The organism is Streptomyces sp. NPDC046805 (assembly GCF_040645355.1).
Lineage (GTDB): Bacteria > Actinomycetota > Actinomycetes > Streptomycetales > Streptomycetaceae > Streptomyces.
In genome coordinates this window covers 1-57,449 of record NZ_JBEYYC010000035.1, presented here as the reverse complement: position 1 = coordinate 57,449, position 57,449 = coordinate 1, and the positions used below count along the sequence as shown (strand labels likewise).

General features: G+C 71.2%; 48 protein-coding genes, 1 tRNA gene and 1 pseudogene (1 of these 50 running past the window's edge). 32 read left to right on the top strand and 18 right to left on the bottom strand.

Annotated elements, in window-relative coordinates; all coding sequences use genetic code 11:
• Together ABZ910_RS30470 and ABZ910_RS30465 are read left to right on the top strand one after the other, a co-directional pair.
• Positions 1-3,209, top strand: partial view of an ABC transporter ATP-binding protein gene (locus tag ABZ910_RS30470; RefSeq protein WP_361371220.1) — the 3' portion only. Its footprint begins 532 nt before the window's first position; 3,209 of the gene's 3,741 nt are visible here — the last part of the coding sequence; its start codon lies off the left edge, out of view; it ends in the stop codon at positions 3,207-3,209.
• A 112-nt stretch (positions 3,210-3,321) separates the two neighbouring features.
• Positions 3,322-3,708 (top strand): hypothetical protein, encoded by a 387-nt coding sequence (locus ABZ910_RS30465; RefSeq protein ID WP_361371217.1) that lies wholly within the window; start codon positions 3,322-3,324, stop codon positions 3,706-3,708.
• Between the two features lie 22 nt (positions 3,709-3,730).
• Here the strand turns inward: ABZ910_RS30465 and ABZ910_RS30460 are convergent, their stop codons facing one another.
• The 3 genes from ABZ910_RS30460 to ABZ910_RS30450 form a co-directional block, all read right to left on the bottom strand.
• On the bottom strand, positions 3,731-4,417 hold the full coding sequence (locus tag ABZ910_RS30460) for a hypothetical protein (protein ID WP_361371214.1): 687 nt from the start codon (positions 4,415-4,417) through the stop codon (positions 3,731-3,733).
• 63 nt (positions 4,418-4,480) lie between these two features.
• Positions 4,481-6,322 carry a glycoside hydrolase family 3 protein gene (locus ABZ910_RS30455; protein WP_361371212.1) on the bottom strand — a complete coding sequence of 614 codons (1,842 nt, stop codon included), beginning with the start codon at positions 6,320-6,322 and terminating at the stop codon, positions 4,481-4,483.
• Positions 6,323-6,554: 232 nt separating this feature from the next.
• Positions 6,555-7,466 (bottom strand): LysR family transcriptional regulator, encoded by a 912-nt coding sequence (locus ABZ910_RS30450; protein WP_361371209.1) that lies wholly within the window; start codon positions 7,464-7,466, stop codon positions 6,555-6,557.
• Between the two features lie 93 nt (positions 7,467-7,559).
• On the opposite strand from ABZ910_RS30450, the gene ABZ910_RS30445 reads away from it, so the two are divergent.
• Positions 7,560-8,483 (top strand): EamA family transporter, encoded by a 924-nt coding sequence (locus tag ABZ910_RS30445; protein WP_361371206.1) that lies wholly within the window; start codon positions 7,560-7,562, stop codon positions 8,481-8,483.
• 7 nt (positions 8,484-8,490) lie between these two features.
• Here ABZ910_RS30445 and ABZ910_RS30440 read toward each other — a convergent pair whose 3' ends face one another.
• Positions 8,491-9,291, bottom strand: a complete 801-nt coding sequence (locus tag ABZ910_RS30440; RefSeq protein ID WP_361371203.1) for a sugar phosphate isomerase/epimerase family protein — start codon at positions 9,289-9,291, stop codon at positions 8,491-8,493.
• Positions 9,292-9,302: 11 nt separating this feature from the next.
• A complete protein-coding gene (locus ABZ910_RS30435; RefSeq protein ID WP_361371200.1) occupies positions 9,303-10,232 on the bottom strand; it encodes a bifunctional helix-turn-helix transcriptional regulator/GNAT family N-acetyltransferase in 930 nt (309 codons plus the stop codon).
• Positions 10,233-10,521: 289 nt separating this feature from the next.
• Here ABZ910_RS30435 and ABZ910_RS30430 point away from each other — a divergent pair, with 289 nt between their 5' ends.
• Entirely contained in the window at positions 10,522-12,810 is a 2,289-nt protein-coding gene (locus tag ABZ910_RS30430; protein ID WP_361371197.1) for an ATP-dependent RecD-like DNA helicase, read from the top strand.
• Between the two features lie 199 nt (positions 12,811-13,009).
• The gene (locus ABZ910_RS30425) at positions 13,010-14,299 is read left to right on the top strand and encodes a citrate synthase (RefSeq protein ID WP_361371194.1); all 1,290 of its coding nucleotides are present in this window, start codon (positions 13,010-13,012) and stop codon (positions 14,297-14,299) included.
• A gap of 545 nt (positions 14,300-14,844) precedes the next feature.
• Here ABZ910_RS30425 and ABZ910_RS30420 read toward each other — a convergent pair.
• The 4 genes from ABZ910_RS30420 to ABZ910_RS30405 all read right to left on the bottom strand — a co-directional run bounded on the left by ABZ910_RS30420 (position 14,845) and on the right by ABZ910_RS30405 (position 19,105).
• The gene (locus tag ABZ910_RS30420; RefSeq protein WP_361371191.1) at positions 14,845-17,124 is read right to left on the bottom strand and encodes a heavy metal translocating P-type ATPase; all 2,280 of its coding nucleotides are present in this window, start codon (positions 17,122-17,124) and stop codon (positions 14,845-14,847) included.
• Positions 17,125-17,259: 135 nt separating this feature from the next.
• Positions 17,260-17,499, bottom strand: coding sequence for a heavy-metal-associated domain-containing protein (locus tag ABZ910_RS30415; protein ID WP_361371188.1), 240 nt, complete (start codon positions 17,497-17,499; stop codon positions 17,260-17,262).
• 175 nt (positions 17,500-17,674) lie between these two features.
• Positions 17,675-17,875: a MerR family transcriptional regulator gene (locus tag ABZ910_RS30410; protein ID WP_361371185.1), complete on the bottom strand. Its 201-nt coding sequence runs from the start codon at positions 17,873-17,875 to the stop codon at positions 17,675-17,677.
• A gap of 303 nt (positions 17,876-18,178) precedes the next feature.
• The gene (locus tag ABZ910_RS30405) at positions 18,179-19,105 is read right to left on the bottom strand and encodes a sugar phosphate isomerase/epimerase (RefSeq protein WP_361371182.1); all 927 of its coding nucleotides are present in this window, start codon (positions 19,103-19,105) and stop codon (positions 18,179-18,181) included.
• Between the two features lie 154 nt (positions 19,106-19,259).
• Here ABZ910_RS30405 and iolC point away from each other — a divergent pair, with 154 nt between their 5' ends.
• The 5 genes from iolC to mmsA are packed head-to-tail and all read left to right on the top strand — an operon-like array spanning position 19,260 to position 25,413.
• Positions 19,260-20,228, top strand: a complete 969-nt coding sequence (gene iolC / locus ABZ910_RS30400) for a 5-dehydro-2-deoxygluconokinase (RefSeq protein ID WP_361371179.1) — start codon at positions 19,260-19,262, stop codon at positions 20,226-20,228.
• On the top strand, positions 20,225-21,178 hold the full coding sequence (locus ABZ910_RS30395) for a deoxyribose-phosphate aldolase (protein WP_361371177.1): 954 nt from the start codon (positions 20,225-20,227) through the stop codon (positions 21,176-21,178). The genes iolC and ABZ910_RS30395 overlap by 4 nt, the downstream gene beginning before the upstream one ends.
• Before the next feature lie 7 nt (positions 21,179-21,185).
• Positions 21,186-22,010, top strand: coding sequence for a 5-deoxy-glucuronate isomerase (gene iolB, locus ABZ910_RS30390; RefSeq protein ID WP_361371174.1), 825 nt, complete (start codon positions 21,186-21,188; stop codon positions 22,008-22,010).
• Positions 22,007-23,896 carry a 3D-(3,5/4)-trihydroxycyclohexane-1,2-dione acylhydrolase (decyclizing) gene (gene iolD / locus ABZ910_RS30385; protein WP_361371171.1) on the top strand — a complete coding sequence of 630 codons (1,890 nt, stop codon included), beginning with the start codon at positions 22,007-22,009 and terminating at the stop codon, positions 23,894-23,896. Before iolB ends, iolD begins: the two co-directional genes overlap by 4 nt.
• Positions 23,897-23,910: 14 nt before the next feature.
• A complete protein-coding gene (mmsA, locus tag ABZ910_RS30380) occupies positions 23,911-25,413 on the top strand; it encodes a CoA-acylating methylmalonate-semialdehyde dehydrogenase (RefSeq protein ID WP_361371168.1) in 1,503 nt (500 codons plus the stop codon).
• A gap of 30 nt (positions 25,414-25,443) precedes the next feature.
• Here mmsA and ABZ910_RS30375 read toward each other — a convergent pair whose 3' ends face one another.
• Positions 25,444-26,286, bottom strand: coding sequence for a hypothetical protein (locus ABZ910_RS30375; protein WP_361371165.1), 843 nt, complete (start codon positions 26,284-26,286; stop codon positions 25,444-25,446).
• A gap of 373 nt (positions 26,287-26,659) precedes the next feature.
• Here ABZ910_RS30375 and ABZ910_RS30370 point away from each other — a divergent pair, with 373 nt between their 5' ends.
• The gene (locus ABZ910_RS30370) at positions 26,660-28,060 is read left to right on the top strand and encodes an APC family permease (RefSeq protein WP_361371162.1); all 1,401 of its coding nucleotides are present in this window, start codon (positions 26,660-26,662) and stop codon (positions 28,058-28,060) included.
• Positions 28,061-28,168: 108 nt separating this feature from the next.
• Positions 28,169-30,088, top strand: a complete 1,920-nt coding sequence (locus ABZ910_RS30365) for an AMP-dependent synthetase/ligase (protein WP_361371159.1) — start codon at positions 28,169-28,171, stop codon at positions 30,086-30,088.
• Between the two features lie 88 nt (positions 30,089-30,176).
• On the opposite strand, the gene ABZ910_RS30360 is transcribed toward ABZ910_RS30365, so the two are convergent.
• Positions 30,177-30,584, bottom strand: a complete 408-nt coding sequence (locus ABZ910_RS30360; protein WP_361371156.1) for a rodlin — start codon at positions 30,582-30,584, stop codon at positions 30,177-30,179.
• A 271-nt stretch (positions 30,585-30,855) separates the two neighbouring features.
• On the bottom strand, positions 30,856-31,266 hold the full coding sequence (locus tag ABZ910_RS30355) for a rodlin (protein WP_361371153.1): 411 nt from the start codon (positions 31,264-31,266) through the stop codon (positions 30,856-30,858).
• Between the two features lie 270 nt (positions 31,267-31,536).
• Here ABZ910_RS30355 and ABZ910_RS30350 point away from each other — a divergent pair, with 270 nt between their 5' ends.
• The 3 genes and pseudogenes from ABZ910_RS30350 to ABZ910_RS30340 all read left to right on the top strand — a co-directional run.
• Positions 31,537-31,950, top strand: a complete 414-nt coding sequence (locus ABZ910_RS30350) for a rodlin (RefSeq protein ID WP_361371150.1) — start codon at positions 31,537-31,539, stop codon at positions 31,948-31,950.
• 308 nt (positions 31,951-32,258) lie between these two features.
• Positions 32,259-32,486, top strand: coding sequence for a chaplin (locus ABZ910_RS30345; protein WP_361371147.1), 228 nt, complete (start codon positions 32,259-32,261; stop codon positions 32,484-32,486).
• 143 nt (positions 32,487-32,629) lie between these two features.
• Positions 32,630-33,364: pseudogene (locus ABZ910_RS30340) on the top strand (chaplin); the annotation flags it as partial.
• A 41-nt stretch (positions 33,365-33,405) separates the two neighbouring features.
• Here ABZ910_RS30340 and ABZ910_RS30335 read toward each other — a convergent pair.
• Positions 33,406-33,678 carry a hypothetical protein gene (locus ABZ910_RS30335; RefSeq protein ID WP_361371321.1) on the bottom strand — a complete coding sequence of 91 codons (273 nt, stop codon included), beginning with the start codon at positions 33,676-33,678 and terminating at the stop codon, positions 33,406-33,408.
• Between the two features lie 16 nt (positions 33,679-33,694).
• Between ABZ910_RS30335 and ABZ910_RS30330 the strand changes: the two genes are divergently transcribed.
• The 8 genes from ABZ910_RS30330 to ABZ910_RS30295 all read left to right on the top strand — a co-directional run bounded on the left by ABZ910_RS30330 (position 33,695) and on the right by ABZ910_RS30295 (position 38,423).
• On the top strand, positions 33,695-33,835 hold the full coding sequence (locus tag ABZ910_RS30330) for an LPXTG cell wall anchor domain-containing protein (RefSeq protein ID WP_361371318.1): 141 nt from the start codon (positions 33,695-33,697) through the stop codon (positions 33,833-33,835).
• 331 nt (positions 33,836-34,166) lie between these two features.
• Positions 34,167-34,406, top strand: coding sequence for a chaplin (locus tag ABZ910_RS30325; RefSeq protein ID WP_361371144.1), 240 nt, complete (start codon positions 34,167-34,169; stop codon positions 34,404-34,406).
• Between the two features lie 225 nt (positions 34,407-34,631).
• Positions 34,632-34,922, top strand: a complete 291-nt coding sequence (locus ABZ910_RS30320; RefSeq protein ID WP_361371141.1) for a hypothetical protein — start codon at positions 34,632-34,634, stop codon at positions 34,920-34,922.
• A 181-nt stretch (positions 34,923-35,103) separates the two neighbouring features.
• Entirely contained in the window at positions 35,104-35,604 is a 501-nt protein-coding gene (locus ABZ910_RS30315) for a DUF5949 family protein (RefSeq protein WP_361371138.1), read from the top strand.
• Positions 35,604-36,188, top strand: a complete 585-nt coding sequence (locus ABZ910_RS30310) for a vitamin K epoxide reductase family protein (RefSeq protein WP_361371135.1) — start codon at positions 35,604-35,606, stop codon at positions 36,186-36,188. Before ABZ910_RS30315 ends, ABZ910_RS30310 begins: the two co-directional genes overlap by 1 nt.
• A gap of 102 nt (positions 36,189-36,290) precedes the next feature.
• Positions 36,291-36,806, top strand: coding sequence for a hypothetical protein (locus ABZ910_RS30305; protein WP_361371132.1), 516 nt, complete (start codon positions 36,291-36,293; stop codon positions 36,804-36,806).
• Between the two features lie 290 nt (positions 36,807-37,096).
• Positions 37,097-37,573: a tyrosinase family oxidase copper chaperone gene (locus tag ABZ910_RS30300; RefSeq protein ID WP_361371129.1), complete on the top strand. Its 477-nt coding sequence runs from the start codon at positions 37,097-37,099 to the stop codon at positions 37,571-37,573.
• Entirely contained in the window at positions 37,557-38,423 is an 867-nt protein-coding gene (locus ABZ910_RS30295; protein ID WP_361371126.1) for a tyrosinase family protein, read from the top strand. Before ABZ910_RS30300 ends, ABZ910_RS30295 begins: the two co-directional genes overlap by 17 nt.
• 91 nt (positions 38,424-38,514) lie before the next feature.
• Here the strand turns inward: ABZ910_RS30295 and ABZ910_RS30290 are convergent, their stop codons facing one another.
• From ABZ910_RS30290 to ABZ910_RS30275, 4 genes are all read right to left on the bottom strand, one after another.
• A complete protein-coding gene (locus ABZ910_RS30290; RefSeq protein ID WP_361371123.1) occupies positions 38,515-38,829 on the bottom strand; it encodes a chaplin in 315 nt (104 codons plus the stop codon).
• A gap of 251 nt (positions 38,830-39,080) precedes the next feature.
• Complete coding sequence (locus ABZ910_RS30285; protein WP_361371120.1) at positions 39,081-40,040, bottom strand: D-2-hydroxyacid dehydrogenase family protein; 960 nt, start codon at positions 40,038-40,040, stop codon at positions 39,081-39,083.
• 1,246 nt (positions 40,041-41,286) lie between these two features.
• Positions 41,287-41,985: a DUF6082 family protein gene (locus ABZ910_RS30280; RefSeq protein WP_361371117.1), complete on the bottom strand. Its 699-nt coding sequence runs from the start codon at positions 41,983-41,985 to the stop codon at positions 41,287-41,289.
• 596 nt (positions 41,986-42,581) lie between these two features.
• Positions 42,582-42,654: transfer RNA gene (locus ABZ910_RS30275), tRNA-Arg, on the bottom strand.
• 321 nt (positions 42,655-42,975) lie between these two features.
• On the opposite strand from ABZ910_RS30275, the gene ABZ910_RS30270 reads away from it, so the two are divergent.
• From ABZ910_RS30270 to ABZ910_RS30230, 9 genes are all read left to right on the top strand, one after another.
• Complete coding sequence (locus ABZ910_RS30270) at positions 42,976-44,583, top strand: dynamin family protein (protein ID WP_361371114.1); 1,608 nt, start codon at positions 42,976-42,978, stop codon at positions 44,581-44,583.
• Positions 44,584-44,586: 3 nt separating this feature from the next.
• Positions 44,587-46,644: a YfjP family GTPase gene (locus ABZ910_RS30265; protein WP_361371111.1), complete on the top strand. Its 2,058-nt coding sequence runs from the start codon at positions 44,587-44,589 to the stop codon at positions 46,642-46,644.
• A 173-nt stretch (positions 46,645-46,817) separates the two neighbouring features.
• Complete coding sequence (locus ABZ910_RS30260) at positions 46,818-47,288, top strand: single-stranded DNA-binding protein (protein ID WP_361371108.1); 471 nt, start codon at positions 46,818-46,820, stop codon at positions 47,286-47,288.
• Positions 47,289-47,625: 337 nt separating this feature from the next.
• Positions 47,626-49,035, top strand: a complete 1,410-nt coding sequence (locus ABZ910_RS30255; protein WP_361371106.1) for a Cys-Gln thioester bond-forming surface protein — start codon at positions 47,626-47,628, stop codon at positions 49,033-49,035.
• A gap of 243 nt (positions 49,036-49,278) precedes the next feature.
• Positions 49,279-49,596, top strand: coding sequence for a hypothetical protein (locus ABZ910_RS30250; protein ID WP_361371103.1), 318 nt, complete (start codon positions 49,279-49,281; stop codon positions 49,594-49,596).
• A 593-nt stretch (positions 49,597-50,189) separates the two neighbouring features.
• The gene (locus ABZ910_RS30245) at positions 50,190-50,489 is read left to right on the top strand and encodes a WXG100 family type VII secretion target (protein ID WP_361371100.1); all 300 of its coding nucleotides are present in this window, start codon (positions 50,190-50,192) and stop codon (positions 50,487-50,489) included.
• A gap of 69 nt (positions 50,490-50,558) precedes the next feature.
• The gene (locus ABZ910_RS30240; protein WP_361371097.1) at positions 50,559-50,855 is read left to right on the top strand and encodes a hypothetical protein; all 297 of its coding nucleotides are present in this window, start codon (positions 50,559-50,561) and stop codon (positions 50,853-50,855) included.
• 31 nt (positions 50,856-50,886) lie between these two features.
• Positions 50,887-51,588 (top strand): hypothetical protein, encoded by a 702-nt coding sequence (locus ABZ910_RS30235; RefSeq protein WP_361371095.1) that lies wholly within the window; start codon positions 50,887-50,889, stop codon positions 51,586-51,588.
• 10 nt (positions 51,589-51,598) lie between these two features.
• Positions 51,599-52,849 carry a hypothetical protein gene (locus ABZ910_RS30230; protein WP_361371093.1) on the top strand — a complete coding sequence of 417 codons (1,251 nt, stop codon included), beginning with the start codon at positions 51,599-51,601 and terminating at the stop codon, positions 52,847-52,849.
• Positions 52,850-52,924: 75 nt separating this feature from the next.
• On the opposite strand, the gene ABZ910_RS30225 is transcribed toward ABZ910_RS30230, so the two are convergent.
• Positions 52,925-57,307, bottom strand: coding sequence for an FtsK/SpoIIIE domain-containing protein (locus ABZ910_RS30225; RefSeq protein WP_361371315.1), 4,383 nt, complete (start codon positions 57,305-57,307; stop codon positions 52,925-52,927).
• Positions 57,308-57,449: the final 142 nt, after the last annotated feature.

Below are 57,449 nucleotides of genomic sequence, written 5' to 3'. Positions count from 1 at the left end.
TCGCCCGCCGCAGCCGCACCCGCCTGCACCCCGCAACGTGGTACGCCCAGGCCCAGGCCGCCGCCGTCGCGGGCGTGGTCGACGGCGCCGTCAGCGGCGTACGCGTGGTGAAGGGCTTCGGGCAGGAGGAGCAGGAGACCGGGAAGCTGCGCGAGGTCGGCCGCCGTCTCTTCGCCGGACGTCTGCGCACGATCCGCATGAACGCCCTCTACACCCCGGCCCTCCAGGCGGTCCCCGCCCTCGGCCAGGTCGCCATGCTGGCGCTGGGCGGTTGGCTCGCCGTCCAGGGCCACATCACCCTCGGCACCTTCGTCGCCTTCTCCACCTATCTCGCCCAGCTCGTCGGCCCGGTGCGGATGCTCGCCATGGTGCTCACCGTCGGCCAGCAGGCCCGCGCGGGCACCGAGCGCGTCCTGGAGCTGATCGACACCGAGCCGACCCTCCGCGAGGGCACCAAGACCCTGCCCGCCGACGCGCCCGCGACCGTCGAGTTCGACGACGTGTCCTTCGGCTACGCGGACGAGCGCCCGGTCCTGGAGGGGCTCAGCTTCGAGATCCGCGCCGGGGAGACCCTCGCGGTCGTCGGCGCCTCCGGCTCCGGCAAGTCCACGGTCTCCCTGCTCCTGCCGCGCTTCTACGACGTCACCCACGGTGCCGTCCTGGTCGGCGGGCACGATGTGCGCGAGCTGACCCTGGACTCCCTCAGGGCCGCGATCGGCCTGGTCCCCGAGGACTCCTTCCTCTTCTCCGACAGCGTCCGCGCCAACATCGCGTACGGCCGCCCCGACGCGACCGACGAGGAGATCGAGCGGGCTGCCCGCGCCGCCCAGGCGGACCGCTTCATCGCCGAGCTGCCCGACGGCTACGACACCACGGTCGGCGAGCACGGCCTCACCCTCTCCGGCGGCCAGCGCCAGCGCGTCGCGCTCGCCCGCGCTCTGCTCACCGACCCGCGCCTGCTCGTCCTCGACGACGCCACCTCCGCCGTGGACGCACGCGTGGAGCACGAGATCCACGAGGCGCTGCAGCAGGTCATGGAGGGTCGTACGACCCTGCTCATCGCCCACCGCCGCTCCACCCTGAACCTCGCCGACCGCATCGCCGTCCTCGACGGCGGCCGGCTCGCCGACCTCGGCACCCACGAGGAGCTCCAGGAACGCTCCGCCCTCTACCGCCGCCTCCTCACCGACCCCGACGAACTGGGCGGCGTCTCCCCGGGCCACGCCCTGCCCGCGGCCTTCGAGGAGGACACCACCGTCCGCGACGAGCTGGACGCCGAGTTCGACGCCGAGCGCGGCGTCACCCCCCACCTGTGGACCGGCGACCGCGAGGCGAAGAACCCCGAGCACGCCGCCCTCGCCGGCACCCCGGCCACGCCCGAGCTCCTCGCCCGCGTCGAGGCGCTGCCCCCGGCGACCGACACCCCCGGCGTCGACGAGGCGCGCGCGGTGCGGCCGGAGGAGTCGTACGGCCTGCGCCGCCTGCTCCACGGCTTCGGCCTGCCCCTCCTCGCCAGCCTGCTGCTCGTCGCCGTGGACGCGGGCATGGGGCTGCTGCTGCCGGTCCTGATCCGGCACGGTATCGACCAGGGCGTCACCAGGCTGGCCCTCGGCGCCGTCTGGGCCGCGTCCCTGCTCGGCCTGTTCGCCGTCCTCGCCCAGTGGGCGGCGCAGATCGGCGAGACCCGGATGACCGGCCGCACCGGCGAACGGGTCCTGTACTCCCTCCGCCTCAAGATCTTCGCCCAGCTCCAGCGCCTCGGCCTCGACTACTACGAGCGGGAGCTGACCGGCCGGATCATGACGCGGATGACGACGGACGTCGACGCCCTGTCGACCTTCCTGCAGACCGGTCTGGTCACGGCGTTCGTCTCGGTCGTCACCTTCTTCGGCATCATGGTCGTGCTGCTGGTGATCGACGTGCAGCTGGCGCTCGTCGTCTTCGCGACCCTGCCCCCGCTGATCGTCGCCACCTTCTTCTTCCGCCGGGCGAGCGTGAAGGCGTACGAACTCGCCCGCGAGCGCGTGTCGGTGGTCAACGCCGACCTCCAGGAGTCGATGGCCGGGCTGCGGATCGTGCAGGCCTTCCGGCGCGAGCGGGACAGCGGGCGGCGGTTCGCCGAGCGCAGCGACGCCTACCGCAGCGCCCGCATCCGCGGCCAGTGGCTGATCTCCGTCTACTTCCCCTTCGTCCAGCTGCTGTCGTCGGTCGCCGCGGCCGCCGTGCTGATCGCGGGCGCGGGCCGGGTGGAGGCGGCCACGCTGACCACCGGTGCGCTGGTCGCCTACCTCCTCTACATCGACCTGTTCTTCGCCCCCGTCCAGCAGCTCTCCCAGGTCTTCGACGGCTACCAGCAGGCCACCGTCTCCCTGGGCCGCATCCAGGAGCTGCTGCGGGAGCCGACGTCCACGCGGTCCGCCGACGAGCCGCTCGACGTCCTCTCCCTCAAGGGCGAGATAGCCTTCGAGAACGTGCACTTCGCCTACGGCGACGACGAGCCGGCCCTGGTCGGCATCGACCTGCGGATACCCGCCGGACAGACCGTCGCCTTCGTCGGCGAGACCGGCGCCGGCAAGTCGACGCTGGTCAAGCTGGTGGCCCGGTTCTACGACCCGACGGGCGGCCGGGTGACCGCCGACGGCACGGATCTGCGGGCGCTCGACCTCACCTCGTACCGCCACCGCCTCGGCGTCGTGCCGCAGGAGGCGTACCTCTTCCCGGGCACGGTCCGCGACGCCATCGCCTACGGCCGCCCCGACGCCACCGACGCCGAGGTGGAGGCGGCGGCCCGCGCGGTCGGCGCGCACGACATGATCGCCACGCTCGACGGCGGCTACCTCCACGAGGTCGCCGAGCGCGGCCGCAACCTCTCCGCGGGCCAGCGTCAGCTCATCGCCCTCGCCCGCGCCGAGCTCGTCGACCCCGACGTCCTGCTCCTCGACGAGGCCACGGCCGCCCTGGACCTGGCCACGGAGGCCCAGGTCAACCAGGCCACGGACCGGCTGACCGGCCGCCGTACGACGCTCGTCGTCGCCCACCGGCTGACCACCGCCGCCCGGGCCGACCGGGTCGTGGTGATGGATCACGGGCGGGTCGCGGAGGACGGCACGCACGAGGAACTGCTGGCCCGGGACGGGCAGTACGCCGAGCTGTGGCGGACCTTCGTCGGTCAGGCCGAGCCGGAGGAGCCGCTGGGCGCCGCCCGCTGACGGCCGGTCACCTCGTTTGGTTGACGGTCGTGCAACCATCCGACATATGTCGCGCGTCCGTACAGCAGTACGGTCATCGCCGGTGCGTGGCCGCGGTACGGGAGGGGCGACAGTGGACAGTGGTGCGATACGCCGACGGTGCGCGGCCGGCGCGGTGGTGCTGGCGGCCTCCTGGCTGCTCGCGCTCGGGGCGCCGGGCAGCGCGCAGGCGGCGGGCGCGACCTGTGCCGGACACGAGGTGCGGACGCTGCCCTTCGCCACCGGCACCGTGCACATCCACAAACGCGACGGCTACGTCTGCGCCGTCACCCTCCCCAAGAAGCCCGGCACGCGCACGATGTCGGTCAGTGTGCAGGCCCGCGGCAACCTGCCCGTCGTGGACAAAGGGCGGTACACCTACCGGGCGGGCCCGGTGACGGTGCACGCCGGGCATCGGTGTGTGTGGGTGAAGGGCTCGGTGGGCCGGGGCTCGGTGAGTTCCGGCTGGATCCTCTGCTGAGGGCCGGCACCCCGCGCGCCGCTCACACACGCCGGGCGCAGCCCACCGGCTCGCTGCCGCCGAGCTGCACGTAAAGGGCGGTCGAGGACGGGCACTTGGACCGGACTCTGACCGCTTCGACGACCTTGTACTGCGGTCTCCGGCTCCCCGAGCCGTCGCAGGCCGTCTCGCGCACCCTGCCCTTCCCCGTGCTGTAGACGCAGTCGCCGGCGATCGTGCGCGGGCCGCCTCCGCCGCCGGGATCGCCCTGATGCGGCGGCTCCAGGGTGCGCATGCAGGCGTAGCCCTGGGGGATCGCGGTGCCGCCCTGACCGGGCGGCGGCCGCTGCGCGCCGATGTGCAGCACGAAGTCGGTGGTCGCCGGGCACGGCGGGCCGTCCCCGACCTTGCCGTCGTAACGGGCGACGACGCGGGCGGCGGCCCGTTCGCCGGTGCACGGCACCTCGGTGAAGCTGGTCGTCCCGAACGAACTGCACTCGTCCACGGCGAGGAACCGCGCGCCGTATCCGGAGCCCAGGGGCGCCGCCCCAGGACTGCTGCCGGGGCCGCCCCCGCTGCCGCCCGACGGCCGCTGACAGCCGGCCGTCGTCCCGACGGCCAGCGCCAGCAGCACGCCCGCCACCCGCACGCAGCATCTCCCGCCCGTCATCGCCATCCCCTCGGACGCCCTCGCCCAGCGTGGCCTGCGGCGGCGGGCCACGCCAGACATGCGGGAGGTTTTCCGCCCGTTGGGGGTATTACGCCCGATGCGGAGCGCGTGTCCTTCGTACGTCTAGTACGACAGCCCGTGCCCGATGGGATACAGCACCTTGCTCGGATCGTCCGCCCGCTGCACCGCAACCGGCAGCCTGCCCTGCGGGTTCACCTGGCCGCCGATCACCCGTGCGGCAGCGCGCAGTTCGACGTCGGTCCAGGAGTAGGACGCCAAGTAGCCGGGCACCTCCCGTAGTTGGGCGACGTCGTACGGATTCCTGATGGCGACCGCCACCACCGGCTTCCCGGTCTGGACGAGCCGCCGCACGAGCGTCTGCTGACTGCTGCCGGCCGTCACGTTGTACGTCCCCGCGATCACCGCGTCCGCGTCCTGCGCCGCGGCGACCGCCTTGGCGATGGTGGCGGAGGAGGGGGCCGTGCCCGTCGGCAGGACGGTGGTCGCGAAGCCCTGCTCGGCGAGCGCGGCGGCCAGGACGCTCGTGGGCGGACCCGTCGTCCCGGACGGGGAGGCCGGGTCGGGGCCCACGATCAGCAGCTTGGGCTGCGTGCGCCGGGACAGCGGCAGGATGCCGCCCTGGTTGACCAGCAGGGTCGTCGTCCGCTCGGCGATCCGGTCGGCCGCCGCGAGGTGCGCGTCCGTGCCCACCGTGCGGTCGATGCAGGACGTGCGGGCGTACGGGTCGTCGAGCAGCCCGAGCTTGTCCTTGAGGCGGAGGATGCGCAGGATCGACGTGTCGAGCCGCGCCTCGGTGAGCTCGCCCGACCGTACGGCCTTCAGCACCGCGTTCCACGCCACGTCCAGGTTGGGCGGGTTGAGGAGCTGGTCGACGCCCGCCTTCAGGGCGAGCACCGGCACCCGGTCGTCGCCGTACTTGGTGCGCACGCCCTCCATGCCGAGGGAGTCGGTCACCACGACCCCGTCGTAGCCCAGCTCCTGGCGCAGGATGCCGGTGAGGATCGGGTGGGAGAGGGTGGCCGGGTCGCCGGAGTCGTCGAGGGCCGGGAACTGGATGTGGGCGGTCATGATCGAGTCGATGCCGGCCCTGATCGCGGCGCGGAAGGGGACGGCGTCCAGCCGCTCCCACAGCGCCCGGCTGTGCGTGATGACCGGGAAGCCGAAGTGGCTGTCGACGGCGGTGTCGCCGTGTCCCGGGAAGTGCTTGGCGGTGGCCGCGACCCGGGCGGCCCGGTACCCCTTCACCTCGGCCGCCACCATCCCGGCGACCGCGTCCGGATCGGCGCCGAAGGACCGTACGCCGATGACCGGGTTGGCCGGGTTGACGTTCACGTCGGCGTCGGGGGAGTAGTCCTGGTTGATGCCGATCGCGCGCAGTTCGGTGCCGGAGATACGGCCGAGGGTGCGGGCGTCGGAAGGGGAGCCGCCCGCGCCCATGGCCATCGCGCCCGGGAACAGGGTGGCGGGCTTGCCGACGCGGCAGACGATCCCGTGCTCCTGGTCGGTGGTGACGAGGAGGGGCAGCCCGCGGGGCTGGTCCAGGGAGGCCTTCTGGATGCCGTTCGACAGGTCGGCGATCTGGTGGGGATCGCGGGTGTTGTGGGCCCAGGAGAAGTAGATGATGCCGCCGACGCGGTACTTGGCGATCAGCTCGGCCGCGGTCCGTACGCCGATCTCGTTCAGGTTGGCGTCGATGTCGGCCTGGTCCGGGGCGGTCGCCGAGTGGCCGTAGACCCGCATCACGAAGAGCTGGCCGACCTTCTCCTCGAGCGTCATGCGGGAGATGAGGGCGCGGAGCCTGGTGTCGGTGTCGGTGTCCGCGTGGGCCGTGCCGCTGATCGCCAGTGCCGCGGTGATGCCGGCGGTGGCGGCGAGGACGGTCCGTCTGGATGGCCGTGCGGTGCTTCCTGCGCCGTGTCTGCTTCCCGTGCTGCTGTCCTGCACGTGCGCTCCTTCCGGAGGAGAACCGCTGAAGGAAACTTCCGAGGAGTCACCAATATCCGGGAAGTTTCTTTCCGTCAAGGGATCGCACAGTAGCCAACGAGGGGCCGCCACCGGCGCTGTTGGAGGGAGGCGCGCCGATGACGGCGTGCTGCCGGCCGCGGCAGGGCGGAGAGGGTGGTGGGCTGTCGCAGCCGAAAGACGGGAAGGCGGGGCGGGAGTGCGGCCGGCGTCCTCAGGCGTGGACCGAGACCCGGGTCCAGTGGTGCTGCAGCGTGCGTACCGTCTCCGCGATGGCCGGGCGCCGGGCCGCTCCCGTGCGCCACAGTGCGTACAGCCGCCGTGCCGGGAGGGGATCGAGCGGCACCTCCACCACGCCGTCGGGCAGGGGGCCCCGGCCGAGCCGGGGGATGAGGGCGACGCCGAGCCCGGCCGCGACGAGGGCGATGAGCGTCGGGTTCTCCTCGGCCTGGTGGACGATGTCCGGCTCGCAGCCCGCCGTGCGCAGCGTCCGTACGAGCCAGTCGTGGCACACCCGTCCGGGCGGCTGGCAGATCCACCGCTCACCCCCCAGTTCCGCACGCCGTACGGACTTCCGCCCGGCGAGGTGATGCCCCACCGGCACCAGCAGATCGCACAGGTCCTCCCCGATCACCGCCTGCTCCAGCCCGGGCGGCGCGGGCAGCGGGGCGATGTCCCAGTCGTGCGCGACGGCCAGGTCCACCGCGCCCTTGGCGACCAGGTCCACGGACAGATGGGGGTCGACCTCGGTCAGGCGGGCGTCGAGTGCCGGATGCCGGCGGGCGAGGTCGGCGAGGACGGCGGGCAGCAGCCCCCGGGCCGCCGAGGGGAACGCCGCCACGGTCAGCCGCCCGGAGGGCAGGCCGCGCTGCTCCTCCAGATCGGTCTCGGCGCGCTCCACGATGGTCAGCAACTCATGGGCGGTGGCGGCGAGTTGCTCGGCCTGTTCGGTGAGCCGCACGCCGCGCCCGTGGCGTTCGAGGAGGATGGTCTTCGTCTCCCGCTCCAGCTTCGCGATCTGCTGGGAGACGGCCGAGGGCGTGTATCCGAGCGCGGCCGCGGCAGCGCCGACCGTGCCGTGCACGGAGACGGCGTGCAGGGCGCGCAGGCGTTGCAGGTCGAGCATGACCCACCCCGTTCATTTCATTAGAGACGCTTTATCCCATCATGCAGCAGGTTTTGCTGGTGCTTAACAGTCGGGCCGGGCGATCCTCGGTCCATGCGACCAACTCACATCTTTCTGGCCGTCCTTGTCGCGGCCGTCTGGGGCGTGAACTTCACGGTCATCGAGGTCGGCCTCGGCCACTTCCCGCCCCTTCTCTTCTCGGCGCTCCGCTTCCTGGCGGCGGCCCTGCCCGCGGTGTTCCTCGTCGGCCGCCCCAAGGTCGCGTGGAAGTGGGTCGTGGCGGTGGGCCTGGTCCTGGGCGTCGCCAAGTTCGGCCTGCTCTTCATCGGCATGGACGCGGGGATGCCGGCGGGCCTGTCCTCCCTCGTCCTCCAGATCCAGGCGGTCTTCACGGCCCTGATCGCCTTCGCGGTCCTCGGCGAACGCCCCACCTGGCTGCGGCTGTCGGGCATGGCGGTGGCGCTGTCCGGGGTGGGCCTGGCCGCCGTGGACGAGGGCGCCACGGGCCCCATCGGTGCCTTCGCCCTGGTCATCGGGGCCGCGGCCTGCTGGGGAGTGTCCAACGTCATCACCCGCAAGGCGTCCCCGCCCGACGCGCTGAACTTCATGGTGTGGGTCAGCACCGTCCCCGTCCTGCCGCTGCTCGCCCTCTCCCTCCTGACGGAGGGCCCCTCCCGGGACCTGTCCGCCCTGCGCGCCCTGGACTGGCAGGGCGCGGGCGCCCTCGTCTACGTCGCCTGGGTCTCGACGGTCTTCGGCTTCGGCGCCTGGGGCTGGCTGCTCCACCGCCACCCCGCGTCGACGGTGGCCCCCTTCTCGCTCCTCGTCCCCGTCTTCGGCATGTCCTCGGCGGCCCTCTTCCTGAACGAGCCGGTCAGCGGCATGCGTTGGGGAGCGGCGGCCCTGCTGGTGGGCGGCGTGGCGCTGACGTCCCTGGCGCCGTCGAGGTCCTCCGCCGCGCGGCAGGAGACCGGCGCCGCGCCCTGCGTCCCGGCCGTGGAGGAGCCGGTGGGCTGAGGCGGTCTCAGCGGGCCGCGTCCAGCAGCCGTACGAGGTGGTCGCGGCCCGCGGTCAGCAGGTCCGGAAGCGGCGTGGCCGTCTCGTGCCACCGCTTCTCGTACTCCCAGCAGAGCCAGCCGTTCCAGCCCTGGCCGGCGAGGACCTCCAGGCACGCGGTGAGCGGCAGGACGCCGGCGCCGAGGGGCAGCGGGGCGGTGTCGTCGGCCGCCGCGATGTCCTTGACCTGCACGTAGCCGAGATACGGGGACAGCGCCGCGTATGTCTCCCGCGGCTCCTCGCCGCCCAGCCAGGTGTGCATCACGTCCCACAGGGCGCCCACGTGGCGGTGGCCGACCGGACCGAGGACGCGGATCGCGTCGGCGCCGGTGCGGTGCGAGTCATGGGTTTCGAGGAGGATGCGGACCCCGAGATCGGCGGCGTGCTCGGCGGCGGTGCCGAGCCGGCGGGCGGCGACGGCGTCCGCCTCCGGCCCTGGCTGATCAGTGGCGGCACCCGGGAAGACGCGGACGAAGGGGGCGTGCAAGTCCCGTGCCAGGGTGAGGAGTCGGCGGATCTCGTCGAGCACGGGTTCGTCGTCGCCGGGTGCGGCGACCCGGGCGTACCCGGCCAGCCCCAGCACCTCGACCCCGGCCGCCTCGAACGCGGCGGCCACGTCCGCCCGTTCGGCGGGGCCGAGGTCCGGATGCACCGGCTCCTCCGGGTGGGCGCGCAGCTCGACGCCGTCGTAGCCGTGCGCGGTCGCCAGGGCCAGTACCTCGGGTACGGGCAGGCCGGGGACGCCGAGGGTGGAGAAGGCGAGCTTCATGCGTACGGACCCTACTCGCGCAGGGCCAGACGCCAGTCCTGTCCGACCAGATCCTTGCCGAAGGAGTGGTGCGGCTTCTCGGCCACGAGGGCGAAGCCGTGGCGCCGGTAGATGCGACGGGCGGCGCCGAGCACGTCGTTGGTCCACAGGACCAGCTCGCGGTGACCGGCCGCGCGCGCGAAGTCGACCACGGCTCCGACCAGTTGGTCCCCGATGCGCAGCCCGCGCGCGTCGGGCTCGACGAGGAGGAGCCGGAGCCGGGCGGTGGCGGGGGCGTCGTCCCGTACGCACATCACGCAGCCGACGGGGCGACCGGCATGCTCCGCGATCCACACCCGCTCCAGGCGCGGGTCGTGGTCCTGCGCGAAGTCGGCGACGATGCGCGCCACCAGCGCCTCGTAGTCCGCGTCCCACCCGTACTCGGCGGCGTACAGCGCGGCGTTGCGCTGCACGATCCAGCCGAGGTCACCGGGGCCGGGCTCGCGCAGCGCGACGTCCTCGGGGTCCGGCTGCGGGGAGTGCGTGTCCCCCAGAACGCTCCGGATCGTCCGCATCGCCTCCGCGAGGCGCGGTCGCTCGCCCACGTCGACGGTGTCGAGCAGCGAGCCGACGCTCTCCCGCGCCCGCTCGTCGAGCAGGCCGGCGGCCTCGCGGCCCCGTGGGGTGAGGCTGATGCGGCGTCGGCGCGGGTCCTTGTCGGAGGGCGCGCGCTCGATCAGGCCGTCCTGCTCGAACTTGTTGAGGATCCGGCTCAGGTATCCGGCATCGAGCGAGAGTTCGGAGCGGAGGTCGGCCGCGTCCGTGCGCGGGGAGTGGGCCAGCTCGTACAGGACGCGGGACTCGGTGAGGGTGTACGGCGCGTAGAGGTGGCGGCCGTAGTCGAGGGCGCCGATGAGGTTCGTGTAGAAGCGGTTGAAGGCGCGGATGTCGTGGACGGTCATGGTGGGCCCCGGTGATGCGATGACGATGGCCGGCCCGGACACTCGGGCCTCGGATGGTTGACTCAGTCAGAGATAATCTGATTCTAGAAAATTCCCGGACCGCTGTACAACCCTTCGCCCACCTCGCCTGTCGTATCTGGCGTCGGAACATCCGGAGGGGGATCCGGGGGGATCGCGGAGTTCCGGCGGAGGGGAAAGCCGAGGGGGCCCGGTCCGTCGACCGGGCCCCCTCGAACGCTCCCCGGTCGCTCGTGTCCGCGATGTCGGACCCGGCCTGTAGCGTCGGATCATGTCCAACCTGGCGGTACTCGAAGGCGTTCTGGAGCGGATCACGTACGCCAACGAGGAGAACGGCTACACGGTCGCCCGCGTCGACACCGGACGGGGCGGCGGCGACCTGCTCACGGTCGTGGGCGCGCTGCTCGGCGCCCAGGTCGGCGAGTCGCTGCGCATGGAGGGCCGCTGGGGCTCGCATCCGCAGTACGGCAAGCAGTTCACCGTCGAGAACTACACGACCGTCCTGCCGGCCACCGTCCAGGGCATCCGGCGCTACCTCGGATCGGGCCTGGTCAAGGGCATCGGACCGGTCTTCGCCGACCGCATCACGCAGCACTTCGGGCTGGACACCCTGCGGATCATCGAGGAGGAGCCGAAGCGGCTGATCGAGGTCCCCGGGCTCGGCCCCAAGCGCACCAGGCGGATCGCCGACGCCTGGGAGGAGCAGAAGGCGATCAAGGAGGTCATGCTCTTCCTCCAGACCGTCGAGGTGTCCACGTCCATCGCCGTGCGCATCTACAAGAAGTACGGCGACGCGTCGATCTCCGTCGTGAAGAACCAGCCCTACCGGCTGGCCGCCGACGTGTGGGGCATCGGCTTCCTCACCGCCGACAAGATCGCCCAGTCCGTCGGCATACCGCACGACAGCCCGGAGCGCGTCAAGGCGGGCCTGCAGTACGCCCTGTCGCAGTCCGCCGACCAGGGCCACTGCTTCCTGCCCGAGGAGCGGCTCATCGCCGACGCGGTGAAGCTGCTCCAGGTCGACACCGGGCTGGTGATCGAGTGCCTCGCCGCGCTGGCCGAGCCAGACGAGGAGGGGGCCGAGCCCGGTGTCGTGCGGGAGCAGGTGCCCGGACCGGACGGCGGCGAGTTCGTCACCGGCGTCTACCTCGTCCCCTTCCACCGCGCCGAACTCTCCCTCTCCGCCCAACTGTTGCGCCTGCTGCGCACCGGCGAGGACCGGATGCCGTCCTTCCGGACCGTCGACTGGGGCAAGGCCCTCGGCTGGCTCAAGGGGCGTACGGGGACCGATCTCGCGCCCGAGCAGGAGGCCGCCGTCAGACTGGCGCTGTCCGAGAAGGTGGCCGTCCTCACCGGCGGCCCCGGCTGCGGCAAGTCCTTCACGGTCCGCTCGATCGTGGAGCTGGCCCGCGCGAAGAAGGCGAAGGTCGTGCTGGCCGCCCCCACCGGACGCGCCGCCAAGCGGCTGGCCGAGCTCACCGGAGCGGAGGCCTCCACCGTCCACCGGCTGCTCGAACTCAAGCCGGGCGGCGACGCCGCGTACGACCGGGACCGCCCGCTGGACGCCGACCTCGTGGTCGTGGACGAGGCCTCCATGCTGGACCTGCTGCTCGCCAACAAGCTGGTCAAGGCGGTGCCTCCGGGGGCGCACCTGCTCTTCGTCGGGGACGTGGACCAGCTGCCCAGCGTCGGCGCGGGCGAGGTCCTGCGGGACCTGCTGGCGGACGGCAGTCCGATCCCGGCCGTGCGCCTGACCCGGGTCTTCCGGCAGGCCCAGCAGTCGGGGGTGGTGACGAACGCGCACCGGATCAACTCCGGGCAGCATCCGGTCACCGACGGCATGAAGGACTTCTTCCTCTTCGTCGAGGACGAGACGGAGGAGGCGGGGCGGCTGACCGTGGACGTCGCGGCCCGCCGCGTGCCGGCCCGGTTCGGGCTCGACCCGCGCCGGGACGTACAGGTGCTCGCGCCGATGCACCGCGGCCCGGCCGGAGCCGGAACCCTCAACGGGCTGCTCCAGCAGGCCATCACGCCGGGGCGGCCCGACCTGCCCGAGAAGCGGTTCGGTGGCCGGGTCTTCCGAGTCGGCGACAAGGTCACCCAGATCCGCAACAATTACGAGAAGGGCAAGAACGGTGTCTTCAACGGCACCGTGGGCGTCGTCACCTCGCTCGACCCGGTCGACCAGCGGCTCACGGTGCTGACGGACGAGGACGAGGAGGTTTCGTACGAGTTCGACGAACTGGACGAGCTGGCCCACGCGTACGCGGTGACCATCCACCGCTCGCAGGGCAGTGAGTATCCGGCGGTGGTCATCCCGGTGACCACCGGGGCCTGGATGATGCTCCAGCGCAACCTGCTCTACACGGCAGTCACCCGCGCGAAGAAGCTCGTCGTGCTCGTCGGTTCACGCAAGGCGATCGGTCAGGCGGTGCGCACGGTGTCGGCCGGACGGCGCTGCACAGCACTGGACTTCAGGCTGCGCGGCCCCGATTCGGGGCGCCGCGTCACCGCTCAGGACCGCCATCACGACCCTGCGGACCGGCGTCACGAAAAATGATCGATCAAATGAGTCGTATGGGTCACAGAGCACTTCCGGATACCCGTATTGAGGGGGCAGGATGTGCAGGCTGACGGCACTGAGTGCCGCCAGTAGGCCCAATGGTCGACCCCGAGTGCACTCTCCTGAGCCAAATGGGGGATGGTAGAGACAGTCAGGGCACCTCGAAGATGAGGCACTACGTCCGGTGAGGGAAGACGTGAGCGACAACTCTGTAGTACTGCGGTACGGCGGCGGCGAGTACACCTACCCGGTGGTCGACAGCACCGTCGGCGACAAGGGCTTCGACATCGGCAAGCTCCGCGCCCATACCGGTCTGGTGACGCTGGACAGCGGCTACGGCAATACGGCCGCGTACAAATCCGCCATCACCTACCTCGACGGTGAGTCGGGCATCCTCCGCTACCGCGGCTATCCGATCGAGCAGCTGGCCGAGCGCTCCACCTTCCTCGAGGTGGCCTACCTGCTGATCAACGGCGAGCTGCCCACCGTCGACGAGCTCACGACGTTCAAGAACGACATCACGCGGCACACGATGCTGCACGAGGACGTCAAGAACTTCTACAAGGGCTTCCCGCGCGACGCCCACCCGATGGCCATGCTGTCGTCGGTGGTCTCCGCGCTGTCCACCTTCTACCAGGACAGCCACAACCCCTTCGACGAGCAGCAGCGCAACCTCTCCACGATCCGCCTGCTCGCCAAGCTCCCGACGATCGCGGCGTACGCGTACAAGAAGTCGATCGGCCACCCGTTCGTCTACCCGCGCAACGACCTCGGTTACGTCGAGAACTTCCTCCGCATGACCTTCTCGGTCCCGGCGGACGAGTTCGAGCTGGACCCGGTCGTGGTCTCCGCCCTCGACAAGCTGCTGATCCTGCACGCCGACCACGAGCAGAACTGCTCCACGTCGACGGTCCGCCTGGTGGGTTCGTCCCAGGCCAACATGTTCGCGTCGATCTCGGCCGGCATCAGCGCCCTGTGGGGCCCGCTGCACGGCGGCGCCAACCAGTCCGTGCTGGAGATGCTCGAGGGCATCCGCGACGCGGGCGGCGACGTCGACACCTTCATCCGCAAGGTGAAGAACAAGGAGGACGGCGTCCGCCTGATGGGCTTCGGCCACCGGGTCTACAAGAACTTCGACCCGCGCGCCCGCATCATCAAGGCCGCCGCGCACGACGTGCTCTCCGCGCTGGGCAAGGAGGACGAGCTCCTCGACATCGCCCTCAAGCTGGAGGAGCACGCGCTCTCCGACGACTACTTCGTCGAGCGCAAGCTCTACCCGAACGTGGACTTCTACACGGGTCTGATCTACCGCGCCATGGGCTTCCCGACCGAGATGTTCACGGTCCTGTTCGCCCTCGGCCGTCTGCCGGGCTGGATCGCCCAGTGGCACGAGATGATCAAGGAGCCGGGCTCCCGCATCGGCCGCCCGCGCCAGATCTACACGGGCGTGGTCGAGCGCGATTTCGTCCCGGTCGAGGAGCGCTGAACCTCCGCAGCCGCTTAGAGGCGACGACATACAGAAGGCGCCCTGGCGCGTCGGTCCCCCCACGGGCCGACGACCAGGGCGCCTTCCCGTGTCCCGGTGCGGATTCCCCCCACGGGATCCGGCCGGGCGCTCGGTGCGGACAGCGCCTGAATCGCTGCAGCAGTGATGCATGCGGTCTGCCGGGACCCGTACGGATCGGGAGGGCCGCTCAAAGCTTCCCGAAGTACGCGCCCCGGCAACGCTCCCCCAAGCTCTCACCTACGTTCGAGCAGGGAGGTGCCCCCATCTGAGGAGGTCCCCCAAAGACGTCCCCAGGTGTCGTCCGACGCCCCCCAAGACGCCGTCTGACACCGTCAACTTAGACCGTCGAACCCCTTCGATGGTTACCTTCACATCACTGTGATCTGCGTCTCTTGCGTATGTCCGTTAAATGCGCAAGAGCTCCGATATCTCGATCAGAGCCCAAGCGTAAGGATAATGCGCGAGCGTTGTGAAGAGCTTATGTGAGACGGCCGTTGGACTCCAAGAGGGCCTCCGCGGCTCCCTCAGCGGAACCTGCGCAGCCGCAGGCTGTTCGTCACCACGAACACCGACGAGAACGCCATCGCCGCACCCGCGATCATCGGGTTCAGCAGCCCGGCGGCCGCCAGCGGCAGCGCGGCCACGTTGTAGCCGAAGGCCCACAGCAGGTTGCCCTTGATCGTGGTCAGCGTCCTGCGGGACAGCCGGATGGCGTCCGCGGCCACCCTCAGGTCCCCGCGCACCAGCGTCAGATCGCCCGCCTCGATCGCGGCGTCCGTGCCCGTGCCCATCGCCAGCCCCAGGTCGGCGGTGGCGAGCGCGGCCGCGTCGTTGACCCCGTCGCCCACCATGGCGACGGTCCGGCCCTCGCCCTGCAACCGCCGTACGACGTCGACCTTGTCCTCGGGCAGCACCTCGGCGATCACATCGTCGGAGTCGATCCCGACAGCGCGCGCCACCGCCTCGGCCACGGTGCGGTTGTCCCCGGTCAGCAGGACCGGCGTGAGCCCCAGTGCGCGCAGTTCCCGTATCGCCTCGGCGCTGGTCTCCTTGACCGCGTCGGCGACGGCGAGGACACCGCGCGCGGCTCCGTCCCACCCGGCCACGACGGCCGTACGACCGCCGTTCTCGATCTTCTCCTTGGCGCGGGCCAACTCCGCCGGGAGCCCTGTGCCGTTCTCGGCGAGGCGCCCCACGACCACCTCGTGGCCGTCCACGCGCCCGCGCACGCCCCGCCCGGGGACGTTCTCGAAGTGCTCGACCTCCGGCAGCGTGCCGACCCGCTCCTCGGCGCCGGCCGCGATCGCGCGGGCGACGGGGTGCTCGGAGGCGTGCTCCAGGGCGCCCGCGAGCCGCAGCAGCTCCTTCTCGTCGGTGCCGTCGGCGGCGTACGCCTCCTGGAGGGTCATGCGGCCAGTGGTGATCGTGCCGGTCTTGTCCAGGACGACCGTGTCGACGCGGCGCGTGGACTCCAGGACCTCGGGGCCCTTGATGAGGATGCCGAGTTGGGCGCCCCGGCCGGTGCCGACCATCAGCGCGGTCGGCGTGGCCAGGCCCAGGGCGCAGGGGCAGGCGATGATCAGCACGGCGACGGCGGCCGTGAAGGCGGCGGCCGCGTCGCCCGTGACGCCGAGCCAGACCCCGAACGTGCCGAGCGCGATGAGGATGACGACCGGGACGAACACCGCGGAGATCCGGTCGGCCAGCCGCTGCACCTCGGCCTTGCCGTTCTGCGCGTCCTCGACCAGCCTCGCCATCCGGGCGAGTTGGGTGTCCGCGCCGACCCGGGTCGCCTCGACGACGAGCCGGCCGCCCGCGTTGACCGTGGCCCCGGTGACCGCGTCCCCGACGGTCACGTCCACCGGTACCGACTCGCCGGTCAGCATGGACGCGTCGACGGCGGACGCGCCCTCGACCACCGTGCCGTCGGTGGCGATCTTCTCGCCGGGCCGTACGACGAACCGGTCGCCGACGGCCAGCCGAGCCACGGGGACGCGCACTTCGCGGCCCCCGCGCAGCACGGCGACGTCCTTGGCGCCCAGCTCCATCAGCGCCCGCAGCGCCGCCCCCGCGCGCCGCTTGGAGCGGGCCTCCAGATAGCGGCCGAGCAGGATCAGGGCGACGACTCCGGCGGCCACCTCGAGGTAGATGGTGGACGCGCCGTCCATGCGGGAGACGGTGGACCGGAACGTGTCGTGCAGGCCCGGTCTGCCCGCGTCGCCGAAGAACAGCGCCCACAGCGACCAGCCGAACGCGGCCAGCGTGCCGACCGAGACGAGCGTGTCCATGGTGGCGGCGCCGTGGCGGAGGTTCGTCCAGGCGGCCCGGTGGAACGGCCATCCGCCCCAGACGACGACCGGGGCGGCGAGGGTGAGCGAGAGCCACTGCCAGTTGTCGAACTGAAGGGCCGGGACCATGGCGAGCAGGACGACCGGGACGGCCAGCAGCACGGAGATCAGCAGACGGTGACGGAGGGCCGCGAGCTCGGGGTCCGGGGCTTGCTCCGTGGTCTGCGCCGCCTCCGGTTCGGGCTGCGGGGGCGCGGGCTCCTCTGCGGTGTAGCCCGTCTTCACCACGGTGGCGATCAGATCGGCGACCCCTACCCCCGGGGGGTAGGCGACCTTCGCCTTCTCCGTCGCGAAGTTCACCGTGGCGCTGACGCCGTCCATGCGGTTGAGCTTCTTCTCGACGCGGGCGGCGCAGGACGCGCAGGTCATCCCGCCGATGAGCAGCTCGACCTCGGAGGTCTCCGCTGCTGTCGGCGCCTGTGCGGGGGCCGGTGTTCCTGCGGTGGTGCTGGTCATGTCCGGGCTCCAGACGACGGACCGGACCGCAGGGTTCCAGTATCTGCTGGCCGGCCGATACTGGAACCCTACGGCCCGGGTCGGGAGATGTGGTGCGGGCGGGTGTACGCGCTCGGATTCAGGGGGCGTACGCGATCAGGCCTTGCCGACGAGCTCGAAGCCGGCCTCGTCCACGGCGGAGCGGACGGCCTCCTCGTCGAGCGGGGCGGCGGAGACGACGGTGACCTCGCCGGTCGAGGCGACGGCCTTCACCGAGCTGACGCCGGGAATCTCGGAGATCTCGCCGGCGATGGAGCCCTCGCAATGGCCGCAGCTCATCCCGCTCACCTTGTAGACGGTGGTGACGGTGTCCGGGGTGTCGGTCTGGGCGGTCATGTCATTACTCCTCGACGGGGCGTATGGGACCAGAGGGACCCTCAGGGGGGCCTGCGCTCTTCACACTATACCCCTAGGGGGTATTTCTCAACGAACGACGTGGCCGGGGCGCCCCTGCCCCGCCCGGAGACGGGGCGCGGGTGCGGCGTGTGCCCGGCCCGTCTCGCCGGGGCCGTCAGGTCTCTCCTCTGCCCCGGTTGCCGGGCCGGGAGGCGACCCATGCGCGGACGGTGTCCGCGTACCAGTAGGGTCGGCCTCCCTCCACATGGTCGGGCGGAGGCAGTAGTCCGTGCTTGCGATAGGACCGTACGGTGTCCGGCTGCACCTTGATATGTGCCGCGATCTCCTTGTAGGACCAGAGCCTTCGGTCGGTCATGAGTCGCACCTCCCTGCGCGCGCCGCGTCGGCGGCCGGGGACGGCCGTCGGGGGAGCCGGGCGCGGCGCTGGCGATCACCAAGCCTGTGTCTGGTGAACGACGCGGGGTCGGCACGCGCAAGCGGCTGTCGACCGGGTGTGACCCAGGACCCGCGTACACGGGACATGTGTGACACGAAGGGGGCGTTTGTGACAGACCTGCGGCAAAGGCGTGCGCCGGTACAAGGGCGGGGCGCGTTGACTTGCCGGCGTTCGGGGGCTAACGAAGCCGGGAGGGGACGGGAGTTACCGGGCGTGCAGGCGTCACGCCCCGCACGACCTCAGGAACGCGCGCGTCCGCCGGGCGATCGGCAGGGGCCGGTCCGGCGCGCACGGGTACATGTCCTGCTCGACGATCGCGAACAGGTCGGCGTCCAGTTCTCGTGCCGCCTCCAGGACCGGGCCGAGCGCGGGCACCCCGGCCGGCGGTTCGCACATCACGCCCCGCGCGACCGCGGGCCCGAACGGCGTGCCGTCCGCCCGTACTTCGGCCAGGATCTCCGGGTCCACCTGCTTAAGGTGCAGATAGCCGATGCGCTCGCCGTAGGTCCGGATCAGCTTGACGCTGTCCCCGCCGCAGTACGCGTAGTGTCCGGTGTCCAGGCACAGCGACACGAGCGAGGGATCCGTGCCGTCCAGGAAGCGGGCGACGTTCTCCTCGCTGTCGATGTGGGTGTCGGCGTGCGGGTGCACGACGATCCGCAGGCCGTAGCGCTCGCGCACCTCCCGGCCGAGCCGCTCGGTCAGCGAGGTCAGGTTCCGCCACTGCCCGGGCGTCAGGGTGTCCGGCTCCAGCACCTCGCCGGTCTTGTCGTCCCTCCAGAAGGACGGGATGACGACCAGGTGCCCGGCGCCCGTCGATTGCGCCAGGGCGGCGATGTCCGAGACGTGCGCCCAGGTCCTGTCCCAGACGGCCGTGCCGTGGTGCAGGCCCGTGAACACCGTGCCGGCCGACACCTTCAGCCCCCGTCGCGCCGTCTCCTCGGCGAGGACGGCCGGGTCGGTCGGCAGATACCCGTAGGGGCCCAGCTCGATCCACTCGTAGCCGGCCTCCGCGACCTCGTCGAGGAAGCGCCGCCAGGGCACTTGTACGGGATCGTCCGGGAACCAGACGCCCCAGGAGTCGGGCGCCGAGCCGACCCGGATGCGGGAGACACCGGAAACGGGAGACTGGGGTGACAGCGACGTCATGGCCGCCAGCGTGCGGGCCCCGGGAGGGAGTGTCAAGGACTGGTCCGAATGTCCGGACAAATCATTGACAGGGTTCCGGGTACGGGGCTAGAAACCGGGGGAGAGCTGCGGATGAGTGACCGATGCGGTACGACGTGACGCAGAAGGGAAGCCGATGGCGTACGACCTGATCACCATGGGGCGGATCGGAGTGGATCTCTACCCCCTGCAGACGGGTGTCCCGCTCGCCCGGGTGTCGTCCTTCGGCAAGTTCCTCGGTGGCTCGGCGACGAACGTCGCGGTCGCCGCGGCCCGCCTCGGCCGCCGCACCGCCGTGATCACCCGCACCGGCGACGATCCCTTCGGCACCTATCTGCACGAGGCCCTGCGCGGCTTCGGCGTCGACGACCGCTGGGTCACCCCGGTGCCCGGACTGCCCACCCCGGTCACCTTCTGCGAGATCTTCCCGCCGGACGACTTCCCGCTGTACTTCTACCGACAGCCCAAGGCGCCCGACCTGGAGATCGAGGCCGGTGACCTGGACTTCGACGCCATCCGCGAGGCGGGCGTCTTCTGGGTCACCGGCACCGGCCTGAGCGAGGAGCCCAGCCGTACGGCGACCCTCGCGGCGCTCGCCGATCGCGCACGGTCCGCTGCGACCGTCTTCGACCTCGACTGGCGCCCCATGTTGTGGAAGAACACGTCCTGGAGCCGCACCCCGGCGGCCGTCCGTGTCTTCTACGCCGAGGCCCTGCGCCACGCCACCGTCGCCGTCGGCAACCTCGACGAGGTGGAGATCGCCACCGGGCTGCGCGAACCGCACGCCGCCGCCCGCGCGCTGCTCGACGCCGGTGTCGAACTCGCCGTCGTCAAGCAGGGACCCAAGGGAGTCCTCGCCGTCAGCCGGGACGGCGACTCGGCCGAGGTCCCGCCGCTCCCGGTCACCGTCCTCAACGGCCTCGGTGCCGGTGACGCCTTCGGCGGCGCCCTCTGCCACGGACTGCTCGCGGGCTGGGGCGTGGAGAAGATCATGCGGTACGCCAACGCGGCAGGTGCGATCGTCGCCTCCCGCCTGGAGTGCTCCTCGGCCATGCCCACCGCCGACGAGGTGGCCGCCGCCCTGGAGACGGGAGCGGTGCGATGACGGCCGGACAGGGCGACGGCGTGGGCGGGGACGGACACGTGCGCGTCGACGTGCCCGCACTGGTCCACACCCGCACCCATCACCCCGAGGCGATCGCCGAGGCCGCCGCCTGCCGGGTCCGAAGACCGCGGCTGAGCGCGAGCGGCCAGCTGATGATCGTCGCCGCCGACCACCCGGCCCGCGGCGCGCTCGGCGTCGGCGACCGGGGGCTCGCCATGGCGAGCCGCGCCGACCTGCTGGAGCGGCTGTGCCTGGCGCTGTCCCGCCCGGGCGTCGACGGCGTCCTCGCCACCGCCGACATCCTCGACGACCTGCTGCTGCTCGGCGCGTTGGACCACAAGGTCGTCATGGGCTCGATGAACCGCGGCGGCCTCCAGGGCGCCTCCTTCGAACTCGACGACCGCTTCACCGGCCATCGCCCGGAGGACATCCAGCACCGCCGCTTCGACGCGGGCAAGCTGCTGCTGCGCATCGACTACGACGACCCGGGCTCGCTCGCCACCCTGGAGTCGGCCGCGCGGGCCATCGACGACATGGCCGCGCGTCGACTCCCTGTCTTCGTCGAGCCGTTCATCTGCGAGCGCACTCCCGAGGGGCGTCTGCGCAGCGACCTGAGCGCCGCGGCGGTCACCCGGTCCCTCGCCATCGCCTCCGGTCTGGGCGGCAGTTCGGCCTACACCTGGCTGAAGGTCCCGGTCACCGAGAACCCCGACGACATGGCCCGGGTGATGGAGGCCTCCACTCTTCCCGCCGTGCTCCTGGGCGGCGACATCGGCGACGATCCCGAGGGCCAGGCCATGGCGTTCGAGAAGTGGCGCGACGCCCTCCGACTCCCCACCGTGCGCGGCCTGGTGGTCGGCCGCTCGTTGCTGTATCCGGCGGACGGCGACGTGACCGCCGCCGTGGACTTTGCCGTCGAACTCGTGGACACCGCCGTGGAAGTGCTGTGAGGGGCGCATGACCAGAGACCTGCACCTGCCGGCCGGCTCGACCGCCGGTGCCCCGTACGCCGTCGACATCGACCCCGAGCGGGCCGGATGGGCGCACAGCAGCCTGCGGATCGTCGAGTTGGAGCCGGGCGGTACGCACGAGTTCACCACCGGCGACAGTGAGTGGGTCGTGCTTCCGCTCGGCGGCGGTTGTACGGTGCGTACAGAGGACGGCGCGACGGACGAGGAGTTCCAAGTCCTGGGCCGGGAAAGCGTGTTCGCGGGCGTCTCCGACTTCGTGTACGTGCCCCGGGACGCCCGGGTCCAGATCGCCTCCGGCGCGGGAGGCCGCTTCGCCCTGGCAGGAGCGAAGTGCGAGCGACGACTCCCCGCCCGCTACGGCCCCGCGCCGGAGGTTCCCGTCGAACAGCGCGGCAACGGTGTCTGCGCCCGCCAGGTGCGCAACTTCGCCTCCGCCGACGCCTTCGACTGCGACCGGCTCATCGCCGTCGAGGTCGTCACGCCGGGCGGCAACTGGTCCTCGTATCCGCCGCACAAGCACGACGAGCACCGGCCGGGCGAGGAGGCCGAGTTGGAGGAGATCTACTACTTCGAGATCGACGGGCCGAACGGGTTCGGATACCAGCGCGTGTTCCCCTCACGGGAGGGCGGAGCCGACGTCCTCGCCGAGGTCCGCACCGGCGACGCCGTCCTCGTCCCCGACGGCTGGCACGGGCCGTCCATCGCCCAGCCCGGCCACGCCATGTACTACCTGAACGTCATGGCCGGCCCCGGCGCGACGCGGGAATGGCGGATCCGCTTCCACCCCGAGCACACGGAGGGTTACCGATGACCTCGCCGGCTTCGCAGCGGCTCACGGTCGCACAGGCACTCGTTCGCTTCCTGTCCGCCCAGTACACCGAGCGGGACGGTGTACGGCAGCGGCTCATCGGCGCGACCTGGGGCATCTTCGGCCACGGCAACGTCGCGGGGATCGGCCAGGCGCTCGTCGAGTACGCGGGCGACATGCCGTACCACCAGGGCCGCAACGAACAGGCCATGGTGCACGCGGCAGTCGGCTACGCGCGGCAGTCCAACCGCCTGTCCACGCACGCGGTGACGACCTCCATCGGCCCCGGCGCCACCAACCTCGTCACCGGAGCCGCCCTCGCCACCGTCAACCACCTGCCGGTGCTGCTCCTGCCCGGTGACGTCTTCGCGGCGCGCCCCGCCGACCCGGTCCTCCAGCAGCTCGAAGTCCCCTACGCGGGCGATGTGTCGGTGAACGACTGCCTGCGCCCGGTGTCGAAGTACTTCGACCGCATCACCCGGCCGGAGGCCCTGATCCCGGCCGCGCTCCAGGCGATGCGCGTGCTCACCGACCCCGTGGACACCGGCGCCGTGACGCTCGCCCTGCCCCAGGACGTCCAGGCCGAGGCCTGCGACTGGCCCGAGGAGTTCTTCGCCGAGCGGGTGTGGACCGTGCGCCGCCCGGGCGCCGACCCGGCCGAACTCGCCGAGGCCGTCACGGCGATCCGCGCCGCCCGCCGGCCGCTGCTCGTCGCGGGCGGCGGCGTCCACCACAGCCGAGCCGAGGCCGCCCTCGCCGAGTTCGCCGAGGCGACCGGCATCCCGGTCGCCGCCACCCAGTCCGGCAAGGGCTCCCTGCGCTGGGACCACCCGCAGGACGTCGGCGGCATCGGCCACACCGGCACCGCCACCGCGGACGAACTGGCCCGCACCGCAGACCTGGTGATCGGCGTCGGCACCCGCTACACCGACTTCACCACCGCCTCCGGCACCCTCTTCGAGAACCCGGACGTCCGCTTCCTCAACCTCACCATCGCCCCCTTCGACGGCCACAAACTCGCCGGCCTGCCGCTGATCGCGGACGCCCGCAGCGGCCTGGAGGAGCTGACCGAGGGGCTCCAGATGCACAGGCACCGGGTCGCCGAGGCGTACGTCGCCGAGTACACCGAGGGCAAGGCGCACTGGGAGCGGCGCGTCGACGCCTCCTACGCCGCCGACGATCCCGGCGTACGGCCGACGCAGCCGCAGGTGCTGGGGGCGCTGGACGGCGTCGTCGACGAGACGGACGTGATCGTGAACGCGGCCGGGTCCCTCCCGGGCGACCTGCACAAGCTGTGGCGCGCGCGGTCGCGGGACCAGTACCACCTGGAGTACGGCTACTCGTGCATGGGCTACGAGATCCCGGCCGCGATCGGGGTGAAGCTGGCCGCTCCCGACCGGCCCGTGTGGGCCCTGGTCGGCGACGGGACGTATCTGATGATGCCGACCGAGATCGTGACCGCCGTCCAGGAGGGCGTCGCGATCAAGATGGTGCTGGTGCAGAACCACGGCTACGCCTCGATCGGCGGGCTGTCGGAGTCGGTGGGCGCGGAGGGGTTCGCCACCGCCTACCGCTACCCGGCCGAGGACGGCCGCTACACCGGCGCCCCGCTCCCCGTCGACCTCGCCGCCAACGCGGCCAGCCTCGGCATGCGCGTGCTGCGCGCGCGGACCGTGGGGGAGTTGCGCACGGCGCTCGCCGAGGCGCGGGCCGCCGACACCCCCACATGTGTCTACGTGGAGACCGAAACGGCAGACAGTGTGTCGGGCGCGCCTTTGGCGCAGGCCTGGTGGGATGTTCCTGTGGCCGAGACCGCGACGAGAACGCCCGCGGTCAAGGCGCGTGAGCTGTACGAACGGCACGTCTCGACCCGACGCCGCCATCTGTGAAGGAGTTACCGGGCATGACGAAGATCGTCAACCACTGGATCGGCGGCAAGACCGTCGAAGGCGCCTCGGGTACGTACGGGCCGGTCACCGACCCGGCGACCGGTGCCGTCACCACCAAGGTCGCGTTCGCGACGGTCGACGAGGTGGACGCGGCGGTGGCCGCCGCCCAGGACGCCTTCGCGACCTGGGGCCGGTCCTCGCTGGCCCAGCGGACCGGGATCCTGTTCAAGTTCCGCGCGCTGGTCGACGCCCACCGCGACGAGATCGCCGAGCTGCTCACCGCCGAGCACGGCAAGGTGCACTCCGACGCCCTCGGCGAGGTGGCGCGCGGCCTGGAGATCATCGACCTCGCGTGCGGCATCACCGTGCAGCTGAAGGGCGAGCTGTCCACGCAGGTCGCCACCAACGTCGACGTGGCCGCGATCCGCCAGCCGCTCGGAGTCGTCGCGGGCATCACGCCGTTCAACTTCCCGGCGATGGTGCCGATGTGGATGTTCCCGATCGCCATCGCGTGCGGCAACACCTTCGTGCTCAAGCCCTCCGAGAAGGATCCGTCGGCGGCCAACAAGCTCGCCGAGCTGCTGGCCGAGGCCGGTCTGCCGGACGGTGTCTTCAACGTCGTGCACGGCGACAAGGTGGCCGTCGACCGGCTCCTGGAGCACCCGGACGTGAGGGCCGTCTCCTTCGTCGGCTCGACCCCGATCGCCCGCTACATCCACACCACGGCCTCCGCCAACGGCAAGCGCGTGCAGGCGCTCGGCGGCGCCAAGAACCACATGCTGGTCCTGCCGGACGCCGACCTGGACGCGGCCGCCGACGCGGCGGTCTCGGCCGCCTACGGCTCCGCCGGCGAGCGCTGCATGGCCATCTCCGCGGTCGTCGCGGTCGGCGCCATCGGCGACGAGCTGGTGGAGAAGATCCGCGAGCGCGCCGAGAAGATCAAGATCGGTCCCGGCAACGACCCGGCCTCCGAGATGGGCCCGCTCATCACCAAGGCACACCGCGACAAGGTGGCGTCGTACGTCTCCGGTGCCGCCGCCGAGGGCGCCGAGGTCGTGCTCGACGGCACCGGGTACACGGTCGACGGCTTCGAGGACGGCCACTGGATCGGCATCTCGCTGCTCGACAAGGTGCCGACGAGCGCCAAGGCCTACCAGGACGAGATCTTCGGCCCGGTGCTGTGCGTCCTGCGCGCCGACACCTACGAGGAGGGCGTGGCCCTCATCAACGCCTCGCCGTTCGGCAACGGCACCGCCATCTTCACCCGGGACGGCGGCGCCGCCCGCCGCTTCCAGCTGGAGATCGAGGCCGGCATGGTCGGCGTGAACGTCCCGATCCCGGTCCCCGTCGGCTACCACTCCTTCGGCGGCTGGAAGGACTCGCTCTTCGGCGACCACCACATCTACGGCAACGACGGCACGCACTTCTACACCCGCGGCAAGGTCGTCACGACCCGCTGGCCGGACCCGGCCGACGCCCCGGCGGGCGTCGACCTCGGCTTCCCGCGCAACCACTGAGCCCGTCGGCGTCCGGGCCCGTGATCAGTCCTACTGCTTCCGGGCCCGGGCGTTCTTCACCAGCTCGGTGAGGTCGCCGGTCTGCGCGGCGGGCGGTGCCGCGACGGCGGCCGTCCGGCCGAACTTCTCGAAGTCCATGGTGACGGTGCCGATGCCGACGTCCTCCTTCAGGCGGACCGGCAGGTCCTTGCCGTTCAGCCAGATGTCCACGGTCATCGAGCCGTCGGGGCCTGCCAGCGAACCGAAAGCGCCCTTCTTGTCGCTCAGGGCGTCCTTGAACTTGCCCATCTGGGACGCCTTGATGACGGCCCGGTAGTGGCTCGTGCGCTGCCCGTCGACGGTCTGCTCGCCGAGGTCGGTCGCGTGGTCCGCGTACCTCAGGTACTTCATGGAGTCCACCGGGCTGGCACCGCCGCCCGTGGCCATGGCCTGCGCGCCCTTCTCGCCGAACACAGCCGAGCCGTCTATCTTCATCCACTCCTTGCCCTTGAGCGGACCGGAGGGCTGCGGGCCGACGCGGTAGTAGTAGGCGCCGCCCACGAAGAGCACCCGGACCTTCGGGGAGGACGTCAGCGTCTGCATCTGAGCCTGCTTGGTGTCCATCTCGGCGTCGAACGCGAAGCCGTCGCCCCAGGAGTACGTGCCCTCCATGGTGATCGGGGGCTTCCCCGAGCCCATGTCGGTGCTCACCCGCACCTCGGCCGAACCGAGGTTCTCCGTCCGCTTCGTCGCGAGCTGCAGCGCCGCCATGATCCTGTCGGCGCCGTCCACCGCCTTGGCCGCCGTCCGCGCGCTGTTCGTGCCGCACGCCGAGGTCGCCAGCAGCGTGGCCGCCGTGAGCCCCACCCAGACAGCCGTGTGACGCGTCTTCATTTGTTCCCCACCCCACTAGTACGGGCACGTGTCCGTGCCCCATGGCGGTCGTGTCCGGTGACTCCACCGCCCCATGTGTCCGGTGACTCTAGCCAGTCCCTCTGACACCCCCCACTTTTTTGCCGCGGTCCCTGCGGTTCCCGTACCGACGCGAAGCGCCGGGGCGCTTGTGCGGAGCTGTCGTATGCGCGATTCCAAGGGCTGTTGAGCTTCGGATTCCGTAGGTAAACACCCATTGACGCAATGGTTTTCGTCGGTGTTCCATTCAGCGCCGGGAGCGACGGAGATGACGTACGCCACGAGCCGCCGGAGGCGATAGCGCTCCCGCCCGAACCACCGAACCGCTGCCGTACGAGTCGATCGGAACCGCTTCATGACCGACACGCTCCGCCCTGCCGACACCGCCGTCCCGCAAACACCGGACGGTAGTTCCCAGACGCTCAGGCGTTCCATCGGCGTCGTCGGCGGCACCCTGCTGACGCTCTCGTGCGTGACCCCCGCCTCCACGCTCTTCGTCGTGGTCCCCGATCTGTTCGGCACGCTCGGCACCGCCACCGCCCTGACGATCGCCCTCGGCTCCCTGCTCTGTATCGCCGTGGCCTTCTGCTACTCGGAGCTGGGCACCCTCATCCCCAGCGCGGGCGGCGAGTACGCCATGGTGTCGACGCTCGCCGGACGGCTGGCGGGCTGGCTCGTCTTCGTGCTCTCCCTGCTGGTCGTGCTGATCGTGCCGCCGGTGATCGCGATGGGCACCGCCGACTACCTCGCCCCGGTCGTCCACCTCGACCCGGCGATGACCGGCGCCGGCGTCATGCTGCTCGCCACCCTCGCCGGCCTGCTCGACCTGCGCGCCAACGCCTGGATCACCGGCATCTTCCTGGTCCTGGAGGTCATCGCCGCCGCGGTCGTCGCCCTGCTGGGCTTCACCCACAGCCGGCGTGGCGCCGGAAGCCTGGTGTCGATGCAGGTGGCGGGTTCCGGCCATCACCCGGACACCGTGACGGCCATGATGGTCGTCTCCGGGCTGGCCATCGCCCTCTTCGTCACCCAGGGCTTCTCGACGGCCGTCTACCTGTCCGAGGAACTGGACGACCCGCGCCGCAGCGTCGCCCGCACCGTCCTGGCCACGCTCGCCATCTCCTCCGTCATCATCCTGGTCCCGGTCGTCGCCATCACCCTGGGCGCGTCCGACCTGAAGGAGCTGACCGGCGGCGACATCGGCTCCATGGTCACGGCCTGGTCCAACTCCGCCGTCGGCACCTTCGTCAGCCTCTGCGTGGCCCTCGCGATCGTCAACGCGGGCATCGTCATGGTCATCCAGAACTCCCGCGTCCTGTTCGCCTCGGCCCGCGACAGGGCCTGGCCCGAGCCGGTCAACCACGCCTTCTCCCGGCTCGGCCGCTTCGGCTCGCCCTGGGTCGCCACGCTCGCGGTCGGCGTGCCCGGCGCGCTGCTCTGCTTCGTCGACCTGGACACGCTGTACGGCGTCACGGGCGTCTCGGTGACCGCCATGTACCTCCTCGTCGCGGTCGCCGCACTGCTCGCCCGGCGTGGCTCGCACCGGCACACGCCCGCCTGGCGCATGCCGCTGTGGCCCGCGACGCCGATCCTGCTCATCGCCGTCCTGGCGTACGTCCTCAGCCGGCAGGAGACCGGCTATCTCCTGTGGACCGGCGGCATCACCGCGGTCGCCACCCTCTACTGGGCGCTGTACCTCCGCCCGCGCCGAGCGACCCACTGGCTGGTGTCGATCCCGGAGGACGCGCGCGCCTGAGGCGGGGCTGCCGGACCCATTGACCTACGCCTACGCGCGAGTAAGTTGCCCTCCCGGGTAAGTAGGTTCGGCAGCACGTCAGCACCAGTCGCGACCCCGGGAGCCGGCATGGGCGTACGCAGGGATCTGAAGCGGGCCGGGCGGCGTACCGACCTGGCCGAGCGCACCCGGGTGGAGACCGTCCGGGACGAACAGGGCGTCGTGCGCGAGGCCCGCACCCCGGCACTGGTGCCCGCCCCGGCCGCCGGTTCCATCGCCGACCTGCCCCTCACCAACGCGGCCGAGGCCCCCGACGACGTGATCCTGCGCCGCCGCGAGCACGGCACCTGGCGGCCGGTCACCGCGGCCGGATTCGCCCGTGACGTCATGGACGCCGCCAAGGGCCTGATCGCGGCGGGCCTCGAACCGGGCGGCCGCGTCGCGGTGATGTCCCGTACCCGCTACGAGTGGACCGTCCTCGACTTCGCGATCTGGGCGGCCGGCGGCCAGACCGTGCCGATCTACGCCACCTCCTCGGCCGAGCAGGTGGAGTGGATCGTCCGCGACTCCGGTGCCCGGTACGTCGTCACCGAGACCGCCGAGAACACCGCCACCGTCGCCACCGGAACCGCCCGCCACCCCGAACCCCCGCGCGTCTGGACCCTCGACGAGGGCGGCCTCACCGCGCTCACGGCCCTGGGCCGCGACATCCCCGACAAGGAGGTCGCGGAGCGCCGCGACGCCCTGACCCCGGACACCGTCGCCACGATCTGCTACACGTCCGGCACCACCGGACAACCCAAGGGCTGCGTCCTCACCCATGCCAACCTGCACGCCGAGGCCGCCAACACGATCCAGCTGCTCCTGCCCGTCTTCCGGGAGGTGACCGGCCAGACCCCCTCGACCCTGCTCTTCCTGCCGCTCGCCCACATCATGGGCCGCACCCTGCAGATCGCCTGCCTGATGGCCCGCATCGAGATCGGCCACTTCCCCAGCGTCAAACCCGACGAACTCCGGCCCGCGCTAAGGGAGTTCCGCCCGACCTTCCTGGTCGGGGTGCCGTACCTCTTCGAGAAGATCCACGACACCGGACGCGCGACCGCCGAGAAGATCGGCCGCGCCGCCTCCTTCGACCGCGCCGAGCGGGTCGCGGTCCGCTTCGGCGAGGCGTACCTGGCCAAGTTCCTGGGGACCGGCAAGGGGCCCGGCCTCGGCCTGTACGCCGCCTGGGCCCTGTACGACCTGCTGGTCTACCGCCGTATCCGCAAGGAACTCGGCGGCCGCATGCGGTACGCCATCAGCGGCGGCTCCCCGCTCGACCGCGACCTCAACCTCTTCTTCTACGCCGCCGGGATCATCGTCTACGAGGGCTACGGCCTCACCGAGACCACCGCCGCCGCCACCATCGTGCCCCCGCTGAAGCCCCGCCCCGGCACGGTCGGCCCACCGGTCCCCGGCGTCGCCGTCCGCATCGCCGACGACGGCGAGGTGCTGATCAACGGCGGGCTGGTCTTCGGGTCGTACTGGAACGACCCGGCGGCGACCGACGAGGTGCTCGGCGACGAGTGGTTCGCCACCGGCGACCTCGGCTCGCTCGACGACGACGGCTACCTCACCATCACCGGCCGCAAGAAGGACATCCTCGTCACCTCCGGCGGCAAGAACGTCTCCCCGGCCGTCCTGGAGGACCGGCTGCGCAGCCGCGCACCGGTCGGCCAGTGCCTCGTCGTCGGCGACAACCGTCCCTTCGTCGGCGCGCTGATCACCCTGGACCCCGAGGCGGTCTCCCACTGGCTGTCCGTACGGGGGCTGCCCGCCGACACCCCGACGTCCGAGCTCGTGCAGGACCCGCGGCTGCGCGCCGACGTGCAGCGGGCCGTCGACCACGCCAACGAGGCCGTCTCGCGCGCCGAGTCGATCCGCGCCTTCCGGCTGGTCGAGGGGGAGTTCACCGAGGACAACGGGCTGCTCACACCGTCGCTCAAGGTCAAGCGGCACGCGGTGCTGGCGGCGTACGCGCAGGAGATCGAGGCGCTGTACCGGCGCTGACGTACGGCAGAGGCGGCGTACGGGACGGGGGGACAACACGACGGCGGGTCACCGGAGTTCCGGTGACCCGCCGTGGAGCGGTCGAGGCTCAGCTGTTGCCGGTGCCGTTGGCCGACAGGGCCGAGATGTCGTCCAGGATGTGCGACAGCGGCTCGTCGCCCTTGGCCTGGGACGAGTTCTCGGTGCACTGCTGGGTCTGCGGCGAGGACAGGACGTTGAGGTCCTGGACGGTGACCGGGACGACGCCGACGAGCGAGCCGACGTTCGCCTTGGCGGGCAGGCCGACGCAGGGCTTGTTCAGCGACCCCTGGACCAGCGACATCTGCGGGCTCATGGCACCGGTCGTGGTCGAGTTGCCGAACGACGACGTGGCGTTGCTGCCGCTGTCAGTGGTCGTGCCGTTGTCGTTACCGGTGGCCAGAGCCTGCGGGGCGGCCGCGACCGCGAGGCCCGCGACCGAGGCGGCTACAGCGGCGGTTGCCCACAGCTTCTTCATGTTCGTTCCCTTCGAAAGGCGGACTCCGGGGGGAGTTGCATGATCGTCAACGGTGTCGACCCGCCCGGAGTTGCGGGCGGTTACCCGAATGGCCCAGCGCAGTCCGATCAGGTCACAAACGCTCCGCGGCTCACCGGGCGGAGCGCCGGACGGCCGACCGGGCTCATGGGCGAGGCCGCACCCGGCGGCGGGCCGCGACGCAGACCAGCGGGCCGCCGGAGCCGGCGGCCCGCTGAGGGAGGCCCGGACGAGGGCTCGGAAGGTGTCCGGGCTACTGGTTGTTGGTGCCGTTGCCCGACAGGAGCGGGATGTCGTCCAGGACGTGCGACAGCGGCTCGTCGCCCTTGGCCTGGCTCGAGTTCTCGGTGCACTGCTGGGTCTGCGGCGAGGACAGGACGTTGAGGTCCTGGGCCGAGATCGGAACGACGCCGAGGACCGAGCCCACGTTGGCCTTGGCCGGCAGACCGATGCAGGGCTTGTTGAGCGAGCCCTGGATGAGCGCCATCTGCGGGCTCATCGCACCGGTCGTGGTCGAGTTGCCGAACTCCTGGCGCGCGCCGACGCCGCTGTCGGTGGTGGTGCCGTGGTCGTTGCCGATGGCCAGAGCCTGCGGGGCGGCGGTGGCCGAGACACCGACGACGGAGGCGGCGACCGCGGCGGAGGCCAGAACCTTCTTGATCACTTGCGATTCCCTTCTGGAAAAACCCCGTCCACCGGAGCGCCCTGGTTCAACTGCCCGCGGCTGGTTCGGTTCCTGTCGTTCACTCCAACGGCCCATATACCGGACCTTGACGCGAATGCTCTGCGGGCCCGGGGTTTCCGTGAATTTCGCGCATCCGAACGAGCCGATCGAGTGACGCGCCGCAACCATTTTTCGTGGATCTGGTTGATGCGGGGGCAGGAACGTGCTTCTTGGCCGCTCTTGGCCGGGAGCCAGGAAAGGAAAAGCGAAATGCTGAAGAAGGCAATGGCCGTGGCGGCGGTCGCCGCGTCCGTCGTCGGCGCGTCGGCGGCGGTCGCCCCCCAGGCGCTTGCCACCGGCAACGACCACGGCACCACCACCACGAGCGGCGACCGCGCGAGCGAGTCGTTCGGCAACTCGGAGACGAGGGGCTCCATGAGCCCGCAGGCCACCCTGGCGCAGGGCTCGCTGAACAAGCTGTGCGTCGGCGCGCCGGTGAAGGCGAACGCGGGCTCGGCCGTCGGCCTCCTCGTCCCGGTCACCGCTCAGGACGTCCCCGTTCTGTCGTCGCCGCAGACCCAGCAGTGTGCCGAGAACTCGTCCCAGGCCAAGGGCGACGAGCCGGTGTCACACGTCCTGGACGACATCTCGGCCCTGTCGGCCAACGGCACAGGTAACAGCTGAGCCGATTCTTCCACGAAAAGGCCGCCCGGGTCGCGCACCGTCGGTGCGCCACGGTCCGGGTGGCCTTTTCCGGCGATGGTTCAGCAGCGGGTCACCGAGTCCGGGTTCCGCCGTTCGGGCGATCAGTTCCCTCGTAAGCGTTTCTTATGTGAGGGCGTTTGAGTGAATTCCCGGGCGGCGCACGTTCCACGGTTTCTTCTCCGTCTATTCCTCGTTCTACAGCCTGCCGGTCATGGTGCGAGCCGCTCAAGCTGCGCTCGCTCGGTTTCGGCCGTCACAGAGGCATGACCGCGGAGAAGGGAAAGTTCATGAAGAAGACCGCTGCCGTTGTCGCCGGCGCGATCCTGGCTCTGGGTATGGCCGCCCCGGCCTTCGCGGACGGCAACGCCTCGGGCACCGCCGTCTCCAGCCCGGGCCTCCTGTCCGGCAACGTCATCCAGATTCCCGTGCACGTTCCGGTCAACCTGTGCGGTAACACGGTGGACGTCATTGGCCTGCTGAACCCTGCGGGCGGCTCCGCCTGCAGCAACTCCTGACAGTACGACAACACGGACCCGGCCTCCGGCTGGGTCCCGGCCGGCTCCGGACCGTCGATGCTTCGCATCTTCGCTCCGGGGCCGGCCGCCCCAATTCTTCAAGCAGGAAGACAACGAGATTGCGACAGACCCTGAGCAGGGGAGTGGTCGTGGCTGCCGCCGCGACGGGCATTCTGTCCCTGTACGGCAGCCCCGCGCTCGCCGACTCGAACGCGGACGGGGTAGCCACGGGATCGCCTGGCGTCGCGTCCGGCAACAATGTGCAGGTTCCGGTGCACGTGCCGGTGAATGCCTGTGGCAACACCGTGGACGTGGTTGCCGCGCTTAATCCGGCGTTTGGTAACTCCTGTGCCAATGCGTCGGGTTCGCAGTCCGGTGGCACCGGCGGTAGTTCTACAGGTTCGTCGGCGTTCGGCCAGGCCGTGGGGTCCCCGGGCGTGGCCTCTGGGAACAATGTGCAGGTTCCGGTGCATGCGCCGGTGAATGCCTGTGGCAACACCGTGGACGTGGTTGCCGCGCTTAATCCGGCGTTTGGTAACTCCTGTGCCAATGCGTCGGGTTCGCAGTCCGGTGGCACCGGCGGTAGTTCTACAGGTTCGTCGGCGTTCGGCCAGGCCGTGGGGTCCCCGGGCGTGGCCTCTGGGAACAATGTGCAGGTTCCGGTGCATGCGCCGGTGAATGCCTGTGGCAACACCGTGGACGTGGTTGCCGCGCTTAATCCGGCGTTTGGTAACTCCTGTGCCAATGCGTCGGGTTCGCAGCCTGGTGGCAGTGGCGGCAGTTCCGCAGGTTCGTCGGCGTCCGGCCAGGCCGTGGGCTCTCCGGGCGTCGCGTCCGGTAACAATGTGCAGGTTCCGGTGCATGCGCCGGTGAACGGGTGCGGTAACGCGGTGGATGCGGTCGGCGTCCTCAACCCGGCCTACGGCAACGACTGCACGACGACGCCGGCAATCACGCCGCCGCCCACCCGGACGACGCCGCCGGCCATGCCGCCGACGACGCCGCCGACCTGGACGAGGCCGCCGACGATGCCTCCGAGTTGGACGACGCCTCCGAGTTGGACGACGCCTCCGAGTTGGACGACGCCGCCCAGCTGGACGACGCCACCCAGCTGGACGACGCCACCGAGTTGGACGACGCCGCCGAGCTGGACGAGGCCGCCGATGGCGCCGCCCACGTGGATGCCGCCCACCCGGACGACGTCCCCCGTGGACTACCACCCCGGACATCCGCCCACCCTGGCGCACACCGGCAGTGAGGCGATGATCGCGACCTCCGCCTTCAGTGCGGTACTGCTCGCGGCCGGGACGGTCCTCTACCGGCGAAGCCGGCACGGGTCCCAGCGGTAACACGCCCGGGTGCCGGGCGCCGCCGCCCGGCACCCGCCTAGACGACTTTTGACGGTTCGTCCGACAGCGCTGACTGTTCTGACTGTTCCGGCAGTTCTTCCACTTCTGACAGCGGGGTGGCTCACCCTCGCGCGCTCGGGGCGCGCACCTCTTTCGGGATGCCTTTCGGGATGCCCTGGGGGAAGTGAGCATGATGATGGCGATGTGTCGGCTGCGGTGCCCCTTCCGGAGATCACTCCTTTGGCCGCAAACCTCATGGACGCGCAACGCGTTGACACAACGCCGGGCATCCCGCCCGATGCTTCGTGTCAACCCCAAGGAGCACCTCTCCATGTCGCGTATCGCCAAGGGCCTGGCCCTGACCTCCGTTGCCGTTGCCGCCGTCGCTGCCGGTGCCGGCGTCGCCGCCGCCGACAGCGGGGCGTACGGCGGCTCCGCCAACTCCCCGGGTGTGGCGTCGGGCAACGTCGTCCAGGCCCCGATCCACGTTCCGGTCAACGTCTGCGGCGACTCCGTCGACGTCATCGGCCTGCTGAACCCGGCGTTCGGCGCCTCCTGCGCCAACGGCTGACGTCACGGCGCACCCCTTCGGCCGGCCGCCCTCCCGCGATTCCTGCGCGGGATGGCGGCCGGTTCGCCATGTGCGCGTCCGCGCTCACCCACGGCCCTTTACGGTCGTGATCTTTCGGGGATCTCATATGTCTTCTGCCCGCGGGGTTTCCGCCCCGGCCGGACCTCGTTGTGCACGGCGTCAGAACTCCCTGTGGTGACGTGAGTTGCCGAAGAAAGGAACAGGATGAAGTCCCTGAAGGCTGCCGCTGTCGTTGCCGGTTCCGTGGCCCTCGCCGGCGTCGCCGCGCCCGCGTTCGCCCAGAACGCCGCCGACCTCACGCCCACCAGCCTCAACGGCGCCGTCAACACGCTCACCAGGGGTCCCCTCACCGTGCACGACGTGATGCCGCTGCAGCACCAGTCGGACGCGCTCGACACCGAGAGCAAAGGCTCCGTGCTCAACACGGTCAAGGGCGCGACCGGCGCGCTCAACCAGCACAGCCGACTGCTGGGCGGCCTGCCGCTGCAGAGCTGACTCCCTGGGCGTGGGCTGGGCCGGCCGCACGGGATCGGCGACCTGCGCGAGTCGGGGGCTGCGCGAGCTGTTCGAGGGGCGCCGAGAGGCGTCCCTCGTTCGTGTGGAGCACCCCGGGCGCGTCCTCCGGTCGGGTGAGAGTGCGCCCGGTCGTCGTACGGCCCGTGGATAAGGTCGCGCGGTGACCTCAACCCCACACGAAACACGCCCCTTCCGCGTAGCCGAACTCGGCACGATCTCCGTGCTGGCCTGGAGTGGCGAGGCGCCCGACGGAGCCGACATGCCGTACCTGCTGGCCTACTCCCTGGGGGACGCCGAGGGCGGACCGGAGGTGACGTCCGCCGCGGTCGAGCGGCTGCTGGTGAACCACGGTCTGCCGGTCGGCGACCGGCTCGTCGACGGCACCACCAGGCCCAGTCTGCCGGTCGGTCTGCTCGTCGAGGCGGGCCAGGCCGTCGTCACCCTGCCGCCGCTCAACGCCCAGTGCACGGCTCCGCCGGAGTGGCTCGCGGCGGTGGCCCAACGCGGTCACGCCTACCTCGTGTTCACCACTCGCCCCTGGCCCGAGGGGCAGCCCGGCCGACCGCTCGACGCGGTCGAACTGGCCGCCTTCGCCGGTGCCGACGAGACCCTGAACGCCGCCGCGCACGTCATCCTGCCGGCCCGCAGCCTGCGCTTCTGATGGCCCGAACGGTGGGCGGCAGCCGGGCGTTCGCGCTCCTGCTGGTGCTCACCGGCGCGGCCGGCCTGCTGGCCTCCTGGGTCATCACGATCGACGAGTTCAAACTGCTCCAGGACCCGCACTTCACCCCGGGATGCAGCCTGAACCCGGTGGTTTCCTGCGGCAGCGTGATGAAGAGCGAGCAGGCCTCGGTCTTCGGGTTCCCCAACCCGATGCTCGGCCTGGTGGCCTACGCCGTCGTGATCTGCGTCGGCGTGAGCCTGCTGGCGGCGGCGCGGTTCCCGGGCTGGTACTGGCTGGCCTTCGCGGCCGGGTGCCTGTTCGGGGTCGGGTTCGTGTCGTGGCTGCAGTTCGAGTCGCTGTACCGGATCAACGCGCTGTGCCTGTGGTGCTGCCTCGCCTGGGCCGCGACGATCCTGATGTTCTGGTACGTCACGTCCTTCGTCGTACGGAACGCATTCCTGCCCGCGCCGGGCTGGTTGAGGTCCTTCTTCGGTGAATTCACGTGGGTGGTGGCCCTGTTGCACATCGGCGTCGTCGGGATGCTGGTTTTCACCCGCTGGTGGGACTTCTGGACGAGCTGACTATTGCTGCATCCGGAGGATTCTTGAACTGGTGTGGTTTTCCAGCTCGTTACACGGTACGGACGCCGACTCCCCCGCACGCGGAAAGGGACCGTACCTGTCATGAAGCCGAGCACCCGAGGAACCCTTGCCGCCGTCATCACGGGCGTCGCGGCCACCGTGGGAGCCGCAGCGACCCCCGCCGCCGCGGTCGGCACGGTACCCGTGCCCGTCCCGCTGGACGGCGTGGAGAAGTCCCTCAACGTCGATCTGCCCAAGGTCGGCGGTGAGCTGCCGCTGCCGACGCCGGGCGCCCCGGAGGAGCCGAGGCACGTCGAGGGCCGGTTCATCCCGGAGCACGTCGTTCCGCAACTGCCGCTCAACGGCGGCCTGCCCGGTGCCGGGCTGCGGGCGCCCCTGCCCCACGTGCTCGGCCGCGGCTTCGACCACGTGGGCCTGGACGCGCCCGCCGCCGGCCTCAGGGCCCTCGCCCCCGGCATCGCGGCCGATGCCCCGCTGACCGCACCGAACCCGGACCGCCTCGGCCTCCCGGACCCGAAGCTCCCCCAGGCAGGTGTCCTCGGCCCGGCCTTGCGAACGGCTCCCGTCGCGAACCTGGGGCTGGCCCCCGGGCGGTAGCACCGGAAGGACGGCGAGAGGCAAGGACGACGACGGGGAAGACGGGGAGACGCAGAGAGGACGACGGGGGAGGCGGCAAGAGGCAAGGGCGACGGGCTCGGACAGACCCGGTAGGGATCCGGACGGGCTCGGGCGCCTGGGGCGCACCGGGCCCGTCGGCGTTCCGCTCCTCGACCGCCGCCTCGTGCGTCACCGCCGCGTACGCCACCGCCGTATGGCCGTGCGGCGGTGGCCGCGGGGCCGTACGGCGGGTACTGCTACGGACAACCGAACCCTACGAGGAGTGAGCCATGGTCGTCAGTATCGGGGGAGCGCCGGTCGGGTCGGGGAGCCAGGGGAGAGGCGGGCCGGAAGGGCGCACACGGCGAGAGGTGGCGCGCGGGCTGCTCGCCTCCGCCGCCGCTCTGGCGGTCACCTCCGTCGTCGGGGCCTCTCGCCCCCGCTCCCGTGAGGTCGAGGCGGGGAGCGGCCCCTTCGACGAGACCTACCACGGTCGCCGTATCCGGGGATTCCCGATTCCCGTGGGGGAGCGAGTCACCGACGGCGCGGAGTGGGAGGTCACCGTGGACGGCCGCCCGCTGCCGCTGATGCGCCGCGCCGACGGCACCTGGCTGAGCATGATCGACCACTACAGCTCGTACCGGACGCCGAGGGAGGCGGCCCGCGCCGCCGTCGACGAACTCGGCACGCAGCGGCTGCGCGACCCGGCCCCGGAGCCGGTCGGCGGCCATCCGCAGATAGGAGGACCGTATGGCGTACGTGCGTAAGGACGTGAGCACGCTGACGCGCACCGAACGGCAGCGGTTCGTCAAGGCGATGCTCGAGGTCAAACGGCGGGGCGAGTACGACGAGTTCGTGCGCACGCACATCGAGTACTTCGTCGGTGACGGCGAACCCGGCCTGCGCGTGGCCCACATGACGCCCTCGTTCCTGCCCTGGCACCGCCGGTTCCTGCTGGAGCTGGAGCACGCCCTGCGCCGCGTCGACTCCTCGGTGACGCTGCCGTACTGGGACTGGACCCGGCACCGTACGGCCACGTCGGTGCCGTGGACCACGGACCTGCTCGGGGGCAACGGACGGCGCTCCGACCAGCAGGTGACGACGGGGCCCTTCGCCTACGCGGCGGGCCACTGGACCATCAAGGAGGGCATCACCGACGCGAAGTTCCTCACCCGGGACCTCGGCCGCTCCCGCGACCCGATCAAACTGCCCACCCAGGCAGATGTGCGATGGGCGCTGAACGACCCCGTCTACGACGTCTCGCCCTGGAACTCGACCGTCCGCAGGGGCTTCCGCAACAAGCTGGAGGGCTGGGGCATCGGACACGGCAGCAGCTCCTGGCACAACCACAACAGGGTCCACCGCTGGGTCGGCGGTGCGATGCTCACGGGCGCGTCCGTGAACGACCCCGTGTTCTGGCTGCACCACGCCTTCCTGGATCTGCAGTGGACCCGCTGGCAGCGACGGCACCGGGAGCACCGCTACCTGCCGGCCCGGCCGCCCGGCCCGGACAACGAGCAGCACCGGCGCATCGTGGCCCGGCACGAGCGGATGCCGCCGTGGGACGTGACGCCCGACGAGATGGAGAACGTCGGGCGGATCTACCGCTACGCGTGACGACCGTCGGCGCCGCCCCTGCCGCCGCCCATGGGAGAGCCCCGGTGCTCGAGGTGAGATGCCGGGGCTCTCCGTGGGGGCGCTGAGGGGATCAGACGCCGTAGGCGGGGGTGCGGGGGGTGACCGGGGGGTTCGCCGGGGTGGTCGCCGCGGTCGTCGCGGTCCCGCTCGGGTTGTCGCACTTGCTGCCGAAGGCCGGGTTCAGCAGGCCGATGACGTCCACGGTGTCGCCGCAGGCGTTGACCGGCACGTGGAGCGGAACCTGGACCACGTTGCCCGACAGAACACCGGGGTTGCCGGTGGCGGTGCCCGCCGCGCCCGCGTCGGCCAGGGCCAGACCGGCGCCGCTGAACACCACGGCACCCGTGCCGAGTGCGACGGCGGCTGCCTTCGCGATGCGAGACATCAGTTCTCCTTATTGCTGGGGGAATCGCTGGGGAGCGGTTGCTCGGGAGCGCGACGACGGGACCCGCCGTCGCACTTCCCGTTCAACGCGGCGGCGGAGGGCTGGTCACGGCGGTTATGCGGAGATCACCCTTATCGCAACCGATTGGCGGACATGGGTGGTTGTCGGGGGCACATCGGCCTCGGACCAGGCGGCCCGGGCGGGTCGGGCGGCCATCATCAAGCAGGCTTCAGGGCATCGGCGGAAGGACTTCAGGGCAGCCGACGTACCGGCGAACCCGCCAGGTACGCCCGGATGTTCTCGACCGCCTGGCCGTAGTACGTCGCGTAGTTGGCCCGTGAGACATAGCCGAGGTGGGGCGTCGCGAGCAGGCGCGGCGCGGTGCGCATCGGGTGGTCGGCGGGGAGGGGCTCGATGTCGAAGACGTCGATGCCGGCGCCGGCGATACGGCTCTCGTGCAGTGCGGTGAGCAGCGCGTCCTGGTCGACGATCGCCGCGCGGGAGGTGTTGACCAGGTAGGCCGTCGGCTTCATGAGGGCGAGCTCGGCGGCGCCGAGCAGGCCGCGGGTGCGGTCGCCGAGGGCCAGGTGCACGGAGACGAAGTCGCTGGTGGCCAGGAGATCGTCTCTGGAGGCGGCCAGTTCGACGCCCACCTCCTCGGCGCGCTCCTTGGTGAGGTTCTGGCTCCAGGCGCTGACGTGCATGCCGAAGGCGAGCCCCACCTGCGCCACCCGGCTGCCGATCTTGCCGAGCCCGAGCAGGCCGAGCCTGCGGCCGTGCAGATCGGCGCCGACGGTGGACTGCCAGGGGCCGCCGGAACGCAGGGCGCCGCTCTCCTCGACGATGCCGCGGGCGAGGCCGAGGAGCAGGGCCCAGGTGAGTTCGACCGGCGGGGTCGACGAGCTCGCCGTACCGCACACGGTGACGCCGTGGGCCTCGGCGGCGGCGTAGTCGATCACGCTGTTGCGCATGCCTGACGCGATGAGCAGGCGCAGCCTCGGCAGCCGGGAGATCAGCGAGGCGGGGAACGGCACGCGCTCGCGCAGGGTGACCACGATGTCGAAGTCGGCGAGGGCCGAGGCGAGGGCGTCCTCGTCGCCGAGGTGCTCCCGCAGCGGGACGACCTCGACCTCCTCCCCGAGCGCCGACCAGTCGGCCGACTCGAGCGCCACCCCCTGGAAGTCGTCCAGCACCGCACACCGACGTCGCACGCCGTCTCTCCCTCCCCGCCCATGGGCGAAAACCCGGGAGTAGCAAACCATGAGCGGCCACCTGGGAGCAGCAAACCGGGAGCAGCGAAAACGCCCTCCCGAAGGAGGGCGGGGAGTGGGCGCCCCCGGCAGGACTCGAACCTGCGGCCAAGCGCATAGAAGATGCGGGCAGACCTTGCTAGGGCGGTCCGATCGTCTCTCATGACCACCGTGCCGGGCTGCCGAGTGCCGCTACCGTCCGCCGTCGTTGCCGTCAGGATTGCCGTCACTGCGAGCGACAGAGCCGGGAGATACTCCGCTGCTTCGGACTGGAGTGGTACCTGCGGTGAGCCCTGTTCAGGTGGCATGCACTCCCTTTGTGCGCTGGTTGCCACCTTGTGTGACTCGCCTGGGCGAAGCACGGTTTAGGTGCATGCTGCTCAGTGCTGTGCTGTAGGACCACTTGGGAAGGGCGGTACGTCGTGGGTTCAGCCAGTCAATGGGCCTGTGAGACCTTCGGGGACATAGCCGGTGAACTGGCGGACATCATCCCGGCTTGCCTCCTGCCGGCCTGCGTGTCTGCGGTATCCGGCTTCATGACTTCCATTGGGTCGAAACCTTTCTGGGGTGCCATGGCGGCGGTAGCGGGCAGCATAGCCGCGACAGCATCTTTCCTTGGTGTAACGAAGAAGGCGACGGATTTTCTGAGTTCCGCTCGCTCCTGCACCATCTTGCGCCACAAAGTAAAGCTTGAACTCCGATTCTTGCCTGCTAATTCAGGCGTCAATTTCCAGGAGACTCGGGCCCGAGTTGAACAGCTGAATAACGAGTACACGCAGATAGTCGCTAGCGACATTCCCGTACCCAATAGATCGTTCAATGTAGCTAGCAATAGAATCGAACAGGGTATGGCTTCCTAGTTCGTCGCTAGGTTCAGACAGTGGAAAATCTACGAGGCGCCCCAATGCATGCGCACGCCGGGAACCCGGACATTCTGTCGGGGGTCCTTCGCATTGAAGCCTCAAATCTGTGGGCGCGCGGTACTGGCCGGCCGGTGGAATCTCGATGACCGAGTCACACCGGTGGGGCGCCGTCCATCAGGGAGAACAGTGCCCCGCGCAGGCCCTGCGTCGAGTTTCCCCTCGATGCGAACAACGGGCGGGGCGATCGCTGAGGTCTGCCCGGCTGACCAGACGTTCACTGACAGGTGGTGTTGGTTGGCTGCGGTCCCGGCGGTCGCTGTACTTCAGTGCTGTACAGCACGACCTCACCGAGCTGGGCCAATTAAGGGACTGGCAAAGTATCCCTCAGGGGGCACGCCGGGCCCTGCCGCCATGGCCCCTGCATAGCTCTCATCCACCAGGTCGACGAAGCGAATCCTTCGAGTGTCACCCGAAGCCTCAGCGACCTGGCGCCAGCTGGACCCAGCCTTCTCCCAGTGCGTACGAGCAACTGTCCCCTGGAAGTGAATGCCCAACTGTACTCGAGCCTCTTGATCGTTCCACCTACGCAACAGATAGTCTGCGCTCCAGTTACTGACAATCATGTTCGTGAAGAACAATCGCTGCATCTCAACTGGAGACGAAATGCCGCTCACGGGTTCCCAGCACACAAGGAACTCTGGGCGGTCCACTGCGTACATCAGTAGTTGTCGGTGCGACGAGCGTTGCGCCTCTTGGTTGGCAATCTTCGTTTGCCGAGCCTGATAGGCCAGTGAAGCGGCTACACCCAAGAGAGCGATGGCCGAAAACGGAGCAGACAGGGCTCCGTATGTCTGGCTGACAGAACTCAGCCGGCCCCAGTCCTTCTGAGTCGGAGCCACTTGTTCAAGCACCAACGGCGTTAGGAAGATTGCTATTGCGAGCCCCACGGCCACCATGCACCACAGCAACAACTGTGCTCGTTTCGCCTTCATGTTCAGCCCCCACCGCCTCGTTCGCTTCACACGCATGATCTGGAGAGACATGGCCCGCAGGCAAGGGGCCAAAGCTGCCACATCCCGCCTCCACCAAGCACTCACCCCAGCCCCCATCCCGTACGGCGTCGACCCACGCCCGCTCGGCTTTGCCTGGGTCGATGGCGTACGGGATGGGAGCACCTTGCGCACGCCACTACGGACCCGCGGGCGGCAGCGGCGCCCCCTCCATCCCGGTGTCGGCCGATCCCCCGCCGGAGGCATTGCCTTGACTGTGGGTCGCGCTATGCGGTGATTGACTCATGGCCACCGGCCCTGTCCACACGTGGGCGCGCGGCGGCGCAGCGCGCAGAGCGGGCCGAAGGCAGGAGCGCAGCGCGCAGCGGAGCCGGGAGCGCGCCCGGCGAAGCGGAACGCAGCCGGGGCTTGAAGCCGCCGGTGATCTCCCCGACCTCTCCGGCGCCGACTGATCCGCCACCGAGAACTTCGACACGTATTCGACACGGCGACCCGCAGAAACCCGGTGACAGTCGGACAGCGCCGGAAGCTTTCCTTGATCGTCAGGGGAGTGCCCGGGGCTTCGTCGTGCCGTGCGAAACCCGCTCTGAGCAGCAAAAACGCCCTCCCGAAGGAGGGCGGGGAGTGGGCGCCCCCGGCAGGACTCGAACCTGCGGCCAAGCGCTTAGAAGGCGCCTGCTCTATCCACTGAGCTACGGGGGCCGGGTGTGGTGGCCTCGTTCGTGGTGCCCGGGTGTGGGCTGATCCGTGACGTTGCCGGGGACAAGGATAGGGCTCCCGGATCCTTGACCCTGTTGCTTCGCCTCCGTGGCTCGATGTGGAGGTTCAGTGAAGCGGTCCCGATAATCGCAGGCGGGTGCGATTCGTGCACCGCTTTTGGCGCCTCACGCGCCGGGTGTTGTGCACTCGTTATGCCTGGACTGTCACCATGCCCCAGTCGCACCTTCCGTCCGTTGTGTCCCGTCGGCGCGCAGACAAATCCATATGCTTCAGAAATCCCCTGAAATTGGGCATTCTTCGCATGTGGTGACCTTGGACGTACGGCCTCAGCTGCTCGACGCACTCTCCGCCCTGCGCGACCGTGTCGCCGCCGCACGCTTCCCGCTGCCCCTGGCGGGGGCCCCACGCGCGCGTGCCAACCGCGACGAACTGCTCGCACAGCTCGACGACTACCTGGTGCCCCGGCTGAGATCCCCCGAAGCCCCCCTGTTGGTGGTCGTGGGCGGATCCACCGGCGCGGGCAAGTCGACGCTCGTCAACTCCCTGGTCGGGCGCCGGGTCAGCGAGGCGGGCGTACTGCGGCCGACGACCCGGACGCCGGTACTGGTGTGCCATCCGGAAGACCACCACTGGTTCAGCGGCATGAGAGTGCTGCCCGACCTCACGCGCGCGTGGGTGCCCCAACGGGAGCCCGGGGACGATCTGCTGCTCCCCGGGGAGGAACCCGCGCGCGTGCTGCGCATCGAGACCGCCGAGACCCTCCCACGCGGGCTCACCTTGCTCGACGCGCCCGACATCGACTCCCTGCTCGCCGCCAACCGCGTCCTCGCCTCCGAGCTGATCTGCGCGGCCGACATCTGGGTCATGGTGACCACGGCCGCGCGGTACGCCGACGCCGTGCCCTGGCACCTGCTGCGTACCGCCAAGGAGTACGACGCCACCCTGGTGACCGTGCTCGACCGGGTCCCGCACCAGGTCGTCTCCGAGGTCTCGCGGCAGTACGGCGCTCTCCTCACCAAGGCGGGGCTCGGCCACCTGCCCCGCTTCACCGTGCCCGAGCTGCCCGAGTCGGCGTGGGGCGGAGGCCTGCTGCCCGCCACCGCGGTGGCCCCGCTGCGGGCGTGGCTCGTCCACCAGGCGCAGGACCCCGCCGCCCGGCAGCACGTCATGGCACGGACGACGTACGGCATCCTCGACTCGCTGAAGTCGCGGCTGCCCGAGCTGGCCGGCGCCGCTGCCGCCCAGCACGCGGCCGCGCTGCGGCTGACGGCTGCTGTCGAGGGCGCGTACGACAGCGAGCACGCGCGCGTACGCGGGCGGCTGCAGGCCGGGGCCGTGCTCGCCGGGGACGCGCTGAAACGCTGGCGCGCCTTCCCCCTCGACTGCAGCGCCGGTGAGCTCCTCGACGCCCTGATGGGGAGCCTGGCCGCGCTGCTGCTGTGCGCCGTCACCGCGGCCGACGAGCGCATCGACGAGGCCTGGCGGCGGGAGCCGGCCGCGCAGGCCCCCGGACTCGTGGGCCGGGATCCGTCCCTGGAGAGCGCCGAGCACCGGATCGGGCTGGCGGTACGGCGCTGGCGGCGCGAGCTCGAGGAGTACGCCGAGGGCGAGGTGCACGAGCTCGACCGGAACGTCGCACCCGACGCGGAGGCCGTCGCCGCCCTGGTCGCCACCGCGCTGCTGGGCGGCCACCGGGCCCGGTCCGCGGGCGAGGGGCTCGCCGAGCGGATCGGCGCGCAGGGGGCGCTGCGGCTGCGCGATCGTGCCGGACAGCTGCTCACCGAACACCTGGACCGGGTCATCCACGCCGAGCGCGAGCGCCGCATCGCCCCGCTCGACGCCCTGGACGTCCACCCCGAGCCGCAGGCCGAACTCATCGCCGCGCTGTCCGTACTGCAGAAGGAGAGGTGACCGGTGACAGCCGTCACTGACCACGACCACACGGAGCACGTCGATCACGCCGAAGGCGAGGCCTCTCGGAGGCCCGACATGATTGCCCGGGGAGCCGGGCCGAGGTCCGCGAGGCGCGCAACCGTCCTCCTTGGAGAGGACGGCCCTGAAAGCGGCTTCCCTGAAGCGGCCCACTCCAGGGCGGCCTCGGCCGACCGCCGGGCGAGCCTCACGGACGGCCTCACGCGCGGGCGACAGGACGACGACGCGAGAACCGGCGAGACGAAAACGGACGACCACGCGCGCGTGCAGGACAGGACACCCGCGCCGAATGCCACGTATGCCGAGGAGCCGGCGGATTCCGCGGACCCCACGGCCTCCACGGGGGCCTGGGACGACGGCCTCATCGCCCGGCGCGTGAGTGCCACCTCCGGCGCCCAGCCGGTCCCGGTCATCGAGGCCCGGGGCGCGGCCGCCCCGGCCGTGTCCCCCCTGACGTACGACGACCCGCTGCGCGCGCGCCTCGACGCCCTGCGCGAACTGGTGGGCCTCTCCCGTACCCGGCTCGACAGCCCGACGCTCGCGGAGGCGGGCCGGGTCCTCGACGGGGCGGCGGCCCGGCGCGAGCTTTCGGGACAGCACACCGTCGTCGCCATCGCGGGCGCCACCGGCAGTGGCAAGTCGCAGCTGTTCAACGCGCTCGCCGGGGTGGCGATCTCGGAGACGGGGGTAAGGCGGCCGACCACCGCCGCGCCCATCGCCTGCAGCTGGAGCGACGGCGCGGCGCCCCTCATCGACCGGCTCGGCATCCCCGGCCGACTGCGCCGGCGCCCGCTGCACAGCCCGGAGGCGGAGGAACAGCTGCGCGGGCTCGTCCTGATCGACCTGCCGGACCACGACTCCGCGGCCGTACAGCATCGCGAGCAGGTGGACCGCATCCTGAAGCTCGTCGACGCGGTGATCTGGCTCGTCGACCCCGAGAAGTACGCCGACGCCGTACTCCACGAGCGCTATCTGCGGCCCATGGCGGGCCACGCGGAGGTCATGTTCGTCGTCCTCAACCAGATCGACCGGCTCCCCGGGGAGGCCGCCGACCAGGTCCTGGACGACCTGCGGCGGCTGCTCGACGAGGACGGGATCGCGCTGGGCGACTACGGCGAGCCGGGGGCGACGGTGCTCGCGCTGTCCGCGCTGACCGGGGGCGGCCTCGGGGATCTGCGCGAGGCCCTCGGCCGGTTCGTGGCGGAGCGCGGCGCGGCAGCCCGCCGTGTCTCGGCCGATGTGGACGCCGCCGCGACCGGGTTGCGGCCGGTGTACGTCGCCGGAGGGCGCACCGGGCTCAGCGAGGAGGCCAGGGACGACTTCTCCGCCGGCCTCGCGGACGCGGTGGGCGCCACCGCGGCGGGCGAGGCGGCCGAGCGCGCCTGGCTGCGCAACGCCAACCGGGCCTGCGGCACGCCGTGGCTGCGGCTGTGGCGCTGGTACCGGGACCGCTGCGAGCCGCCCACGGGACGCCATGTGCTGCGTGCGCAGGAGGACGAGGAGGCCACGGCGCGTCAGCGCGTCGAGCAGGCGGTGCGTACGGTGTCCGACCGGGCCTCGGCCGGGCTGCCCGCGCCCTGGGCGCAGACGGTGCGCGAGGCGGCCGTACGCGGCTCGGAGGGGCTGTCCGAGGCCTTGGACGAGCTGACGGCACGCGACGCGCCCACAGGACGGCCACCGCGGCCGGGCTGGTGGCCGGTGGCCGTGCTGGCCCAGGCGTCCATGACCCTCCTGCAGATCGTGGGCGGTCTGTGGCTGGTGGGGCAGATCATCGGCGTCATGGCGCCGAACCTGGGCGTTCCGGTGCTGCTGATGGTGGCCGGCATCATCGGCGGCCCCCTCGTCGAGTGGAGCTGCCGGATGGCGGCACGCGGACCGGCGCGACGTTACGGCCTGGACGCGGAACGCCGACTACGCGAGGCGGCCGCGGGCTGCGGCCGGGCCCGGGTGCTCGATCCGCTGGCGGCGGAGCTGCTGCGATACCGCGAGGTACGGGAGGAGTACGGCAGGGTCAGCGGGACGCGTGCGACGGTGGGCTGATTCCCCTCACTCGCCCGGGTGGCGGAGTTTTCCACAGGCGGCCGGTGGTCCACAGCGCTCAGCGGGCCCGGCCCGGCGGAGGCAGTCTGGTTCGGCGACAGACGCAGCCGTACGGGACGGGCCCGTACGTGTATCCGCCCGGCGCGAGCGCCCGGGCGAGGGAGGGGCGCACGATGAACGAGACGATGATCTGCGCGGTGGGCAACGTGGCGACACAGCCCGTGTACCGAGAGCTGGCGGCGGGCCCCTCGGCGCGGTTCCGGCTGGCGGTGACCTCGCGCTACTGGGACCGCGAGAAGAGCGCCTGGACGGACGGCCACACCAACTTCTTCACGGTGTGGGCCAACCGCCAACTCGCCGTCAACGCGGCGGCGTCCCTGAGCGTGGGCGAGCCCGTCATCGTGCAGGGCAGGCTGAAGGTCCGCACGGAGGGGCGCGAGGGGCAGCAGAACTGGACCTCGGCTGACATCGACGCGCTGGCGATCGGCCATGACCTCGCCCGGGGAACGTCGGCCTTCCGGCGCGCGGGCAAGCCAGAGGCGGGGGCAAGTCAACAGCGTCCGGAGCCCAATTGGGCAACCCCGGCAGACGAGTTGACTGATCCCGACTCTCAACAGCAGGCGCGGTCGGCAGCAGTGACGTAATGTCAGTCGCCGGAAGCCACCGCACTGACCGAACTGCGGCTTATCGGCGAGTGCGCTCCGAACGCCCGCGTGGATTTGTCGATAAGCCCTGCTCGCAAGGGGTCTTGACGGTAACGATTCCGAGTCGGATCGGCCATCCGAAGACGGGATCGGGCAGCCCGGGTCCGCCTGCTCCTTAGGATTCCGAGCGTAGCTCTCGGGGCTGCTGATTCTGCTGGTGGGACCACACCCCCACATCAACGGGTCCTGCTCGAAGGGGAATTCTGTGCTTGCTGCGTTCTCTGGGATCCGGGGTTCCTCGGGTTCCTCGGAGTCCTCCGGAACGACCACTCCGTCCGTGCGCGGGCGACGAACGGGCCGCCTGGCCGCCGCCGCGCTGGTGTCCGGCCTCGTGGCCGCCAGTGTGCTGACCGGTGCCGGCGCGGCCGCCGCCGACGAGGCACCTCAGAGCCAGGGCGGCGCGACCGCCACCATCGACGGTCTGAAGACGTACGGCGAGGCCGTCATCCACACGGACACCGGTGACCAGCAGGTCCCCGCGGGTCTGTTCGAGATGTCCGTCGAGGGCGGCGGCACCCTCCAGACGTACTGCATCGACATACACAACCCCACGCAGAAGGACGCCAAGTACCAGGAGACTCCCTGGAGCGGCACCTCGCTGGGCACCAACAAGAACGCCGGCAAGATCCGCTGGATCCTGCAGAACTCCTACCCGCAGGTGAACGACCTCGCCGCGCTCGCGCAGCGGGCGGGCGCCAAGGGCCTCACCGAGCAGGACGCGGCGGCCGGCACCCAGGTGGCCATCTGGCGCTACTCGGACGGCGCGGACGTCGACGCCGCCGACCCGCAGGCCGAGCGGCTCGCGAACTATCTGACGAAGAGCGCCCACGCCCTGGCGGAGCCCAGCGCGTCGCTGACCCTGGACCCGCCCGCGGTCTCCGGTCATCCGGGTGAGCGGCTCGGACCGGTGACGGTGCACACCAATGCGCGCGCCGTGACGGTGTCGGCGCCGGCGGACGCGGCCACCAGCGGGGTGCGGATCACCGACAAGACCGGCAAGGTCGTCACGTCGGCGGAGAACGGCAGCCAGTTGTTCTTCGATGTCCCCGAGGACGCCGCCGGGGACCCGTCCCGCCCGTCGAGCAACGGGGGAGGGACGGCCGAACTGACGGTGCAGGCGTCGACCACGGTGCCGGTCGGCCGGGCCTTCGCCTCCGAGAGTCGCAGCCAGACCCAGATCCTGGCCGGTTCCAGCGAGTCCACGGTCTCCGCGACCGCGACCGCCGCCTGGGCCGAGACCGGCCCGATACCGGCGCTCTCGGCCCGCAAGAACTGCGCCAAGGGCGGCGTGGACATCGCCGCGTCCAACCCGGGCGACGAGCCGTTCACCTTCAAGCTGCTGGGATTCGAGCACACCATCCCGGCCGGCGCCTCGCGGACGGTGACGATCCCCTTGCAGGAGGACCAGGCCTACGGCTTCACGATCGCCGGACCGAACGGCCTGGCCCAGCGCTTTACCGGCGTCCTCGACTGCAAGACCCAGAGCAGCGCGGGCGGCGACTCGGCCCAGACGCTCACCGAGCCCAGCCCGGCCACGGTGGGCGGCACCGCCGGCGGCACGAACCTGGCCGCCACCGGTGGCTCCAGCACGACCCCGTTGATCGCGGGCGTGGCCATCGGTCTCGTGGTGATCGGCGGCGGTGCCCTGCTGCTCCTCCGTAAGCAGGAGACCCCGACGGCCGACTGACGTACGGCACCTTGACACCTCAAGAGAGAGTGGCCGAACAGCGACTCCCCGACACCGGCCCCGGCGTGCCAGCCACCACGGCACCCGGGGCCGCCCCGCATCCCACGGCGGTCCGATCCGCCGAGCGAGACCGAACGGCGAGAAATCCCTCGAACTGCGCCCCTGGGCAGTGCGGAGCTAGCGTGGAAGAGAAGAGGGCCATCGAGCGGATACCGGGCACCGGCCGATGAAACGGAACGGGACATGACCGCGCGAACAAGCAGGACAGCCCCCGACACCGCGCCGTCCGGCGCGCAGGTTCCGACCACGCGCCACCGCGGGCCCCGCGCCGCGGCCGAACGCGTCGTCGCGGACCATACGACCACCGTGCACATGGGCGCCCTACGACTCGAACTACCTCCCGCCGACCAGCTCGTCTTCCTCGCGGGCCTCGGCCTCCTCACGGCACTCGAAGTCATCGAGTGGCCGGTCGCGCTCGCCGTCGGCGTCGGACACGAACTGTCCCGCAACCATCACAGCAAGGTCCTGCGCGAGTTCGGCGAGGCTCTGGAAGAGGCATGAGACGCGGTCCCGCTGTCCGGCGACAGGCTCAGGCAGCGGACGAGGCGGCCGTCCTCCCACACGGCGTCCGGGTGCCTTGGACGGCCCGGCGACGGCCGGGTGGTGATCGACTTCCGGTCCCAGCTTCCTGATCACCTCGTCGCAGGCCGACCACCGACGACCGACAGCGAGGGACGAGCCACCGGGCGCGGGCCCGGTGCGCGGCGTTGAGGGGCGAGGCGCCCCCGGGCCCCGGCCCCGCAGCAGGCCGGTCTCCTGCGGGTTCCGGCCGCGGGGTCACGACTGACAGATGATGTCCTTGATCTGCTCGGCATTGTTGAGCGTGTCCTCAGTGACCTCGCCGCCCCGGCACTGCGTGCGCTGGGCCCCCGAGGCCCGTATCGGGCCGCTGCATATCAGTGAGGGGACGTCACTCCCGGTTCCGCGAAGGGCTGTTGTCGGCCAAGGGGCCTGGTCGCAGGCCTGATCACGGCGTCGGCCGCTCCATTCGTCACCGTTCCGCAACAGGCGTGAACCGCCTCGCCGGGTGCCCCGTACAGCCGAGTGTGCGCGGCTCAGCGGCCGCGGCGATACGAGACGAGGGAGTGACCGACATGGCCGGCGGCAACATCAGGATCAGCCCGGACGAGATGCGGGAGGCGTCGACCTGGCTGCAGAACCAGAAGGAACTGATGCAGCAGAGCCTCCACGAGGCCAACACCAAGATGGACGAGATGGTCGAGGCGGCCTACGCGACGCCGGGTTCCGAGAGCAAGTTCCGTCCGTTCTGGGAGGAGTACAAGAACGGCACCGAGAAGGCGATCGAGGGTCTGCAGGGCGTCAGCGACTTCATCAAGCAGGTCGCCGACGCGTTCGTCGACACCGACGACCAGACGTCCGGTTCCATCGGCTGACGTGCCCGCGTGCCCGGTCCCGCCCTTCTGCGGCGGGACCGGGCGGCGAAGACCGGGGAGGAGGAACCGATGACCCGCATCAGCGTGCCCCTTGAGGACCTGAACGAGACGGTCAAGTCGCTTGAGGACATCGGGGAGCGGATCAACAACACCGCACGGCTCAGCGACGTCGGATCGAGCGACGACGTGGGCGATTCGAAGCTCGCCCAGTCCCTCGCGGACTTCGACGACGCATGGGGGAGGGGCCACGAGAAGGTGCAGGACAACGTGAAGGTCTTCTCCGAGAACACGAAGAAGATCTCCGACGCCTTCACGCAGACGGACGACGAGACCGTCAAGGCGCTGGACGACTCCAAGAAGACCTGACGAGAGCCTGCAGGCAGAAGGGACACGCGTGATGACGCATCCGGTCACGGACCGGGCTACTACGGGGTCGCCCGCGCACTACAAGCTGCGCTACCCCGGCTCCTGGTGGTATCTGGACCTCGACCCGAGCACCCGGGACGCGTCCATCCGCCGCCGTATCGAGCACCAGGCGAAGGGAGTTGCGCAGCTCTCCCGTGAGCGGCTCGACGGTCTGATCCGCGACACCCGCCGGATCGCACGCGAGGCCTACGCGAGGGGTGCGCTCCAGGCGTCGGGGATGGTCAGGTTCCCCGGCGGGGACACGATGCTCAGCGCCACATCCGTCGTGGTGCGGATGCCCGTGCCGGAGGGCGCGCCGGACGATCTGGCCGAGGTGCTGTTCGGGGCGGGCCTGCAGGCCGGGGGTCCGCAGAGCAGCGGGTACCCGCCGCGCCAGGTGGACCTGATCGAGCTTCCCGAGGTCGGACCGGTCGGGCGGATCGCCTCCGTCGAGGACATCGACTACCGGGGCAAGCCGGTGCGCACGGCGCTGCTGCACACCCTGTTCCCGATCCCGGACCGCCGGGAGTACCTGCTGGTCTCCAGCTCCACCCCCAACGTGGAGCTCAAGGACCAGTTCTTCGAGGTGTTCGACGCCATCGCGGGGACGCTGCGCTTCGTGGCAGTCAAGAACAAGGGCACGACTGTGCCGGCCGCACCGAGCCCGCAGGGCGCGGACGAGAACGGAAAGTGAGGGCGCGGCAATGGCGCGGCCAGCGGTGTCCGACTGGGAGACGGTCTTCGGGTTCTCGGACGACCCGACGCCGGGCGACGCGGAGATACTCGGAAGGCTCGCGGGCCGGTACCGGGCCGTCGCCGACGACGCGGACCAGGCGCTCCCCATCGTCAGCGGGCTGAAGAACAGTCAGCTCGGCGAGGGCAAGGCCATGGACAAACTCCGGGACAAGCTCGGGGACCTGGCCAATCAGGTGGAGAAACTGCACACCTCGTACGACATGGCTGCCCGCGCGCTCGACACGTACGCCGACCAGCTCGGGGACCACCAGCGCAAGGCCGACAACGCGCTGGTCGACGGACGGGACGCCAAGGAGCGGCTGCAGCGTGCCACCGATGCCGCCGCGGCGGCGGGGTCCGTGATTAACGGCCTGGACGCGGCGGACCCGCCCCCGCCGGACGACGAGGCGGCCCGGCGCAGCGCCCGGCAGGCCATGGAGAACGCCCGAGGCGACCAGTCCGCGGCGCAGGGGGACGCCGACAGTGCCCAGCGGGACCTCGACGCCGCCCGCATGCTCGCCGAGGACGCCCGGGAGCTGCGCGAGACGGACGCCTCGACGGCGGCCCGGGCCCTGGACGACGCGACGAGCGAGGCGGTCCCGGGCAAGAGCCTGTGGGAGAGGATCAAGGAGATCTTCAAGCAGGTGCTCGGCTTCATCAGCGCCGCCCTGGGCATCATCGCCATGCTCATCCCCGGGCTGCAGGGCCTCGGGCTCGTCCTGACGATCGCCAGTCTGGTCACCGCCGCGATCCCCTTCGTGATGAATATCGTCGAGAGTGTTCAGACGGGCGAGTGGGACGTGCTCGACATGGTCCTCAGCGGTCTGGGACTGGTGCTCGGAGGCGTCGGCCTGATCAAGATCGCCAAACTGGGCGGGATCGCCGAAACCCTCAAGGGCGTCACGAACGACCTCAAGGCGATCCAGGTCAACATCAAGACCGTGGTCCCCGCCGTCAAGGCGTTCACCGGGTTCAAGGACCCGACTGTCATCGTCAGGAACCTGCTGTCGAACATCCCGAACGGCGTGCTCAAGATGCCGGCCCCGCTGAAGCAGCTCCCGGACGTCAGCAACATCTGGACGAAGTCGTCGGCCTGGATCGACCAGAGCTCGAACCTCGTCGGACTGGCCGGCCTCGGCTGGGCGATCAACGGGGCCGTCCCCAACGGCTCCGAGGGCACGATGGTGCACGACTCCAGCTACCTGGAAGGAACGACCTGACCGGGACGGTGCCCCGTCACGTGTGAGGGCTCCCGCCCCGGCCGTCGCCGGGGCGGGAGCCCTCCGCCGTGGACCTCAGCTCCCGGCCGGCGGGAACACCGTCTCCGGGACCTGGACGGTGCGCAGCACGCCGTCGCCCAGGTGCAGAATGGCCCGACCCGGGCGGGTCGCGCCCAGGCGGCTGCGGGGGACCTTGACGCCGATCAGTTCGCCGTCGCTCATGTTCTGCGGTTTCAGCAGCAGACCGCACCGGTTGCGGCGGGCCTCGGTGTGCCAGCCGGAGAAGCCGGAGGAGAGCCGGTCGGTCTGCCCGGCGATCACCAGGCCCCGGCCGTTCTGGGCACCGGACTTGGCGATCTGGGTGAGGACGGGCTCGGCCTTCGTCTTCAGCAGCAGGTCGGCGTCGTCCAGGATCACCACGGCCCCCCGCGGCGAGGAGGCCAGCAGTTCCTCCAGGGCGGTGGGGTCGATGTCGGAATCCTCGAGGACCGCGAGGACCCCGGGCCGTCCGGCGAGGTCGCGCAGCGGCGACCTGGCGGGCGCGCCGACGACGACGGGCGTCCCGACCGACAGCAGCGACAGTGCCAGCGTCGCCAGGGCGGTGCTGCGGCCGGAGCGGGCGGGCCCGGCGACGAGGAAGGTCGGCGTGATGGCGAAGTCCGGCCCGGACGCGATGAGTTCGTCGCCGCCGACGCCGGACATGGCCCAACGTGCGGACGGCAGCGGCTGCGGCACGTACCGGGTCGCCTCCTCCCAGGTGAGCCGTTCCGGCAGGGTGTCGACGCGGAACGGCCGGGTGGCGTCCGGCAGCTGGGTAGCCCGCTCGCGGCAGTACTCGGCGATCTGCTGGAGCGCCGCGGCCTGCGCCTGCCCTTCCGGGTTGTCCGTGAGGAGCGCGATCTGTACCTCCGCCTTGTCGGCGGCACGGAACGCGCGGCCCGGCGGTATCTCGTCGGGCACGTTGCGCTGGGTGATGCCGATCATCCCGTACTCGGACTTCTCGTTCAGCTTCAGCACGAGCTTGTCCTCGGTGGAGCCGTTGACCCGGCTGGAGAACAGCGACCGGTCACCCGTCATCACCAGGTGGATGCCGACGCTCGCGCCGTCGCGGAGCAGGGTCAGCACGGAATTCAGCAGGTTCCCGGAGTCGTACTCGCCGAGCTGCTTGTCGAAGACCTCCCAGCGGTCGATGAACAGCAGGATGTGCGGCGGCCGTTCGGCCTCCGGCAGGGCGCGGCGGAGCTCCGGCAGGTCGGCGCTGCCGCGGGCCGCGAGCATCTCCTGGCGTCGGGTCAGCTCCCCGGTCAGCCGGGCGAGCAGCCGGGCCACCCGGTCGGGCTGGGTGCGCTGGGTGATGGCCCCGCAGTGCGGCAGCCCCTCGATGGGCAGCAGCGCGCCGTTGCCGCAGTCGATGCCGTACATGTGCAGCCGGTCCGGGGAATGGGCGAAGGCCAGGGTGCCGGCGATGGTGCGCAGCGTCTGCGACCTGCCCTGCCGGGGCGAGCCGATGATGTGCAGGTGCCCGAGCGTCGCCGGGTCGATCACCAGGGGCAGCCGCGCCTGCTGGGCGGGCAGGTCCACCACGCCGTACGCGACGGGCGCGAGGTCGTAGTCCGAGGGCGGGGGCGCCGGCAGTTCGCCGGTGACCAGGACCTCGGGCAGCGGCGGGAGCCAGGGGCTGTGCTGCGCGGGGATGCCCATCTCGCGGTCCGCTTCGCGGATCGCCGTGACGAGCGCGGTGAGGTCGGTCTCCACCTCGGTGGGTACGGCCGCGCCGCGGGGCCGCGCCGGGAGCGGCTCGCCCAGCCGTTCCCAGCCGACCGTCACCGCCCAGGGCGCGGGCAGCGAGGTCGCCGCGGCACCGGGCCGGCGGCCGCCGACCCGTCCGGACTGGAACGGCACGAGGGAGTTCTGGCCCAGGCGCACATAGGCGCGACCGGGGGTGCCCTGCGAGATCCCGGCGGCCTCGGGGGAGTTGAGGACGTCCTGGCTCTCGCCGGCGTCCGTCACCCGGAGCGCGATGCGCAGGTTGGTGTTGGCGCGGATCTCCGAGGAGACGACGCCGCTGGGGCGCTGCGTCGCCAGGATCAGGTGGATGCCGAGGCTGCGGCCCCGCTGGGCGATGTTGACCAGACCCTTCACGAAGTCCGGCAGATCGCGCACCATCGAGGCGAACTCGTCGATGACGATGAGCAGCCGGGGCATCGGCTCGCGGCCCGCCGGGTCGCGCTCCAGCAGCTCGACGTAGTCCTCGATGTCCTTGGCGCCGGCCGCGGCGAGGATGTGCTCGCGCCGGGTGAGTTCCGCCGTCAGCGACACCAGGGCCCGCTCGACGAGGTGGGCGTCGAGGTCGGTGACCATGCCGACGGTGTGCGGCAGGTCCACACAGTCCTTGAACGCGGAGCCGCCCTTGTAGTCGACCAGGACGAACGTCATCGCGTCCGGACGGTTCGCCACCGCGAGCGAGGCGACCAGCGTCTGGAGGAGTTCGGACTTGCCGGAGCCGGTGGTGCCGGCGACCAGCCCGTGCGGGCCGTCGCGCCGCAGGTCCAGATGGAACGGACCGTCCAGGGAGACGCCGACGGCCGCCCGGGTCGAGCGGCCCCCGGCCGTCCAGCGCGCCCGGATACCGGCGGCCCGCGGCGGATCGAGGGCGAGGACGTCGAGCAGCCGCGCGGAGGCGGGCAGCACCGCGGCCTCCTCGTCGGCCCCGCCCGGGTCCCGCAGCGGGCCCATCGCGCGGGCCAGCGAACGGCACCACTCCAGGGACACCGCGTCGGGCCGGATGCCCCCGACGGTGGCCCTCCCGGAGCGTCCCACCCGTACGGTTCCGCCGGGCTCCTCGGTGACGACGGCATGGCACTCCTCGGGCAGCAGCCGCTCCTCGGCGTCCAGGCAGACCGCGCGGACGCCGACGGCCGGTCCGTCGCGCAGGATCTGCGCCACGCCGGGCAGCGAACGCAGCCTGCGGGCTCCGTCGAGGACGACGAGCACGTCGGGCCCGGCGGCCCGGCTGCGCCGGTCCTCCCGTCCGGCGCGCTCGGCGATCAGCGCGGTGAGTTCGGCGACCCGCCGGGCGCAGGTCTCCGTGCCGTAGCCGATGCTTGCCGGGATGTCGCCGGACTTCTTGCGCACATGCGGCAGCCAGCGCAGCCAGGACCAGCCGTCCCGGCCCCGTTCGCCGGTCGTCAGCAGATGGATCCGGAGATCACGGGGGCTGTGCAGGACGGCGGCCTGGGCGACCACCCAGCGCGACACGGCGCGCGCGGCCGGGCCCTCGCCGGCGATGCCCAGGACGTCGTGCTCCCGCAGCGGAACGGTCACCGGGACGTCGTACGCGGTCCGCGGGTCCTCACGGCGGTGCTCGTCCTTCGTCGGGTCCTGGAGCACCACGTCGGAGGCGAGATCGGCGGTTCCGATGCGCAGTTCGAGGAAGTCGGCGTCGGAGGTACGGCGTTCCCACAGGCGGCGCCGGGGGCCGACGGCGGTCAGGACGACCTCGGCCGGGTCCGGGAATCCGCGACGCCGGGCGGTGCGTTCGGCCGCCAGGGCCTTCGCCGCGTCGCCCTCGATGCGCGCCTTCTTCTCCTCGTAGGCGGCGACACTGCCGGAGTGGGACTGGCGCCCGGTGCGCCGGCTCATCAGGTAGTTGCCGAGGATCGCGACCGGGGAGAGCAGCCCGAACAGCAGCATCGACATACGGCCGAACATCAGCGCCCCGGCCCCCGCCGCCACCAGCGGGGCCGCCGCGGTGATCCACGGGAGCGGCCGGGCGGCGGGCGGGGCCGGCGGGGAGGGCAGGGTGAAGCGGGTGGCGGTCTCGGCCGGCCGCAGCCGCGGCGGCCGGTTGTAGTCCCGGCCGGTGCCGTCCTCCGACGGCTGCACGGCCGCGTCCGGCTTCTGCGGGAGGGCGAGTTCGAGCAGGCAGTCCCCGACGAGGAGCTGTGCGCCGGCCGGCCAGGCGGTCGCCTCGGCGAGGTCCTCGCGGTCCAGTTGCAGGGTGCCGCCGCCCGGCGCGGAGGCGTCGGGCGCGATACGGCAGCGTCCTGCGGGGCCCACCGCCAGGACGGCGAACGGACGGTCCGGTACGGTGCGCAGCACCTGGGCGGTCCCGTCGTGGGCCAGCCCGATCCGGTACTCGCCCATGTCGAGCCGGTGCACGGCACCCGCGCCGGTCCCGCCGACCGCACGGACCTCCACCAGCCCGTCCGGTTCGGCCGACGCGGTGCCCGCAGGGCTGCCCAGGCCCACGATGGCCGCGTGGTGGAGCGGTGTGTCCCGCAACCGCATGTCGGCGGGCAGCAGCCGGTCGCCGGCGTACAGGCCGAGGCCCTCCGGGGGCCGGTGGACGCCTCCCGCTCCGGCCAGCGCCTCCGCGACAGCGCTCACGGGCGTGTCGGGGTCGGCGTCGAGGTGGACGTCGAACGCGTCACCGCCCCCCTCGACCACGGTCAACATCAACGACACGAAAACGTCCTCCAGCCGGGGTGAATGGGGGCCCCGGAAGCCGCACTCGGCGGCTCCCGTGCCACTGACGGGACCTACGGCGCCCGTCCGCGGATGGTTCACGGGTGCGCCGGGTGAACCATCCGCGGACGGG

Excerpts from the sequence above, each read along its gene's own strand:
- ABZ910_RS30460 (WP_361371214.1), bottom strand. The coding sequence starts at position 4,417 with ATGTCTGGCGTGGCCCGCCGCCGCAGGCCACGCTGGGCGAGGGCGTCC.
- ABZ910_RS30450 (WP_361371209.1), bottom strand. The coding sequence starts at position 7,466 with ATGCTCGACCTGCAACGCCTGCGCGCCCTGCACGCCGTCTCCGTGCAC.
- ABZ910_RS30445 (WP_361371206.1), top strand. The coding sequence starts at position 7,560 with ATGCGACCAACTCACATCTTTCTGGCCGTCCTTGTCGCGGCCGTCTGG.
- ABZ910_RS30440 (WP_361371203.1), bottom strand. The coding sequence starts at position 9,291 with ATGAAGCTCGCCTTCTCCACCCTCGGCGTCCCCGGCCTGCCCGTACCC.
- ABZ910_RS30435 (WP_361371200.1), bottom strand. The coding sequence starts at position 10,232 with ATGACCGTCCACGACATCCGCGCCTTCAACCGCTTCTACACGAACCTC.
- ABZ910_RS30430 (WP_361371197.1), top strand. The coding sequence starts at position 10,522 with ATGTCCAACCTGGCGGTACTCGAAGGCGTTCTGGAGCGGATCACGTAC.
- ABZ910_RS30420 (WP_361371191.1), bottom strand. The coding sequence starts at position 17,124 with ATGACCAGCACCACCGCAGGAACACCGGCCCCCGCACAGGCGCCGACA.
- ABZ910_RS30415 (WP_361371188.1), bottom strand. The coding sequence starts at position 17,499 with ATGACCGCCCAGACCGACACCCCGGACACCGTCACCACCGTCTACAAG.
- ABZ910_RS30410 (WP_361371185.1), bottom strand. The coding sequence starts at position 17,875 with ATGACCGACCGAAGGCTCTGGTCCTACAAGGAGATCGCGGCACATATC.
- ABZ910_RS30405 (WP_361371182.1), bottom strand. The coding sequence starts at position 19,105 with ATGACGTCGCTGTCACCCCAGTCTCCCGTTTCCGGTGTCTCCCGCATC.
- iolC (WP_361371179.1), top strand. The coding sequence starts at position 19,260 with ATGGCGTACGACCTGATCACCATGGGGCGGATCGGAGTGGATCTCTAC.
- ABZ910_RS30395 (WP_361371177.1), top strand. The coding sequence starts at position 20,225 with ATGACGGCCGGACAGGGCGACGGCGTGGGCGGGGACGGACACGTGCGC.
- iolB (WP_361371174.1), top strand. The coding sequence starts at position 21,186 with ATGACCAGAGACCTGCACCTGCCGGCCGGCTCGACCGCCGGTGCCCCG.
- iolD (WP_361371171.1), top strand. The coding sequence starts at position 22,007 with ATGACCTCGCCGGCTTCGCAGCGGCTCACGGTCGCACAGGCACTCGTT.
- mmsA (WP_361371168.1), top strand. The coding sequence starts at position 23,911 with ATGACGAAGATCGTCAACCACTGGATCGGCGGCAAGACCGTCGAAGGC.
- ABZ910_RS30375 (WP_361371165.1), bottom strand. The coding sequence starts at position 26,286 with ATGAAGACGCGTCACACGGCTGTCTGGGTGGGGCTCACGGCGGCCACG.
- ABZ910_RS30370 (WP_361371162.1), top strand. The coding sequence starts at position 26,660 with ATGACCGACACGCTCCGCCCTGCCGACACCGCCGTCCCGCAAACACCG.
- ABZ910_RS30365 (WP_361371159.1), top strand. The coding sequence starts at position 28,169 with ATGGGCGTACGCAGGGATCTGAAGCGGGCCGGGCGGCGTACCGACCTG.
- ABZ910_RS30360 (WP_361371156.1), bottom strand. The coding sequence starts at position 30,584 with ATGAAGAAGCTGTGGGCAACCGCCGCTGTAGCCGCCTCGGTCGCGGGC.
- ABZ910_RS30350 (WP_361371150.1), top strand. The coding sequence starts at position 31,537 with ATGCTGAAGAAGGCAATGGCCGTGGCGGCGGTCGCCGCGTCCGTCGTC.
- ABZ910_RS30345 (WP_361371147.1), top strand. The coding sequence starts at position 32,259 with ATGAAGAAGACCGCTGCCGTTGTCGCCGGCGCGATCCTGGCTCTGGGT.
- ABZ910_RS30325 (WP_361371144.1), top strand. The coding sequence starts at position 34,167 with ATGTCGCGTATCGCCAAGGGCCTGGCCCTGACCTCCGTTGCCGTTGCC.
- ABZ910_RS30320 (WP_361371141.1), top strand. The coding sequence starts at position 34,632 with ATGAAGTCCCTGAAGGCTGCCGCTGTCGTTGCCGGTTCCGTGGCCCTC.
- ABZ910_RS30310 (WP_361371135.1), top strand. The coding sequence starts at position 35,604 with ATGGCCCGAACGGTGGGCGGCAGCCGGGCGTTCGCGCTCCTGCTGGTG.
- ABZ910_RS30305 (WP_361371132.1), top strand. The coding sequence starts at position 36,291 with ATGAAGCCGAGCACCCGAGGAACCCTTGCCGCCGTCATCACGGGCGTC.
- ABZ910_RS30300 (WP_361371129.1), top strand. The coding sequence starts at position 37,097 with ATGGTCGTCAGTATCGGGGGAGCGCCGGTCGGGTCGGGGAGCCAGGGG.
- ABZ910_RS30295 (WP_361371126.1), top strand. The coding sequence starts at position 37,557 with ATGGCGTACGTGCGTAAGGACGTGAGCACGCTGACGCGCACCGAACGG.
- ABZ910_RS30290 (WP_361371123.1), bottom strand. The coding sequence starts at position 38,829 with ATGTCTCGCATCGCGAAGGCAGCCGCCGTCGCACTCGGCACGGGTGCC.
- ABZ910_RS30280 (WP_361371117.1), bottom strand. The coding sequence starts at position 41,985 with ATGTCTCTCCAGATCATGCGTGTGAAGCGAACGAGGCGGTGGGGGCTG.
- ABZ910_RS30260 (WP_361371108.1), top strand. The coding sequence starts at position 46,818 with ATGAACGAGACGATGATCTGCGCGGTGGGCAACGTGGCGACACAGCCC.
- ABZ910_RS30250 (WP_361371103.1), top strand. The coding sequence starts at position 49,279 with ATGACCGCGCGAACAAGCAGGACAGCCCCCGACACCGCGCCGTCCGGC.
- ABZ910_RS30245 (WP_361371100.1), top strand. The coding sequence starts at position 50,190 with ATGGCCGGCGGCAACATCAGGATCAGCCCGGACGAGATGCGGGAGGCG.
- ABZ910_RS30240 (WP_361371097.1), top strand. The coding sequence starts at position 50,559 with ATGACCCGCATCAGCGTGCCCCTTGAGGACCTGAACGAGACGGTCAAG.
- ABZ910_RS30235 (WP_361371095.1), top strand. The coding sequence starts at position 50,887 with ATGACGCATCCGGTCACGGACCGGGCTACTACGGGGTCGCCCGCGCAC.
- ABZ910_RS30230 (WP_361371093.1), top strand. The coding sequence starts at position 51,599 with ATGGCGCGGCCAGCGGTGTCCGACTGGGAGACGGTCTTCGGGTTCTCG.
- ABZ910_RS30225 (WP_361371315.1), bottom strand. The coding sequence starts at position 57,307 with ATGTTGACCGTGGTCGAGGGGGGCGGTGACGCGTTCGACGTCCACCTC.